The sequence below is a fragment of the Pseudomonas sp. GW821-FHT02H06 genome (assembly GCF_059421525.1).
The window spans coordinates 1-55,135 of sequence record NZ_JBWKVD010000007.1; the positions used below are offsets into that span (position 1 = coordinate 1).

The 55,135-nt window shown below is 60.2% G+C and carries 55 protein-coding genes, 2 tRNA genes and 3 pseudogenes (1 of these 60 cut by a window edge); 23 read left to right on the plus strand and 37 right to left on the minus strand.

Features of this window, described 5'->3' with window-relative positions; all coding sequences use genetic code 11:
• Positions 1–290 precede the first annotated feature (290 nt).
• The 3 genes from mksF to mksB are packed head-to-tail and all read right to left on the minus strand — an operon-like array spanning position 291 to position 5,096.
• Positions 291–3,125, minus strand: coding sequence for an Mks condensin complex protein MksF (gene mksF, locus AC07VF_RS13165; RefSeq protein ID WP_192174970.1), 2,835 nt, complete (start codon positions 3,123–3,125; stop codon positions 291–293).
• Positions 3,122–3,829, minus strand: coding sequence for an Mks condensin complex protein MksE (gene mksE, locus AC07VF_RS13170; protein ID WP_122536222.1), 708 nt, complete (start codon positions 3,827–3,829; stop codon positions 3,122–3,124). The genes mksF and mksE overlap by 4 nt, the downstream gene beginning before the upstream one ends.
• Complete coding sequence (gene mksB, locus AC07VF_RS13175; RefSeq protein ID WP_192174971.1) at positions 3,819–5,096, minus strand: Mks condensin complex protein MksB; 1,278 nt, start codon at positions 5,094–5,096, stop codon at positions 3,819–3,821. Before mksB ends, mksE begins: the two co-directional genes overlap by 11 nt.
• A 144-nt stretch (positions 5,097–5,240) precedes the next feature.
• On the opposite strand from mksB, the pseudogene AC07VF_RS13180 reads away from it, so the two are divergent.
• The 3 genes and pseudogenes from AC07VF_RS13180 to rimI all read left to right on the plus strand — a co-directional run.
• Positions 5,241–5,376: pseudogene (locus AC07VF_RS13180) on the plus strand (energy transducer TonB); the annotation flags it as partial.
• A gap of 68 nt (positions 5,377–5,444) precedes the next feature.
• Positions 5,445–6,047 (plus strand): annotated as a pseudogene (locus AC07VF_RS13185) (energy transducer TonB); the annotation flags it as partial.
• Positions 6,040–6,492: a ribosomal protein S18-alanine N-acetyltransferase gene (rimI, locus tag AC07VF_RS13190; RefSeq protein WP_237254780.1), complete on the plus strand. Its 453-nt coding sequence runs from the start codon at positions 6,040–6,042 to the stop codon at positions 6,490–6,492. The pseudogene AC07VF_RS13185 and the gene rimI, both read left to right, overlap by 8 nt.
• Before the next feature lie 56 nt (positions 6,493–6,548).
• On the opposite strand, the gene AC07VF_RS13195 is transcribed toward rimI, so the two are convergent.
• The gene (locus AC07VF_RS13195) at positions 6,549–6,962 is read right to left on the minus strand and encodes a serine kinase/phosphatase (protein ID WP_495009162.1); all 414 of its coding nucleotides are present in this window, start codon (positions 6,960–6,962) and stop codon (positions 6,549–6,551) included.
• Between the two features lie 161 nt (positions 6,963–7,123).
• Between AC07VF_RS13195 and can the strand changes: the two genes are divergently transcribed.
• A complete protein-coding gene (can, locus tag AC07VF_RS13200) occupies positions 7,124–7,765 on the plus strand; it encodes a carbonate dehydratase (RefSeq protein WP_065991764.1) in 642 nt (213 codons plus the stop codon).
• 120 nt (positions 7,766–7,885) lie between these two features.
• Here can and AC07VF_RS13205 read toward each other — a convergent pair whose 3' ends face one another.
• From AC07VF_RS13205 to AC07VF_RS13215, 3 genes and pseudogenes are all read right to left on the minus strand, one after another.
• On the minus strand, positions 7,886–9,052 hold the full coding sequence (locus AC07VF_RS13205; protein ID WP_495009161.1) for a hypothetical protein: 1,167 nt from the start codon (positions 9,050–9,052) through the stop codon (positions 7,886–7,888).
• 120 nt (positions 9,053–9,172) lie between these two features.
• The gene (locus AC07VF_RS13210; RefSeq protein ID WP_463583448.1) at positions 9,173–10,036 is read right to left on the minus strand and encodes a methyl-accepting chemotaxis protein; all 864 of its coding nucleotides are present in this window, start codon (positions 10,034–10,036) and stop codon (positions 9,173–9,175) included.
• Positions 10,031–10,861 (minus strand): annotated as a pseudogene (locus tag AC07VF_RS13215) (MCP four helix bundle domain-containing protein); the annotation flags it as partial. The gene AC07VF_RS13210 and the pseudogene AC07VF_RS13215, both read right to left, overlap by 6 nt.
• A gap of 216 nt (positions 10,862–11,077) precedes the next feature.
• On the opposite strand from AC07VF_RS13215, the gene AC07VF_RS13220 reads away from it, so the two are divergent.
• Positions 11,078–11,299, plus strand: a complete 222-nt coding sequence (locus AC07VF_RS13220) for a BrnT family toxin (RefSeq protein ID WP_423574091.1) — start codon at positions 11,078–11,080, stop codon at positions 11,297–11,299.
• Positions 11,300–11,308: 9 nt separating this feature from the next.
• Positions 11,309–11,590 (plus strand): BrnA antitoxin family protein, encoded by a 282-nt coding sequence (locus tag AC07VF_RS13225; protein ID WP_495009160.1) that lies wholly within the window; start codon positions 11,309–11,311, stop codon positions 11,588–11,590.
• 13 nt (positions 11,591–11,603) lie between these two features.
• Here AC07VF_RS13225 and AC07VF_RS13230 read toward each other — a convergent pair whose 3' ends face one another.
• From AC07VF_RS13230 to AC07VF_RS13250, 5 genes are all read right to left on the minus strand, one after another.
• Entirely contained in the window at positions 11,604–12,254 is a 651-nt protein-coding gene (locus tag AC07VF_RS13230) for an HD domain-containing protein (RefSeq protein WP_495009159.1), read from the minus strand.
• A 141-nt stretch (positions 12,255–12,395) separates the two neighbouring features.
• Entirely contained in the window at positions 12,396–13,283 is an 888-nt protein-coding gene (locus AC07VF_RS13235; protein WP_423574090.1) for a metal ABC transporter substrate-binding protein, read from the minus strand.
• Between the two features lie 27 nt (positions 13,284–13,310).
• Positions 13,311–14,180: a metal ABC transporter permease gene (locus AC07VF_RS13240; protein WP_133771835.1), complete on the minus strand. Its 870-nt coding sequence runs from the start codon at positions 14,178–14,180 to the stop codon at positions 13,311–13,313.
• Positions 14,177–14,929 (minus strand): zinc ABC transporter ATP-binding protein AztA, encoded by a 753-nt coding sequence (aztA, locus tag AC07VF_RS13245; RefSeq protein WP_463583285.1) that lies wholly within the window; start codon positions 14,927–14,929, stop codon positions 14,177–14,179. Before aztA ends, AC07VF_RS13240 begins: the two co-directional genes overlap by 4 nt.
• Positions 14,926–15,063: a hypothetical protein gene (locus tag AC07VF_RS13250; protein ID WP_495009158.1), complete on the minus strand. Its 138-nt coding sequence runs from the start codon at positions 15,061–15,063 to the stop codon at positions 14,926–14,928. The genes aztA and AC07VF_RS13250 overlap by 4 nt, the downstream gene beginning before the upstream one ends.
• A 182-nt stretch (positions 15,064–15,245) precedes the next feature.
• Here AC07VF_RS13250 and AC07VF_RS13255 point away from each other — a divergent pair, with 182 nt between their 5' ends.
• Positions 15,246–15,854 carry a flavin reductase family protein gene (locus AC07VF_RS13255; RefSeq protein WP_192174958.1) on the plus strand — a complete coding sequence of 203 codons (609 nt, stop codon included), beginning with the start codon at positions 15,246–15,248 and terminating at the stop codon, positions 15,852–15,854.
• 81 nt (positions 15,855–15,935) lie between these two features.
• On the opposite strand, the gene AC07VF_RS13260 is transcribed toward AC07VF_RS13255, so the two are convergent.
• The 3 genes from AC07VF_RS13260 to AC07VF_RS13270 all read right to left on the minus strand — a co-directional run bounded on the left by AC07VF_RS13260 (position 15,936) and on the right by AC07VF_RS13270 (position 18,877).
• Complete coding sequence (locus AC07VF_RS13260) at positions 15,936–17,516, minus strand: aldehyde dehydrogenase (NADP(+)) (RefSeq protein ID WP_495009157.1); 1,581 nt, start codon at positions 17,514–17,516, stop codon at positions 15,936–15,938.
• Between the two features lie 141 nt (positions 17,517–17,657).
• Entirely contained in the window at positions 17,658–18,362 is a 705-nt protein-coding gene (locus tag AC07VF_RS13265) for a hypothetical protein (protein WP_423574086.1), read from the minus strand.
• 438 nt (positions 18,363–18,800) lie between these two features.
• Positions 18,801–18,877, minus strand: a tRNA-Met gene (locus AC07VF_RS13270).
• A gap of 431 nt (positions 18,878–19,308) precedes the next feature.
• Between AC07VF_RS13270 and AC07VF_RS13275 the strand changes: the two genes are divergently transcribed.
• Entirely contained in the window at positions 19,309–21,366 is a 2,058-nt protein-coding gene (locus AC07VF_RS13275) for a methyl-accepting chemotaxis protein (protein ID WP_495009156.1), read from the plus strand.
• A 147-nt stretch (positions 21,367–21,513) separates the two neighbouring features.
• A complete protein-coding gene (locus AC07VF_RS13280) occupies positions 21,514–22,170 on the plus strand; it encodes a class I SAM-dependent methyltransferase (RefSeq protein WP_423574084.1) in 657 nt (218 codons plus the stop codon).
• A gap of 123 nt (positions 22,171–22,293) precedes the next feature.
• Here the strand turns inward: AC07VF_RS13280 and ychF are convergent, their stop codons facing one another.
• The 8 genes from ychF to AC07VF_RS13320 form a co-directional block, all read right to left on the minus strand.
• Positions 22,294–23,394, minus strand: a complete 1,101-nt coding sequence (gene ychF / locus AC07VF_RS13285; protein WP_282369436.1) for a redox-regulated ATPase YchF — start codon at positions 23,392–23,394, stop codon at positions 22,294–22,296.
• A gap of 21 nt (positions 23,395–23,415) precedes the next feature.
• A complete protein-coding gene (gene pth / locus AC07VF_RS13290) occupies positions 23,416–24,000 on the minus strand; it encodes an aminoacyl-tRNA hydrolase (protein ID WP_108120616.1) in 585 nt (194 codons plus the stop codon).
• 75 nt (positions 24,001–24,075) lie between these two features.
• A complete protein-coding gene (locus tag AC07VF_RS13295) occupies positions 24,076–24,687 on the minus strand; it encodes a 50S ribosomal protein L25/general stress protein Ctc (protein WP_065991778.1) in 612 nt (203 codons plus the stop codon).
• 140 nt (positions 24,688–24,827) lie between these two features.
• Entirely contained in the window at positions 24,828–25,769 is a 942-nt protein-coding gene (locus AC07VF_RS13300) for a ribose-phosphate pyrophosphokinase (RefSeq protein ID WP_037018241.1), read from the minus strand.
• 47 nt (positions 25,770–25,816) lie between these two features.
• Positions 25,817–25,891: transfer RNA gene (locus AC07VF_RS13305), tRNA-Gln, on the minus strand.
• A gap of 36 nt (positions 25,892–25,927) precedes the next feature.
• The gene (ispE, locus tag AC07VF_RS13310; RefSeq protein ID WP_346631460.1) at positions 25,928–26,779 is read right to left on the minus strand and encodes a 4-(cytidine 5'-diphospho)-2-C-methyl-D-erythritol kinase; all 852 of its coding nucleotides are present in this window, start codon (positions 26,777–26,779) and stop codon (positions 25,928–25,930) included.
• Positions 26,780–26,781: 2 nt separating this feature from the next.
• Positions 26,782–27,399, minus strand: a complete 618-nt coding sequence (gene lolB, locus AC07VF_RS13315; RefSeq protein WP_495009155.1) for a lipoprotein insertase outer membrane protein LolB — start codon at positions 27,397–27,399, stop codon at positions 26,782–26,784.
• 4 nt (positions 27,400–27,403) lie between these two features.
• Entirely contained in the window at positions 27,404–29,131 is a 1,728-nt protein-coding gene (locus tag AC07VF_RS13320; RefSeq protein WP_282369452.1) for a tetratricopeptide repeat protein, read from the minus strand.
• A 258-nt stretch (positions 29,132–29,389) separates the two neighbouring features.
• Here AC07VF_RS13320 and hemA point away from each other — a divergent pair, with 258 nt between their 5' ends.
• The 6 genes from hemA to AC07VF_RS13350 all read left to right on the plus strand — a co-directional run bounded on the left by hemA (position 29,390) and on the right by AC07VF_RS13350 (position 34,772).
• Positions 29,390–30,667 carry a glutamyl-tRNA reductase gene (gene hemA / locus AC07VF_RS13325; protein WP_192174949.1) on the plus strand — a complete coding sequence of 426 codons (1,278 nt, stop codon included), beginning with the start codon at positions 29,390–29,392 and terminating at the stop codon, positions 30,665–30,667.
• Positions 30,664–31,746: a peptide chain release factor 1 gene (gene prfA / locus AC07VF_RS13330; protein WP_495009154.1), complete on the plus strand. Its 1,083-nt coding sequence runs from the start codon at positions 30,664–30,666 to the stop codon at positions 31,744–31,746. The genes hemA and prfA overlap by 4 nt, the downstream gene beginning before the upstream one ends.
• Positions 31,747–32,580, plus strand: a complete 834-nt coding sequence (gene prmC, locus AC07VF_RS13335; protein ID WP_192174947.1) for a peptide chain release factor N(5)-glutamine methyltransferase — start codon at positions 31,747–31,749, stop codon at positions 32,578–32,580.
• The gene (locus AC07VF_RS13340; protein WP_495009153.1) at positions 32,574–33,347 is read left to right on the plus strand and encodes a molybdopterin-synthase adenylyltransferase MoeB; all 774 of its coding nucleotides are present in this window, start codon (positions 32,574–32,576) and stop codon (positions 33,345–33,347) included. Before prmC ends, AC07VF_RS13340 begins: the two co-directional genes overlap by 7 nt.
• Positions 33,340–34,140: a glutamate racemase gene (gene murI, locus AC07VF_RS13345; protein WP_346626966.1), complete on the plus strand. Its 801-nt coding sequence runs from the start codon at positions 33,340–33,342 to the stop codon at positions 34,138–34,140. Before AC07VF_RS13340 ends, murI begins: the two co-directional genes overlap by 8 nt.
• Positions 34,141–34,253: 113 nt before the next feature.
• Complete coding sequence (locus tag AC07VF_RS13350) at positions 34,254–34,772, plus strand: acyloxyacyl hydrolase (protein ID WP_192174944.1); 519 nt, start codon at positions 34,254–34,256, stop codon at positions 34,770–34,772.
• A gap of 186 nt (positions 34,773–34,958) precedes the next feature.
• On the opposite strand, the gene AC07VF_RS13355 is transcribed toward AC07VF_RS13350, so the two are convergent.
• The 6 genes from AC07VF_RS13355 to AC07VF_RS13380 all read right to left on the minus strand — a co-directional run bounded on the left by AC07VF_RS13355 (position 34,959) and on the right by AC07VF_RS13380 (position 40,068).
• Positions 34,959–35,270, minus strand: a complete 312-nt coding sequence (locus tag AC07VF_RS13355) for a YkgJ family cysteine cluster protein (protein WP_122536194.1) — start codon at positions 35,268–35,270, stop codon at positions 34,959–34,961.
• 53 nt (positions 35,271–35,323) lie between these two features.
• On the minus strand, positions 35,324–36,769 hold the full coding sequence (gene phrB, locus AC07VF_RS13360) for a deoxyribodipyrimidine photo-lyase (protein WP_495009152.1): 1,446 nt from the start codon (positions 36,767–36,769) through the stop codon (positions 35,324–35,326).
• Positions 36,770–36,778: 9 nt separating this feature from the next.
• Positions 36,779–37,717, minus strand: a complete 939-nt coding sequence (locus tag AC07VF_RS13365) for a MerR family transcriptional regulator (RefSeq protein ID WP_192174942.1) — start codon at positions 37,715–37,717, stop codon at positions 36,779–36,781.
• Positions 37,718–37,719: 2 nt separating this feature from the next.
• A complete protein-coding gene (locus AC07VF_RS13370; RefSeq protein WP_192174941.1) occupies positions 37,720–38,700 on the minus strand; it encodes a YbgA family protein in 981 nt (326 codons plus the stop codon).
• A 169-nt stretch (positions 38,701–38,869) separates the two neighbouring features.
• The gene (locus AC07VF_RS13375) at positions 38,870–39,085 is read right to left on the minus strand and encodes a TIGR02450 family Trp-rich protein (RefSeq protein ID WP_192174940.1); all 216 of its coding nucleotides are present in this window, start codon (positions 39,083–39,085) and stop codon (positions 38,870–38,872) included.
• Positions 39,082–40,068 carry an NAD(P)/FAD-dependent oxidoreductase gene (locus AC07VF_RS13380; protein ID WP_192174939.1) on the minus strand — a complete coding sequence of 329 codons (987 nt, stop codon included), beginning with the start codon at positions 40,066–40,068 and terminating at the stop codon, positions 39,082–39,084. The genes AC07VF_RS13375 and AC07VF_RS13380 overlap by 4 nt, the downstream gene beginning before the upstream one ends.
• Positions 40,069–40,367: 299 nt before the next feature.
• Between AC07VF_RS13380 and AC07VF_RS13385 the strand changes: the two genes are divergently transcribed.
• A complete protein-coding gene (locus AC07VF_RS13385; protein ID WP_192174938.1) occupies positions 40,368–41,270 on the plus strand; it encodes a TIGR01777 family oxidoreductase in 903 nt (300 codons plus the stop codon).
• Positions 41,271–41,284: 14 nt separating this feature from the next.
• The gene (hemH, locus tag AC07VF_RS13390) at positions 41,285–42,313 is read left to right on the plus strand and encodes a ferrochelatase (protein WP_192174937.1); all 1,029 of its coding nucleotides are present in this window, start codon (positions 41,285–41,287) and stop codon (positions 42,311–42,313) included.
• 217 nt (positions 42,314–42,530) lie between these two features.
• On the opposite strand, the gene AC07VF_RS13395 is transcribed toward hemH, so the two are convergent.
• Positions 42,531–43,811, minus strand: a complete 1,281-nt coding sequence (locus AC07VF_RS13395) for a uracil-xanthine permease family protein (RefSeq protein ID WP_346631453.1) — start codon at positions 43,809–43,811, stop codon at positions 42,531–42,533.
• Entirely contained in the window at positions 43,811–44,449 is a 639-nt protein-coding gene (gene upp / locus AC07VF_RS13400; protein WP_133771905.1) for a uracil phosphoribosyltransferase, read from the minus strand. Before upp ends, AC07VF_RS13395 begins: the two co-directional genes overlap by 1 nt.
• A 197-nt stretch (positions 44,450–44,646) precedes the next feature.
• On the opposite strand from upp, the gene AC07VF_RS13405 reads away from it, so the two are divergent.
• The 4 genes from AC07VF_RS13405 to AC07VF_RS13420 all read left to right on the plus strand — a co-directional run bounded on the left by AC07VF_RS13405 (position 44,647) and on the right by AC07VF_RS13420 (position 46,886).
• Positions 44,647–45,204, plus strand: coding sequence for a hypoxanthine-guanine phosphoribosyltransferase (locus tag AC07VF_RS13405; protein WP_346626971.1), 558 nt, complete (start codon positions 44,647–44,649; stop codon positions 45,202–45,204).
• 153 nt (positions 45,205–45,357) lie between these two features.
• On the plus strand, positions 45,358–45,843 hold the full coding sequence (locus tag AC07VF_RS13410) for a hypothetical protein (RefSeq protein WP_495009151.1): 486 nt from the start codon (positions 45,358–45,360) through the stop codon (positions 45,841–45,843).
• A 67-nt stretch (positions 45,844–45,910) separates the two neighbouring features.
• Positions 45,911–46,198, plus strand: a complete 288-nt coding sequence (locus tag AC07VF_RS13415) for a PA4642 family protein (RefSeq protein WP_192174933.1) — start codon at positions 45,911–45,913, stop codon at positions 46,196–46,198.
• A gap of 226 nt (positions 46,199–46,424) precedes the next feature.
• Complete coding sequence (locus AC07VF_RS13420; protein WP_192174932.1) at positions 46,425–46,886, plus strand: hypothetical protein; 462 nt, start codon at positions 46,425–46,427, stop codon at positions 46,884–46,886.
• A 117-nt stretch (positions 46,887–47,003) separates the two neighbouring features.
• Here the strand turns inward: AC07VF_RS13420 and mqo are convergent, their stop codons facing one another.
• From mqo to AC07VF_RS13435, 3 genes are all read right to left on the minus strand, one after another.
• A complete protein-coding gene (gene mqo / locus AC07VF_RS13425; RefSeq protein ID WP_495009150.1) occupies positions 47,004–48,509 on the minus strand; it encodes a malate dehydrogenase (quinone) in 1,506 nt (501 codons plus the stop codon).
• A complete protein-coding gene (locus tag AC07VF_RS13430; RefSeq protein WP_495009149.1) occupies positions 48,509–48,703 on the minus strand; it encodes a hypothetical protein in 195 nt (64 codons plus the stop codon). The genes mqo and AC07VF_RS13430 overlap by 1 nt, the downstream gene beginning before the upstream one ends.
• Positions 48,704–49,243: 540 nt before the next feature.
• Complete coding sequence (locus AC07VF_RS13435) at positions 49,244–49,477, minus strand: hypothetical protein (RefSeq protein ID WP_346626974.1); 234 nt, start codon at positions 49,475–49,477, stop codon at positions 49,244–49,246.
• A gap of 221 nt (positions 49,478–49,698) precedes the next feature.
• Between AC07VF_RS13435 and AC07VF_RS13440 the strand changes: the two genes are divergently transcribed.
• Complete coding sequence (locus AC07VF_RS13440) at positions 49,699–50,280, plus strand: YajG family lipoprotein (RefSeq protein ID WP_192174929.1); 582 nt, start codon at positions 49,699–49,701, stop codon at positions 50,278–50,280.
• Between the two features lie 101 nt (positions 50,281–50,381).
• On the opposite strand, the gene AC07VF_RS13445 is transcribed toward AC07VF_RS13440, so the two are convergent.
• The gene (locus AC07VF_RS13445; RefSeq protein ID WP_065991803.1) at positions 50,382–50,585 is read right to left on the minus strand and encodes a hypothetical protein; all 204 of its coding nucleotides are present in this window, start codon (positions 50,583–50,585) and stop codon (positions 50,382–50,384) included.
• 140 nt (positions 50,586–50,725) lie between these two features.
• On the opposite strand from AC07VF_RS13445, the gene AC07VF_RS13450 reads away from it, so the two are divergent.
• Entirely contained in the window at positions 50,726–50,995 is a 270-nt protein-coding gene (locus AC07VF_RS13450; RefSeq protein ID WP_172609708.1) for a hypothetical protein, read from the plus strand.
• Between the two features lie 4 nt (positions 50,996–50,999).
• On the opposite strand, the gene AC07VF_RS13455 is transcribed toward AC07VF_RS13450, so the two are convergent.
• Together AC07VF_RS13455 and AC07VF_RS13460 are read right to left on the minus strand one after the other, a co-directional pair.
• Positions 51,000–54,098, minus strand: a complete 3,099-nt coding sequence (locus tag AC07VF_RS13455; protein WP_495009148.1) for an autotransporter domain-containing protein — start codon at positions 54,096–54,098, stop codon at positions 51,000–51,002.
• Between the two features lie 170 nt (positions 54,099–54,268).
• A protein-coding gene (locus AC07VF_RS13460; RefSeq protein ID WP_192174927.1) for a 1-acyl-sn-glycerol-3-phosphate acyltransferase crosses the window boundary here: on the minus strand, positions 54,269–55,135 show its 3' portion. 297 nt of this gene lie beyond the right edge of the window; only the last 867 of its 1,164 coding nucleotides appear in the window; its start codon lies beyond the right edge, outside the window — the gene reads right to left on this strand; the stop codon is at positions 54,269–54,271.

Sequence of the window (55,135 nt, forward strand, 5' to 3'; positions counted from 1 at the left end):
GCAGTGAAACGATGCATCGCCGATGGTAGTGTGGGGTTTCCCCATGTGAGAGTAGGTCATCGTCAAGATTAAATTCCGAAACCCCATTTGCGAAAGCAGATGGGGTTTTGTTTTTGCGCGCGGAAAAGTTATTTGCCCAGCCAACAGCCAACAGCCAACAGCCAACAGCCAACAGCCAACAGCCAACAGCCAACAGCCAACAGCCAACAGCCAACAGTAAGCAGCCAATAATCAGCGCCCATAAAAAAGCCCCGCATCACTGCGGGGCTTTCTGCTACCAGGCGACTTACTTACTCGCTTAGCGTTTCAACTGCTTGGGTCGCTTTTAACGGAGTAGCCCCATCACGACGTTGAATGTACTTCCAGTCTGCTTCGTCAATGTAGATCCCGGCTGGCCCACTGCCGCCTTCCAGGTCAATGGCCACATGTGCCGACACTTGAGGCTTAACGCTCGCCAGAATCGGTACAAAGCCCAGTTGCAGGCTAGTTTCCAGCAACGCTGCCTGGTTTCTTTCATCAATGTCAGCGGCTTCGTCGAGGTAGTAGGGCAGACGAATCCGTCCAGCCTGCTCGCGATCCATCAGGTGCAGCAAGAGGTACATGTTGGTCAGTGCCTTGATGGTCATGGTCGTGCCATTTGACGCCGCTCCATCAATGTCGGTATGGATAACCGGCTGGCTGTTGACCTTGGTGATCTCGAACGCGAGTTCGAACAAGTCCTTCAAGCCGAGCTGGTTGTGGTTAGCTGCAACCAGGCGAGCCAGATACTCTTTGGCTTCCTCGTTCTTGTTGTCCTGCTCGGCGCTCTGGCTCAGATCGAACACCGACAGTGTCTCGCCCTCTTCGTACTGACCGGCGCTATGGATGATCTGGTCGATGTGCTTGAGCGCTTCCTTGTTCGGCGCGAGCACAATACGGAAGCTCTCCAGGTTGGAAACCTGCCGGCGGTTGATCTCACGGTTAAACAGCGCCAATTGGTGCTCAAGGCTGTCGTAGTCGCTGCGGATGTTGCGCAGCGTCCGAGCGATGTCGGTCACAGCGGCACGACGTGCCTTACCCAAAGTTAGCGCTTCATCAGTCCGGTGAGCGTAAGCGTTGATCAGCAGTTGCAAACGCCGCTCCATGTCATCTTCGCTGTCGAACTTGGCGACACCTTTCAAACGCACCTGCGCGTACAGCGCTTCGATCTGACCATCGCAGCGCAACAGGCCCTGCCAGCTGTCCTGATAATCATTGAGCAGTGGCAGCAAGTTCTCCAGCGAGTCATCAACCGGCTCCATGAACGGCGTGCCAAACGGCAGATCGGTCGGGAGCAGCTGACGACGACGCAGCGCGTCATCCAGCGTGCGTTGCTTGGATTCGAGATCGCCGATCTGACGACCGATCAGCTGCAGCTTGGCCGACAGTTGTTGAACGCGCTCGGTGAATGCATCACTGGAGCGCTTGAGCTCATCCTGCGCCGCTTCCATCTGGGCCAACTGCTCAAGCTTCTCGCCCTCTTCGGCGCTCAATGTTTGAGCGCGGCGGAAGTCTTCGAGCGCCTTCTGCGCGTCCAGCACCTGTTGATACAACGCTTCAGTCTGGGTTTTGCTCGCCGCACGGTCGGCCGCGACAGCTTGTTGAGTCTTTAGCTGCTTGAGTTCCTTCTCCAGGCGTTCCTTCTGATCACGCAGCGCGGCGCGATCGGCCAGCGCCTGGAGGGCAGGTGGCTCGATGTTCGACAGGTTGACAGTCAGGCCGGGTACTTCAAAGCGTTCGCCCTTGAACCCATCGAGAATCGCTTCGAGGGATTTGACCCATGCATCGCCATCATCCAGCGCGATGCCTTGCTCGCCCAGTGGCAAGCTGAACAGCGCGCTGTTGAACAGGCGCATAAGACGCTCTACATCAGGCTGCGAGAACTCTTCGCGGAGGCGGGCATAACTGTTGTTGTCCGCATGATCGAGCTGTTGCTTGACTGATTTCAGGCGTTTTTCCAGATCGCGCAGGCGCTCATCCAGATCCTCGGCGCTGAATTGACGCGACTGCGCGAGCGCGCCGGCCAGTTCATCGTGGGCGTCTTTTGCAGCCAGTAACTGTTGTTCCAGGATTTTAACGTCGTCGACCAGCGCGAAGCGGTTCTTCAACACCGCCAATTCGCCGATCCAGCGCTGGATGTTGCTGATCTCACGCTCCAGCCGCATCAGCTCTTGAGTGCTGCCCCGCTGGTCGTTCTGCAGCGAATCCTGTTCGTTACGGTAGTGCTCGCTTTGGATGACCAACTCTTCTTTGCGCGCGTTGGAGTAGTCCTGCCATGTGCCCAGCAGCGAGTCGAGCAATGGCGACAGGCGATGCAGCTTGCCGCGGAGGATGTCGCGCTGTCTCACGCCATTGGCCAGCGCTTCAACCAGCGGCCCGGCGAGCACCAGTGCGTTGTAGTCCTGCTCCATGCGTCGTACGTCACGGAAGGCTTCTTCACACGCGGCGATGTAATCGACGCTGCCGGAACGCAGGCTGTGCTCAAACGCGTCGAGAAACAGCTGCTTCAATTTGGCAGCGGTGATCTCGCGCATGTGCAGCAAGTTGATGAACAGCGCCCGGAACGTTTTGAGGCTCTGCTCACTGGTCGAGCGCAGGGGAATCAGCGTCAGGTCCAGCGGGATCGACGTATGGCCACCGACCAGCAAACGGCGCAGTTCATCGGGCTTGAGCTCATAGGCTTTCAGGCCCTGGCTTTCCAGATTGGCAAACAGCTCTTTCTGGCGCAGGCAGGTGTCGTCCTTCTGGTAGTGAGCCAGGTCCAGCTTGCCGGCATAGGCGAAGAACTGATGACCGAAACCGCCGCCCGGGCCTCGACCGACCACGCCAATCACATGAGGGCCGTGGGGCAGGGAGACTTCGACGAGGATGTAGCTGGTGTCGGAAGCGAAGTAGAAGCGGCGCGATTGATCGAGGCTGTATTTGCCGAAGCTCATGTCCGACATGCGCGCCAGAATCGGGAACTGCAGAGCGTTGATCGACGCACTCTTGCCCAGGTTATTCGCGCCGTAGACCGATAGCGGATGCTCCAGTGGAAACAACCCGAGGCTGTAACCGGCCGTGTTCAGCAGCGCAAAGCGGCGTATGCCGTAGCGTTCCTGGCTCATGCGTCATGCTCCTGTTCTTCAGCGATCGCCCGGGCTAGCGCTTGCTCTTCGGTTTCTGCGGATTCATCGAATTCGGTGAGGTCCAGCGGGTCGTCGGTTTCCAGCAGTCGCTCATCGCTGTCTTCGTCGATCAGCACCGGGGCCGGCAACGGCAGGGCGCTGTGCAGGCTGGCCGCAAGATCACGGTCCTGCTGCACGGACAGGCAGACGTCGAGGAAGCGATGCATCGGCGGCAGGAAGCGATAAATGCCTACTTCTTCGGCGGCGAATCCCAGCTGGGTCATGCGGCGCATGATTTTTTCTTCCAGCTCTTCCTGGGTCTGGACCTCAGCTTGCAGGAACAGATCGCGGTACTTTTCCAGCAGCGAGGGCAATTCGTCACGGCCCAGGCTGCCGCCATCGAGCACGGCGACCGGATCGCGGCCCTGGTCGGCCAAATGCTCGACGAGGATGAATGTGAACAGCGCCAGACGTTGCGCGGTCTTGTTGACCTGCGCGGCTGCCAGATCAGGCACGAAGTAGTAGAACCCACGAGTGTCGCAGACCAGCTCGAAGCCCAACGCCTTGAACAGGCCGCGGTACTGGTCCTGCAGATTGGACAGTTGCGCGTACAGCTCGGGATCGCGGCGGCTGACGTGGTAGCCCTTGAACAGCTCGCGGAAGATCGGCGCCAGCTGGGTCATTTCGGATAGATCAAGATGCATGGGCAGTGCCCTCGGAATTCTCTGGGGTGGCGTCTTTGCTCGAGAGCAGGGCGAAGGAGCGCAGGCTGACGCGGTGCTCCTGGGTCAGGTATTCGCGGCGCTCAAGGCGCTCGCGCTTGAAGCGTTTGTCTCGCGACAGCCGCGAAAACCAATACAGCAATTCATCGGTCGCGCCGGTGGGCTCCTGCTCCAGGAGCCAGACCATCAGATCCGGCATCGGCAGGGCGTCTTCGCAGCGCTCGACCATTTCCCTGACCGTGCGCGGCGCGCGAGGCGGCTCGCCCTTTCGGGTGATATTGGCCTTGGGGAAGCGCGCCGGTTTCGGCTCGAAGCGCGCCAGCGCATACACGTACGCTTCAACCTGATTGGCACTGCCGAGGAACGTGCTTTGCGGGCGGGTGAACATCGGCATCGCCGCTTGTGGCACCGCGTCGAGCCCCCGTCGACGAATCGCCGACAGCGCGAGGGCAGCACCGCGCGTCACGGCGTTGTGGCGACGCGCTTCTTCACGCAGTGGCAGCAGCAGTTCACGCGCGTGGCGCAAGGTCAATTGCGCGCTGGTCTGCATTTCGAGAATGCGCGCGTGGGTGCGCAGGAGCATGTCGTCGTCGACCAGGTGACCGAGACGCTGCTGGTCGGTGAGCATGCGCAGCAGCACGTTCTCGACCTTGCGCACGCCCTGTTCGAAGGCGCCATCGGCGTTCACCAGCTGGATCATCGGCTCGACATATTCATCCCAGGTCGCCAGCACTTCCGCGTAACGCTGACGCAGCGGAATCTGCCGGTCACTGGTCTTGGCGCGTTCGGCCACGGACACAAGGGCCTGTTCGTCATTGGCGAGCTTCTTCAGGACGTCGCGTACGCGCATGTCGAGCAGGCGCAGTTGCCGCGCCAGGTCATTGGCGTCCCGGGCGTCGAAGGCTTCCTGTATATAGCCGGCCAGCCGTTCGAGATGGCGCAGGTACGCTTCGATTTCCAGGCACAAGCCCAGCCGATGCTCGCGCCGCAGGTAGGACAGGAAATCGTGGATCTGCGCGTTCAGCTCGAAACGGTTCGGGCTTTTCGCCACAGGGACCAGAATGTCGAGCCGAATCCAGACGTCCAGCAGAGTGGTGATGTCCTGGGGCGTGCTTTCCAGTTGCTGGGCCGCCAGCTGCAAACGCAGTTCGCTCAGGCTCAGAGTGCCCTGGTCGAAGTGCTCGCAGAGTGGCTCGAGAAGCGCCCAGTGTTCGGCAAGGGCGCGCAGGACGCGCTTAGGTTCGATCATCGGATGGTCGCTGACTGGCAAATAAAAGCGGCGATTGTACTGCATCGCCGGGCTCGTTTTTCACCCTCAGTCGATCAACAGCGGCGTGAAGCGGTGAAGGCCTGTAGAATCTTCCGCCTGACTTTATCCACAGGTAGCTGACCTTTGCTCAACGAGCCTCGTCGTCGCGCTTATCTGACCGCCATGCAGGTGGTCAGCTGGCTGCCGCGCACTGAATTGCCTTTTGCTGCGCCATCGCGTCCCGAATTGCTTGCGCCGGTGCCGCAGCTTGAAGAGGTGCCTGCGCCGATTATTCAGGCGGATACGCCTCGCGCGCCGGATCGCGATTCGCCCTCCGTCGCGCCGACACCCGTTGCGCGTACCGTCGAGCGGCCAAAGATCGAAATCCCTCGCCCCTCCAGCGCGCCCAAGCCAAAAGTGGTGCAGGAGGAAGAGGCCGCACCGGCCGTGGTGAAAGCGCCGGTTGCGCCGCCGCCACGTTTTGCCCTGCAACTGCTGCGCGCCGGGAGTTGCCTGTTGCTCGTGGAGTTGGTGACCGGCGAGCCGTTCCAAAGCCGCGACCCTTCCTATCTGTTGCTCAAAGACATGCTCCGCGCCGCCGGCCTGCCGGACAGTCCGCAGATCATCGGCGAGCCTGTGCGCTGGCCGCTGCTGGTGCGTGGGCAAATGGATCAGGGGCCCGAAGCAGCGCGGGATTTCGTTCAGGGTTTTCTGTACGCACGCGTCGAAGAACAACCCTGCACCTGCCTATGGCTGATCGGCCTTCCGGCGCTGCGTTTCGCGGCTGAAACGGATGCTGAATCTTACAATCTTGAGCTCCAGGTCGATGGCCTGGGGTTAGCCTGGGCGCTGCCGGGTCTGGAACTGTTGATGGACGAGCCCCAGCGAAAGGCCGAAGTGTGGCGCTCCATGCGTCAATTGATGGGCCGTTGGAAGACCGTAGATGAATGACGCAGTAACGTTTCGCCGCATGACCGAAGCTGACCTGGATGCCGTGCTGAAGATCGAATACGCCGCTTTCAGTCATCCCTGGACGCGGGGTATTTTCATCGATGCGCTGAAGTCATACGAAGTATGGCTGATGTTCGAAGGCAGTCAGCAGGTGGGGCACGGGGTGATCAACGTGATCATCGATGAAGCGCACTTGCTCAACATCACCGTTAAACCGGAGAGTCAGGGCCGTGGTTTGGGGCTGATGCTGCTGGAGCAGCTGATGAAGCGCGCTTACGAGATCAATGGCCGGGAATGCTTTCTTGAACTGCGAGACAGCAACCGGTCTGCCTATCGTTTGTATGAGCGATACGGTTTCAACGAAATAGGTCGGCGGCGGGACTACTACCCGGCAGTGGGCGGGCGTGAAGACGCAATCGTCATGGCATGCACGCTGTTCGAATAGTCACAGGTTTGTCGTGGGGGCGAACAGGGTTCATCCCCACACGACTAAGCCGCTGATCAAACGCCAGGCTTGCCATCCAGCGGATCAAGAATGGCCATCTCTTCTTCATCCAGACCATCCCCACCGCCGATGTCATCTTCATCAACGATGCTCAAATCCAGGTCAGCCGGGCCATCTTCACCTGCTTCACGGGGACCGCGCGCACCGTCTTCCCGGATCAATGTTTCCGGGCTCATGTCGTCATCGGTCGGGTTGTGATCTTCGGTAGATGCACCGGTCAGCCCTGCCTCACGTACGCGTTCATCAGGGATCAATGTGTCTAGCTCATCTTCGGGAATCATGTCGCCAATGCGCCCGCTAGGCTCATTGTTGTCGTTGAAGTTGAGCTCTTCCATTGATCCCATGCGGTCTTCGTTGTCATCGATGGGCTCGGGTTGAGTGGCATCGAATGGACGGCGTGAATCGTTCATGGCAAATCCTCAATAATGTCGGTCCTAATGGGTGGACCGGACGACATGGCGAAGATTCCATCCGGTTCCTGATCGGTCGTCGCTGATCGGTCGATCTTCCCGCGTGACCCGAAGCGCCGAGCCCCAGTCATAGCTGAGCATCATTTCCGAGGCATCAACGCATGAACGAACTACAAGACTTGATCGACAACAACGAACGTTGGGCTGCCGCCATCAAGGAAGAAGACCCCGAATTCTTTGCCAAACTGGCCCGCCAGCAGACGCCGGAATTCCTATGGATCGGTTGTTCGGACGCCCGTGTCCCCGCCAATGAAATCGTCGGCATGCTGCCAGGCGATCTGTTCGTGCACCGCAACGTGGCCAACGTCGTGCTGCACACAGACCTCAATTGCCTGTCGGTGATTCAGTACGCAGTCGACGTGCTGAAGGTCAAACACATTCTCGTCACCGGTCACTACGGGTGTGGCGGCGTGCGTGCTTCGATGCAGGATCGTCAGTTCGGTCTGATTGACGGCTGGCTGCGCACGATCCGCGACCTGTACTACGAAAACCGCGAGCTGCTGGCCAAGCTGCCGACTGAGGAAGAACAGGTCGACCGGCTGTGCGAGCTGAACGTGATTCAGCAGGTCGCCAACGTTGGCCATACCAGCATTGTGCAGAACGCCTGGCACCGTGGGCAGAAGTTGTCTGTCCATGGTTGCATCTATGGCATCAAGGATGGGCGATGGAAGAGTCTGAACGCGACCATCAGCGGGCCGGAGCAATTGCCGCCACAGTATCGCTTGCGTCCGCAGGGGGAGTGATCGGGTAGGGCAAGCGTCCATGGAAATTGTAGGCGTGAGCTTGCTCGCGATAGCGTTATTCCAGTCACATTGATGTGAGTGGAAGACGTCGCGAGCAAGCTCATTCCTTCGGGATCGGTGTTAGAGCTGAGCGTTCTTCATTTCCGGCAGCGGCTTCTGCAGCTGCTTGATCTGCCGCGACACTTCACCCGTCCGGCACTTCGCTGCTGCCTGATCCGGCGTCAACTTGCGTACTGTGCTGAAGAACAGCTTGCAGGTCTCAACCTTGTTGGTCACCTGCCAGTTGGTGGTGCACTGCTTCAACAGCGCCGCCGGGTCGCTTGTCGGTTTCTGGCCCATGCCGGCTTGCCAGCACGCCGCGCTCAGGTCCTGGCCCATGACCTTCAAACCGGCCTCATCCGCCCTGGTTTCGTCCCCGCCGTAATTGCTTTTGTCCGCCGCATTCCAGATATAGCTTGGGTGATTCGAACCCAGCACGGGGACGCTTTGCCCGCCTGCCGGACTGATGCTCGCCAGACCCAACACCGGCACCGTCACGTTGTATTGCTGCTTGAGCCACGCACGCACTGGCGCGCCAAACGCGACCATCGGCAGCGACGTGCCCGCCGCACTTTGCGTCAGCTGCTTGACCATGTTGGTCTGGTAATCGGTGAAGTAGCTGTAGACGTTCTCAAGGTCCTTGCCGGCGTTGGAGGGCGCAGCAATGGGCGCGATGTCGATGATGGTCTGATAGGCAGGCGTCTGCTCCTTGGGAATGCCGTTATCCGTGAGCAGCTCGGACCAGCGGTCGGTAGTGGCCGAGAACAGATAGTCCTGAGCCTGAGTCAGCGAGTAGTCCGGCGGGAAATGCAGCAGCTCGACGCTCTTGCGATTTTCCAGCGCCATGCCCAGCGGCAAAAACAGATACCAGTTGTAGGCGAACTTGTTATCGGCGTTGAGTTTGCTCGCGCCAGCGTAGGCCAGGTCGCCTGCGTTGAGCAGCGCTGAAAGCGGTTTGTCGTAGCCGTCCGGCACGCCGGTGATGTCGGCGTAGATCACGTCGTTGTCGTTGTGCACCGCAACCTTGGCCGCGGCGTAACCGTCACGCTGCACGCTTTGCGTGAGGTAGTGCTCGACGGTCTGTTCCAGCGTCCAGTTTCGGAAGCAGATGACATTGCAGTTGTTCGGGTAGGCGAACAGGTGTGTGACGCGTTCCTTGCTCCCCAGTTTGACGTTGACGTCGGCCTGAGCGGTGAGGCTCAGCGTCAGCGCGGTAAGGACGATGCTCAATGCGGCTGTTTTTTTCATGCTCATGTCCTTGTTGGCGTAGACACCCCTCTGCGTGGGTGGTGTTTCGATGATGAAACACTTGGACATGACTGGGAATGGGCAACGATGGCTGCGGGGCCATTTTTAATGGCGCGCTCGTTAAAGCACGAACCGCTGAACCATCGTGTTCAGGTCGGTGGCCAGCATCGAAAGCGCATTGCTCGCCACCGTGGTTTGCTGAGCGCCCGACGCCGATTGCGACGACAGATCGCGAATGCTGCTCAGGTTGCGGTCAACTTCGTTAGCCACTTGCGCCTGTTGTTCGGCGGCGCTGGCGATCAGCGTGTTCCGGTCGCTAATGGTCGACGTTGCGCTGATGATGACGGTCAGTGCGTGACCGGTTGCAGCGGCCTGCTCCAGGGTAAGATTGGCCTGGGCTGCGGTGACGCGCAGGGTTTGCGCGGTCTCCTGAGTGCTTTTCTGTACATCATTGATCAGGGTTTCGATCTCGGTGGTCGACGCGCTGGTGCGTTGGGCGAGAGAGCGCACTTCATCGGCGACCACGGCGAACCCGCGGCCTGCTTCGCCTGCCCGTGCGGCCTCGATGGCGGCATTCAGTGCAAGCAGGTTGGTCTGGTTGGCAATCGCGCGGATGACTTCGAGAATCTTGCTGATGCTCAGCGTGCGCTCGGCCAAACCGTCGGCCTGGTGAGAAGAATCCAGGACGTTGTCGGTCAGCTCCTTGATCGAATCAATGGTGCCGGTCAGGCGCAGACGACCCTCGGCGGCCGCTTCGTTGGACGCCTTCGACTCGCTGGACGTGCTGCTGGCGTTGTCGGCAACTTCTCCGGCAGCCTGACTCATCTGATTCACGGCAACTGCCGCCTGCTCGATCTCATCGTTCTGCAATTGCAGGTTCTTCGCGCTGGCCTCGGCAATCGCGCCCATTTCGTGGACTGACTGGCTCAACTGGCCCGCTGCAGCGTAAATCTGATCGATCGTGCCATGCAGATTGGCGCGCATCAGGCCCAAGGTCTTCAGCAGTTGAGCGGTTTCGTCCTTGCCCTCTGGAATCGGCTGGGGGCTCAGGTCGCCTTGAGCAATGGTGCTGGCGATATGCAGCGACTGACGCAGGGGACGAATGATGCTCAGGCTCAATCGCCACGCCAGCAGCAACGTCAGCACCAATGCCACCACGATGGCGCTGACGGCAATGATTCGGGTCTGCTGGAACCGCGCGCCCGCCGCGTCGACGGTACCCGCCGCACTTTGCTTGTTCAACTCGCGCAGCAACTGCACCTGCATGTCCATCAGGTCACCCTGCAGGCTCAGCGTGGTGTTGAGCAGCATGCGCGCGTCGTCGAGTTTGCGTTGTTCGATCAGCGCGATTTCGTCGTGCAGCCCTGGCATGAAAGCGTTATAGGCATCTTGCAGGGCCTTGATGGAATCCCGCTCGGTGCTGTCGGTGGCATGGGCGAGATAATCGACGAAGCCTTTCTCAACCTCGTTCTTAAGCTGCTCGACGTTGATTTTGCTGGTCACCACTGCGCCGGGGTCGTCGGCATTGGCAATCAGCCTGGCGCTCTCGCCGCGCAACTTGATCAGGTCGATGGCGATCGCGTCGGCCATGGCGATACTGGGCAGCGACCCGCTCTCAACCGCTTCGCCCTGATCCCGGATGCTCTGCATCTGCAACAGGCAGAACACACCGAGCGCCACCAGCAACAGCGCGGTCACGCCGAAGCACAGCACCAACCGCTGGGTAATCCTGAAACGACGCAGGAATGCAGGTTTGGAGGAAGGACGGACTACACGACGCAATAACCTTTTCACTGCCACCCATCCCATCGACGAAAACACCGGAGAGATGGTTATAGAGGTGTTCCGTGATGTCTTTATGACATTGCTGGAGATGTTTCGGAATTGTTGCGGTACGGTCAGATGATGCGATTGAAAATGATGTGAGGGGGTAGTCGGGTGAGCAATGTCAACGCTGTTTGTGGGATAGGTCTCTGCGAGTCTCGGCGGCCTTGTTGAGTTATTTTCTGTACATACAATAATTCAATGCAGACAATCTTCGACATCGCAAAACGCGACATCACCCTTCTTAAGCGTGGCCTCGACTTTGGGGATGCCGGCTTGGTATTCGCCGGCAGACATTTGACCAGCGAAGATTGCCGGCAGGATTACGGGGAGGCCCGCTACATCACGGTTGGTGTGTTGTCAGAACGTATGGTGGTCCTGGTCTGGACACCGCGCGGCGCGGCTCGCCGATCATTTCCATGAGAAAAGCCAATGAGCGCGAACAAAACCTCTACCGGCATCGACTGGGTTGATCCCAACGATGCACCCGAATTGTCCGATGCATACTTCGATCAGGCTGATGAATACGTGGGTGATCAGTTGGTCAAGCGTGGCCGACCACGTGCCGTGGTTGTGCGAGAGCGGATTACCATTCGCTTGGAGCATGACGTGGTGGAGCAATTCCGGGCGTCAGGACCGGGCTGGCAGACGCGAATGAATGCCGCGCTGGTAGACTGGCTAAAAACCCATGAGCCGTCCGAAATAGCGCTATGACCTTCCAGGCCCCCTAAGCACCAATCTCCTCCATAAACTCCATCAAGAACCGCTCCGCGCGTGCATGCCTGACCTGCGCCATGTGGCGCCCCGTGGCCGTTTGAAAGCCCTGCGCCAAAGTGAATATCTTGGTGGTGAAGTGATCGACGGCGAAGCGTTTGTCGTCCAGGTCTCGCTGTTGCGCCTGGGGGTCGGCGGGGTCGTAGAGGTGGCTGCCCATGCGCCCGGACACGTAGAACAGCCGTGCCACGCCGACCATGCCGAGGGCGTCGAGACGGTCGGCGTCCTGCAGGATCTTCGCTTCCAGCGAGGTGGGCGTGATGTCGGCGGAATAGCTGTGGGACTCGATAGCGTGGGCAACGGCCTGGGTGCGCTCTTCTTCCCAGCCCATCTCTGCGAGCAGCTCCGTCGCTTTTGCCGCTGCCAGACGCGAGGCACTTGAGCGAAACGGCGAGTTCTTTTCCACGGAGACGCAGTCGTGGAGCAGGGTGGCGGCAAGCAGGATTTGATGATCGCCGCCTTCGGTGTCGCGAATGGCGCAGACGTTGGTCCAGACCCGGTGCAGGTGGGATACGTCGTGGGAGCCGTCGAGCCTTTCCGCCACGGTGTGGGGAATCAGCAGGTCGGCGAGGGACTGAAAAGGCGCGAAGGAGAGGGCGGTCATGGATCATCCTGTCGATGTCGGCGGACGGTGCGCCAGCATACAGATTGACCCGCGCCTGCGCAGCCGGTTCGCAATGGCGGTTCGCGGACCTCTGCCGCCCACGTTGCGCAGCAGAGATCAGTGAGCCGTCGCGACGCTACATCACTGGCCTTTCATTGCCGCCGTCAGCTTGTCCACGTTGTAACGAAACATCGCCACGTAGGTCGCCGCCGGGCCGTTTGCAGGTGACAGCGATTCCACATACAGCTCGCCGCCCGGGTGCGCGCCGCTGGCTTTTGCGATCTGTTGCACCAGACGCGGGTCGCCAGAGTTCTCGAAGAAGTAGGCGCTGACGTGCTCCTGCTTGATCTGTTGGATCAGCTTGCCAACGTCAGCTGCCGAGGCTTCGGTTTCAGTGGAAAAGCCCAGTGGCGAGAGAAAGGTCACGCCATAGGCATCGCCGAAATAGCCGAAGGCGTCGTGGGACGTCAGCACCTTGCGCTGTGCGACCGGGATGGCGCTGATCTGCGCGCGGGCGTAGGCATCCATATCCTGCAGCTGGACGATGTATTTCTCACCGTTGGCTTTGTAATCGGCGGCATTGTCCGGGTCGGCTTTCTGTAGGGCCTTGATGATGTTTCTGACGTAAACGACGCCGTTTACCGCGCTGTTCCAGGCATGGGGGTCGGTAATCTTCTTGCCGTCTTCTTCCATGCTGCGGGTCATTATCCCGTCAGACAGCACGATTGGCTGGCCTTTGTAGCCGGAGGCAGTGATCAGCCGATCCAGCCAGCCCTCCAGATGCAAGCCGCTGACGAACACCACGTCGGCTTTTTTCAGTGCCTGGGCGTCATTGGGAGTGGGCTCGTAGACGTGAGGGTCGCCGTTGGGCCCGATGAGCGAGGTCACGTGCACGTGATCGCCGCCGACGTTGTGTACCATGTCGGCGATGACGGTGAAGGATGCGACGGTCTCCAGGGTTTTTGCCTGGGCGAAGTTGGCCAGGCCCGACAACGCCAGCGCGGCGGTCAGAAGCGTGAAACGTTTCATGGTGGTTTCCTTGCGGTAAGAGAACGATCAGCCGGACAGATGAACCCTCGGGAACAGTCGGCGCACAAAGCCGCTGCGTCCAAAGAACAGTGAGAACCCGTAGAAGGCGCTGGCGGTGAGCACGATGGCCGGGCCCGAAGCGACGCTGGCGTGGTAGGAGACGATCAGGCCGATGAAGCCCGAGAGCGTGGCGACTGCAGTTGAAATCACGATCATGCCGGTCAACGAGCGCGCCCAGAACCGCGCGACCGTGGCGGGCAGCATCATCATGCCGACGGCCATCAACGTGCCCAACGCCTGAAAGCCCGCCACCAGATTGAGCACCACCAGCAGCAGAAACAGCACGTGATACAGCGACCCGCGCCCGCCCACCGCGCGCAGGAAGCCCGGATCGAAGCATTCGAGGATCAACGGGCGGTAGATCAGCGCGAGCAGAATCAAGGTGAATGAAGCGATGCCGCCGACCATGAAAATCGCCTGATCGTCGATGGCCAGAATGGTACCGAACAGCACGTGAAGCAGATCCACGTTGGAGCCGTGCAGAGAAACGATCAGCACGCCGGCAGCAAGGGACGTCAGGTAAAAACTGGCGAAACTGGCGTCTTCGCGCAGCGTTGTGTAGCGACTCACCAACCCTGAGAGCAACGCCACGGCGAGACCTGCGATCAAACCGCCGAAGCCCATGGCTGGCAGTGACAACCCGGCGAAGAGGAAGCCCACGGCGGCACCCGGCAACACCGCGTGACTCATGGCGTCGCCCACCAGACTCATGCGCCGCAGCATCAGCAGCACGCCGACCGGGCCGGAGCCGATGCCCAGCGCCAGGCATGCCACCAGGGCGCGGCGCATGAAACCGAAATCAACGAAGGGCTGGATCAAGAGGCTATAGAGCGTCACAGCGTTTGCTCCGCATCGGCGTCGCACGGTTGTGCGTCAGGGTTCCAGTGCTCGGCCATGTTCTTGGCGCGGCGCAGGTTGTCGTCGTTGAGGATGTCGGCGGTGTCGCCCCAGGCAATGATTTCTCGCGCCAGCAACAGCGTGCTCGGAAAATGCTGGCGCACTTGCTCGATGTCATGCAGCACAGCAATGACCGTTCGGCCCTGGCCGTGCCAGGTGCGGATCAACTGCAACAAGTCCCGCGTGGTGCGTGCATCGATCGCCGTGAAGGGCTCGTCGAGCAGAATCACCGAGGCGTCCTGCAATAACAGCCGGGCGAACAGCACGCGCTGAAACTGACCGGACGACAACGAGCTGATGCTGCGTTGATCGAATCCTGCGAGACCTACGGCTCCCAGCGCCTCTTGAGCCTGTTGAGCATGCTGTCGCGTGGCGCCCCGGAACGCCCCGATGCTGCGCCAGGCGCCCATCATTACGGTGTCGGCCACACTCAGCGGAAAGCTCCGGTCGATCTCGGCGGCTTGGGGCAGATAACCAATATGCCGCGTTGCCAACTGGTTGCGCTCGACGCGCCCGACCGCGGGTTTGAGCGTGCCGGCGATGGCTTTGATCAGCGTGGATTTACCGGCGCCGTTGGGGCCGACGATCGCCGTTAGGCTGCCCGCCGCGAATCGGCCGTTGGCGTGATGCACCGCTGGCCGGCGTTCGTAGGTCAGTGTCAGGTCATGGAGGTCGATGGCGGCACTCATGGGATCGCCACCGCCCAGGCAACGCCGATCCACAGCAAGACCAGCATGGCGAAGGAAATCAACACGCGTTTGCCGGCTGATTGAGCCAGTGCAGACGTTGCAAGGGAGGAGGAAAGCCGGGAATCGCGTTTCACAAAAAGGACTGCCTGAAATAATTTGTTATAGTATTACATCACCTTTGGGTTGATCTGCAAAGCGCGATTTGGGCGAAGTTCAGGCAGGCGACAGTTTCCACCACGCTGCGGAGGGTGGCGTATCCCCGGCGCGATAAACCCTGTAGTTTTCGATCACTTTTCTCTTTGTCAGGATGATCCCCATGAGCGCTTCCCACCGGCGTCCGGTACCCCTCGCCAAATGCTATCGCCTGCTCAACCACGGCCCGACTGTACTGATCAGCGCCGCTCACGAGGGTCAGCGCAACATCATGGCGGCAGCGTGGGCGATGCCGCTGGACTTCCAGCCACCGAAAGTCACGGTCGTCCTGGATAAGTCGGTGTGGACGCGGCAGTTGCTCGAAGACTCGGGCACGTTCGTGATCAACGTGCCGACCCTCAGCCAGATCGATATCGTCGAAACGGTCGGCTCGACCTCAGGGCTGGAGATCTCCCAGGAGCAGGGCCTGGATAAATTCAAGGCTTATGGTCTGGAGACCTTCGCAGGCTCCCACGTTGAAGCGCCGTTGCTGGAAGGCTGCGCGGGCTGGCTGGAGTGCCGATTGATTCCCGAACCGCACAATCAGAGCGCACACGATCTGTTCATCGGCGAAGTGGTCGCAGCGTGGGCGGATGAACGCGTGTTTTCCGAAGGGCACTGGCATTTCGAGGGGCATGACGCGCTGCGCACCCTTCACCATGTGGCGGGCGGGCATTTTCTGGTGATCGGCGATGGCGTGGATGGCAAGGTGCTGCAGCGGTCCGCTGACTGACCCACGTCCGGCTTGGAAGGCGCGCCCCTTGGTGGAAGGGGCGCGGTGAAGCAGCTTTAAGTGGCCGGACGTGGATGCACCTCAGTCCTTCGACAGTTCGCCGTTCACAAGACGCCAGGTCTTCAACGGATTGCTGGCTTTCAACGCAGGGGGCAGCAGCGAGTCCGGCACGTTCTGATAACAGACAGGCCGCAGGAAGCGATCAATAGCGGTCGCGCCCACCGAGGTGCTGCGGCTGTCGGAAGTGGCCGGGAACGGTCCGCCATGGACCATCGAATAACTCACTTCGACGCCGGTGGGGAAGTCGTTGAACAGAATCCGTCCCGCCTTGCGCTCCAGAATCGGCAGCAGCGCCTGAGCAGTTGCCTCATCGCCATCGTCAAATTGCAGGGTTACGGTCAGTTGCCCGTCGAAGCTGGCGGCGACTTTCTGCAGATCGGCGACGTCGGTGCAGACGATCAACAACGCGCTTGGCCCGAAGTTCTCGTCTTCCAGCGCAGGGTTGGCGAGGAAGGTGGCCGAGTCGGTACGGAAGAAGGCGGGGCGGGCCTGGAATGAACCTTCGGCCTCCTGACCCTCCGCCACCAGCGTCACGCCGGATGCGCTGTGCAGATTATTCAGCCCGTTGCAGTAAGCGCCGTGTATGTTCGGCGTCAGCATCGTGGTCGGCAGTTTCTCGGACAGCGCCTTGGCCGAAGCCGACACGAACGTTTCCAGCGCGTCGCTTTCCAGTGCCAGCAGAATGCCGGGGTTGGTGCAGAACTGCCCCGCGCCCATGACCAGCGATTCGACAAAACCTTTGGCGATGGTTTCGGCGCGGGCCAGCAAAGCGGCCGGCAGCAGGAACACCGGGTTGATGCTGCTCATCTCGGCGTACACCGGGATCGGTACCGCACGCGCTTGAGCCGCTGCCACCAGTGCCAGACCGCCACGGCGGGAGCCAGTAAAGCCCACGGCTTGAATCAACGGGTGGCTGACCAGCGCCTGGCCGACAGCAATGTCTTTGTCGATCAGTAACGAGAACACGCCTTCTGGCATGCCGGTGTCGCGCGCGGCTTTCTGGATCACGCGCCCCACCAGTTCGCTGGTCCCCAAGTGAGCCGGGTGCGCCTTGACGATGACCGGGCAACCGGCCGCCAACGCTGAGGCGGTATCGCCGCCCGCAACCGAGAAGGCGAGGGGGAAGTTGCTCGCACCGAACACTGCCACCGGACCAAGGCCGATGCGCCGCAGACGTAAGTCGGCGCGAGGCAGTGGCTGGCGCTCTGGCAGCGCGGTATCGACCACGGCACCGTGCCAACGCCCATCGCGCAGCAGGCTGGCAAACAGTTTGAGCTGATTGACCGTACGCATCCGCTCGCCTTCAAGGCGCGGCTTGGGCAGGCCGCTTTCGACATGCACGCGTTCGGTGAGCACATCGCCCAGATCGAGAAGACCTTGGGCGATGGCCTCAAGAAAGGTGGCGCGTTGGTCGTCACTCAGTTGTCGATAACTGTCGAACGAAGCTTCGGCCAGTTCGCACGCGGCATTGACGTCTTCCAGCGTGCTGGCGCCAAACGAAGGTGTCAGGGGTTCACCCGTGGTGGCGGCGAGGGCGAACACCTCTCCGGCCTGGCCACGCACAGCACGTTGTCCGATGATCGTTTCACCAAGAATCTGCATTGCTCAACACCTCTCGAGGGCGGCGACCGTCAGTGGGTACCGCTGTGGCCAGCCTCTGAGGTTACATCATGGCGCTACGATCGCCACCGGTCCTGGTGTTGAGCTTGCCGCCCGGCTTAGGGCCGAGCGTCTTGCTGCCGCTTATTGCTGAACGGCGCTGAATCCTTCGAACGCAGTTTGCTGCTGGATCGCGCTGACGATGTTCTTGCGCGTGGCGGGCTGCTGGTTGCCGTCCTTGTCCACGAACACTTCGCTCTGCAGTTCGGCCTCATCGCCTTCACCCACGAACGAGAACCCTAGGAATTCAAAGGCTTCGCGGTCCATGTTGGCTTTCGAGCGTGGCGTGCGCAGGGGCAGGGTGACGCTGGCGCCGTCCTTGCTGATGACGAAAACCTCGGCTTCCTTCTTCGGCCGTGTCGCTTTGCCCTTGCCGCCACTGGGGTTGCTGACCGCTTGATGGGTCTGGTTCAGCACCTTCAACGCCAAGCTGTAGACAAGCTCCTGAAAACTCGGATCGTCTTTATAGCTGGAGAGAATCCGGCTGATCGGAAACTTCGCGCTCAGGTCTTCGAGCGCGGCCATGTCGGCGGCTTCGGCGTCCTTGAGCTGTTTAAGCTGACCCATCAGCGCGTAGGCCTGGTCGTCGTCGAATCGGTCATGGGCGGCGCGTATGGCCAGGCGCAGATCGCGAATCTGGTCGCTTTCCTTCGCGCTCTGGAAGGCGTCGAGCACCATCTCGCTGATGGTTTTGGCCTGTGGCACGTGTTGTGAAAGATTGATGGCTTCTTCGTAGGCTTGCTTCGACGACACGGCGTTTGCCGCCGGATCGGTATGGGAATCAGACATTGAACATCCACTGCTTCGTTAACTGGGGTTGAGGCGCGAAAAGCTCGGGGCGTTTCGAGGGGCGTAATCTATTGGACGAGGGCGCGGTTGTCACGGATTGCCGCTTGCACCCGGACCACAGGAAGATTGGCGTTGGACGCCTCAGACTAGACCACAGCATCAAAAAGCCCGGCAATTGCCGGGCTGGTCTTATACGCAGGTCCCGCCTTTGTGGTGAGAGCCCGTCCCGCCTGTCGGATGGGTGCCTTTCGGACACGCCGACGCGGAGAGTGAAACGATGGAAAGCAGAGCGACCAGTCCAGCGATAGCGATCTTTTTCATATAGCCTCCGTGCACTGCGAGATGCAGTACAGGGCTATCGGCGTTTTGGGATCCCACTTTAGCCACCGAACGCCAGAAACAACAAAGCCCGCACAAGGCGGGCTTTGTTGAGGTACTTGGTGGCTACACAGGGACTTGAACCCCGGACCCCAGCATTATGAATGCTATGCTCTAACCAACTGAGCTATGTAGCCAAGTGGCGCGCATTATTCGCTCAGATCGGAGATGTGTCAAGCGTCTCTTTGAAAAAATTTATCCACACGATCAATCGGTTAGCCTCGCGGCCATTCAGCCATTCCTCATCCCTGCACGTCGGTGACAGTTTCTAACTCGGCGCTGAGTGCTTTTGCCCCACTTTCGCGCACCCATCCTGCACCGTCCTCGGGCTCGTGCCCGGTTTGATGGCTTCGTGCTATCGGTCCGGTTCTTGCTTATGCCTGCCGCAGCGCTGCCGTTATAGATGAAAGCGGCAGCAGATTTCGATAGGCCCAAACGCGTCCCTTGTTCAAAAGATGGGCGGTTATCGTTTTCAAAACACAGACATGGCATTTTGCCGGTAAGAATGTAAGGCAGCGCAGCGACGATCATTTGTCATGCAGCGTTTGTCGGTGAGGAGTAGTCGGCTATGCAGAGTCTTTTGTCGCCAGGCATCCGCCTGCTCGGACGTCTCGGGTTCGCACGCAAGTTTCAGGTGCTCTTCTTTCTGTTTATTTTGCCGCTGGCCGGCAGCCTGTGGATGATCGGCCAGGATTACCGCAGCAAGCTGGCGGTGATTTCTCAGGAGCAAGCCGGCGTGCGCCAGCTCATGGCGCTTGATGCGCTGGATGTGCAGCTGACGGCCCAGCGCAACCGCGCCGCGCGCTGGAAGGCGGCCGACATTCTTCATGATCCAACGCCGGCCGCGAAGGCAGCCATGGGCGCGCTGGATGCTGCGAACCCTGACCTGAACCGGTCCCTGGCTTCCCTGGGTGATGAACTCAAGGCACAGAACGCCAGCGCGGACATCATGACCCGGTATCAAGCGCTGCAGGCCTCGGTCAAAGGCATGGATTCGGAATCCTTGCGGGCGGTCGGCTGGTGGCCGGACGGCTACGACCGCTTCACATCCGCTCTTACAGCGCTGCAGAGCCTGCGCGAACAGATCGCCATGGACAGCGGCTTGATCCTAGACCCCTGGCTTGAAACCTACTTGCTGATGCAGATCGCGACGCAGCAGGCGCCGGACCTTGTCGAGCGGGTAGGGCGCATGGCGAGTATCGGCCAGTCGTCGATCGCGTCCGGACAGTTCTCGTTGCAAAGCCGTCTTCAGATGCGCGACCTGCGCAGTCGCATCGGCGACGCCCGCGATCAGTTGGTCAAAGCAGTAGGCTCGCTAAAAGCAAAGGCTTACCCGGGTATGGAGGTCTGGACGCGTCAGTATGAAGACAGTCTTCAGCGCCTCGATACCGAACTGAAAGTGCTCGACGACGGTGTGTTCGGCGGCAGCATCAAGCTCGACCCGGCCGGCTTCGAACGCAGCGTCGATAACGTCAGCGACGGACTGGCGGCCCTGCGCAAGCAGTCACTGTCTTCACTCACCAGCCGGCTCGATTATTACCATGAACAGGCTACTCAGCAGTTTGTGCCGGTGGCCGCGATATTCAGCATTCTCGCGCTCGCGGCGCTGTACCTCTTCATGTGCCTCCAGGCGTCGATTCAGCGCAGCGCCAAAGGCATCACGACCTTGGCCGAGTCCCTGCGTGACGGCAACTTGTGCGTCGAGGTCGCCGTTGAAGGGCGTGACGAACTGGCTGCCATTAGCACCGCGCTCAACGTTGCCGTGGTGCAACTGCGCACCAGTCTGCTGGGCGTCAACCACGAAACCCAGCAATTGGGCTCTGCGGTGCTAACCCTCAATGCGCAGTCCGGCAGCACGCTCAACGAAGTCGAAGATCAACAACAGCAGATCAGCCAGATTGCAGCGGCGGCTACTGAGCTCGCCGCGACTTCCATGGGCGTTGCCCGCAGCTGTGAAGCGGCGTCCGGCAGCGCTCAGGCCACCCGACGCATCGCCGAGGACAGCAGCCGCGACAGTCAGCGCACCACCGCGAGCATTCAGCAGTTGAACCAGAAACTCACCGACACCGCCAACGCGCTGAGCAAGGTCAGCGAGCAGGGCCAGCAAATTCAGTCTGTGGTCGACACCATTCGCGGCATCGCCGAACAGACCAATCTGCTGGCGCTCAATGCCGCCATCGAGGCGGCGCGTGCGGGCGAGCAGGGCCGTGGCTTCGCCGTGGTCGCTGACGAAGTGCGCAGTTTGTCCCAGCGGACCCAGGCGTCGACCGCGCAAATTGCCGGGACCGTGGACAGCTTGCGCTCGACCGTCAGCCAAGCCGTCAGCCTGATGGAAGCGGCGTGTGGCCAGGCGGTGAGTGATGCGCAGTCGGTGACCGGGCTGGGCGAGCGGCTGGAAGAGATTGCCAGCGCCGTGCAGATCGTCACCGACACGCTGGCGCAGATCGCCACCGCGGTTGAAGAGCAGGCCGCAACGGCGGACGAGGTCAGTGGCAACATCCAACAGGTGGATCAGGCTGCAGGCCGTCTGCTGGACGGCGCGCGTGCGGTCAATCAGGCTGCAGACACGCTGACCAAAGGCAGCCGGGCCTTGAGCGACAACACCGCGAGATTCCAGCTGGGGTAAGCCGCGCAAGCAAGGCACGAGGGCGATCGGCGCGCACGTTTTCACGGGCGCGCATGGGGTGTGGGTTGAAAGACGAAAGCCAGGCGACGTATAAGATTTGTCGCTTTCTCACCGTATTTCGATACCCATCGCCGTAGGGATTTTTCCATGACCGACAGCAGTGCCGCGGGTGCGGCGGTTTATTCGCCCCTGACGTTAGCGTTGTACGACGCGTGGGTGCTGGGCATTTCCAACCGGTATGCCTGGAGTTGCCCGACCGATGACGTGCTGTTGCCGTTCTTCCGCGCCAACGTACGTGCTCATCATCTGGATATTGGCGTCGGCACGGGTTACTACCTGGCGAAAGCCAAGCTGCCGCCGAACACCCGAATCACCCTGATGGACCTCAACCCGAGCAGCCTCGCCGCCGCCAAGCGCAGGATCGGCCGGCCAGACACGCGCACCCTCCAGCATGACGTGATGACGCCGATACCCGGAAACGAGCGTTTCGATTCGATATCGCTTTTTTACCTGCTGCATTGCCTGCCAGGCCCGCTGGACGCCAAGGCGGCGATCTTCGCTCACCTCAAGCACAACCTGAACCCGGACGGCGTACTGTTTGGCTCAACGATTCTGGGGGACGAGGCGGGTCACAATGGCTTTGGCCGCAAGCTGATGGCGGTCTACAACAAGAAAGGCATCTTCGGAAACAGCCACGACACCCAGGCCGGTTTCGAAGCGCATTTGCGCACGCATTTTCGCGATGTGACGCTCAAGCGTGAAGGCGTCGTTCTGCTGTTCCGCGCAGCACAGCCGATTGTCTGAGCTGCACCGAGGCAGGCGGGCGTTGCTGACAGATACAAAGCGCTGAAAGCAAAAAGCCCGCGAATCACTGAGTGATACGCGGGCTTTGATGTTCAACGGGGTTCGTGGAGGTCCACGCGCGCGTTAGACGTTGAAACGGAAGTGCAGAACGTCACCGTCCTTGACGATGTAATCCTTGCCTTCCAGGCGCCATTTGCCCGCTTCCTTGGCACCGGCCTCACCCTTGTACTGGATGAAGTCGTTGTAGGCGATGCACTCGGCGCGGATGAAGCCTTTTTCGAAATCGGTGTGGATCACACCCGCAGCCTGTGGCGCGGTAGCGCCGACGCGGACGGTCCATGCACGCACTTCTTCGACGCCGGCAGTGAAGTAGGTCTGCAGGTGCAGCATTTCGTAGCCGGCACGGATCACGCGGTTCAGGCCAGGCTCTTCAAGGCCCAGGGCCTCCAGGAACATGTCCTTTTCTTCGCCGTCGTCGAGTTCGGCGATTTCCGCTTCGATCTTGTTGCAGACCGGCACCAGCATGGCGCCTTCTTCTTCAGCGATGGCGCGAACCACGTCCAGGTGCGGGTTGTTCTCGAAGCCGTCTTCAGCGACGTTGGCGATGTACATGACCGGTTTGGTGGTCAGCAGATGAAAGCCCTTGATGACGGCTTTCTCATCGGCGCTCATGCTCTTCATCAGGCTGCGCGCAGGTTTGCCCAGTGTGAAGTGAGCGATGAGTTGCTCCAGCAAGCCTTTCTGGACCACTGCGTCCTTGTCGCCGCCCTTTGCGTTGCGCGTGACTTTCTGCAGTTGTTTCTCGCAGCTGTCGAGGTCAGCGAAAATCAGTTCCAGATCGATGATCTCGATGTCGCGTTTCGGGTCGACGCTGTTGGAGACGTGAATCACGTTCTCATCTTCGAAGCAGCGCACGACGTGAGCAATGGCGTCAGTCTCGCGGATGTTGGCGAGGAACTTGTTGCCCAGGCCTTCACCTTTGGAGGCACCGGCTACCAGCCCGGCGATGTCGACGAACTCCATCGTGGTCGGCAGGATGCGCTTCGGGTTGACGATGTCGGCCAGGGCCTGCAGGCGCGGATCCGGCATGGGCACGATGCCGGTGTTCGGTTCGATGGTGCAGAAGGGAAAGTTCTCCGCCGCAATACCTGATTTGGTCAGGGCGTTGAACAGGGTGGACTTGCCGACGTTGGGCAGGCCGACGATGCCGCAGTTGAATCCCATGGTGTTTCCCCTCGAGTGATGTCAGGCCTTCTGGCTGTGCAGGACGCGCATCGCCTTGGCGAAGTCGCCAGCGAGTACATCCGGCAGCACGCCGAGGGCAAAGTCGATGCTGGCGTCCAGTTTTTCCTGCTCGGCGCGTGGCGCACGACCCAGGACGAAATTGGACACCAGACTGGCGTCGCCCGGGTGGCCGATGCCAAGCCGCAGGCGGTGGAAGCCGTTCTGGTTGCCGAGCTGCGCAATGATGTCGCGTAGCCCGTTATGCCCGCCGTGCCCGCCACCCAGTTTGAGTTTGGCGACGCCCGGAGGCAGGTCGAGTTCGTCGTGGGCCACCAGAATGGCTTGCGGAGGAATCCGGAAGAAACCCGCCAGAGCTGCCACGGACTGGCCGCTGCGGTTCATGTAGGTGGTGGGAATCAGCAGACGAACGTCCTGGCCTTGATGACTGAACTTAGCCGTCAGGCCGAAATATTTGCGGTCAGCGGTCAGATTGACACGCTGTGCGCTGGCAATGCGCTCAACGAAAAGAGCCCCTGCGTTATGCCGGGTCTGTTCGTATTCGGGGCCTGGATTTCCCAGGCCGACGATCAGTTGGATGGCGGTCACGTCAGGGGCTCTTCCTTGGGTCGAGTGTGATGATGGCGAGCATCATCACGGGTTCAACCGGCTAGCGAGTAATGATTACTCTGCTTCGCCTTCTGCAGTGCCTTCTTCTTCGTCCTGGACGATGCGAGGCGCGTGGACGTTTGCGATGTCCAGGTCCTTGCCGTGCGCCAGAGCAACGAATTCAACACCTTTAGGTGCTTTAACGTCGGACAGGTGAACGTTGTCGCCGATTTCCAGCGCGCCCAGGTCAACTTCGATGAACTCAGGCAGGTCTTTCGGCAGGCAGGTCACTTCCAGCTCGGTGGTGGTGTGCGAGATCTCGCCGCCTTTCTTGACCGGTGCTTCTTCGTTGATGAAGTGCACTGGAACGATAGCGGTCAGTTTCTGGCCAGCCACGACGCGGATGAAGTCGGCGTGCATGATGAACTGCTTGGCAGGGTGACGCTGCATCGCTTTAACGATGACGTTCTGCTTGGCGCCAGCAATGTTCAGCTCGATAACGTGGCTGTAGGCAGCTTCGTTTTCAAACATCTTGGCCAGTTCTTTGGCTTCGATGGTGATCGAAGTTGCTTCCTGGCCACCACCGTAGACAACGGCTGGGACGGAGGCGGCGAGACGACGCAGGCGGCGGCTCGCACCTTTCCCCAGGTCAGTACGCGCTTGGGCGTTCAGAGTAAATTCGTTCATTTTGTATCTCCAAAATAGCCATGACCGAGCGGCGTTTGCGACCAGCGCCTGACACGGTATGGGCAAAAAAGCCCCGCCCCGGCATTGAGTGTCGGGGCGGGGCGCTTTTCGTCAACGGATGGTTCGGCAGGGCAGGGCCCTTATCGGAACATCGCGCTGATCGATTCTTCGTTGCTGATGCGACGCATCGCCTCAGCGACTACCGGTGCGATATCCAGTTGGCGGATACGGTCACAGGCCTGTGCAGCAGCGGACAACGGGATGGTGTTCGTCACCACCAGTTCGTCCAGCACGGAATTTTCGATGTTCTCGATCGCACGGCCCGACAGAACAGGGTGTGTGCAATACGCGAAGACCTTGGCAGCGCCGTGTTCCTTTAGCGCCTTGGCCGCATGGCACAGAGTGCCCGCGGTATCGACCATGTCGTCAACGAGAATACAGGTACGGCCTTCAACGTCACCGATGATGTGCATCACTTCGGAGTGGTTGGCCTTCTCGCGGCGCTTGTCGATGATGCCCAGATCGACGCCCAGGGATTTGGCAACAGCACGTGCACGCACGACGCCGCCGATATCCGGGGAGACAATCATCAGGTTTTCGAAGCGTTGGTCTTCGATGTCATCCACCAGAACCGGGGAGCCGTAGATGTTATCTACCGGAATATCGAAGAAGCCTTGAATCTGGTCAGCGTGCAGGTCGACAGTCAGCACACGGTCGATACCGACGACGGTGAGCATGTCCGCAACCACTTTAGCGCTGATAGCCACACGGGCAGAACGCGGACGGCGATCCTGGCGGGCATAACCAAAGTAAGGGATTACAGCAGTGATACGAGTGGCCGAGGAGCGACGGAAGGCGTCTGCCATCACGACGAGTTCCATCAGGTTATCGTTGGTCGGAGCGCAGGTCGGCTGGATAATGAAGACGTCTTTACCGCGAACGTTTTCATTGATCTCAGCGGTAATCTCACCGTCGGAGAACTTTCCAACAGAGATGTCACCGAGAGGGATATGCAGCTGACGTACGACACGCCGAGCCAGATCGGGGTTGGCGTTCCCCGTAAAGACCATCATCTTGGACACGCGCAGTACCTGGAGGCTTAGGGTATGCCTGGATGACTATAGGAAAATGGCAGGGGCGGCTGGATTCGAACCAACGCATGGCAGGATCAAAACCTGCTGCCTTACCGCTTGGCGACGCCCCTGTATCTGTTGCACGAGTGCCTGGCACTCGGTTCCTTTTAGAGCAGCGCCTGTAACTTCCGGTGCAACATCGAGATGTTTGCGCCTTTTGCTACAAACCCTGTAAGGGTCTCTGTAAGAAGGGCCGAGACTTTATCAGCTTCAGCTTTGCTTGGGAAGGCCCCAAACACACAACTTCCAGTTCCGGTTAATTTTGCTTCGGTAAATTTACCTAACAAATTCAAAGCGTTACCAACTTCTGGATACCGCCTCGTTACAACCGGTAAGCAGTCATTCCGACTGTTTCCCTTGGGAACGGGGCGCACTTTAATGGGAGGAGTGTCACGTGTCAACAGTGGATCTGAAAAAATTTCTGCTGTACTTACAGATACTTGCGGCACTAGCACCAGATACCAAGGTTCTTCGGGGGTTACGGGGGTCAGGATCTCGCCGATGCCTTCGGCAAAAGCAGCATGTCCGCGCACGAAAACCGGCACGTCAGCCCCAAGCTGCAGGCCCAGCGCCGCCAGCCGATCTTCATTCCAGCCAAGCTGCCAGAGATGATTCAGGCCCAGCAGTGTGGTTGCCGCGTCGGAACTTCCGCCGCCGATGCCGCCGCCCATGGGCAGGACTTTTTTCAGCCAGATATCAACGCCAAGCGGGCAACCCGATTGTTGCTTGAGGGCGCGAGCCGCTCTGACAATCAGATTACTGTCGTGGAGGACGTCGGCAATTTCCGTCTGCAGTCGCACTTCGCCGTCGTCACGAAGCGCGAAGCTGAGCTCGTCGCCGTAATCGAGAAACTGGAACAGCGTCTGCAGTTCGTGATAACCGTCGGCGCGGCGTCCGGTGATGTGCAGCATCAGATTCAGTTTGGCAGGGGCGGGCAGTGTCAGTCGTGGTTGCGACATGCTCATTGCCCCAGTTTGCGTGGTTGCCAGTCCTTGATGACCAGCGTGACGTCCAGATCCTGCCCGTGCAGCTTCATGCGTTCAGGCAGCCAGAAACCGTTTTGCTGTGTGTAGCTCAGGTATTCGATCTGCCAGCCATCCTGCTCAAGACTGGCCAGGCGACTGTCACCGTCAAGGGTCAGGTTGCTTTTGCTGTCCGGCGCGGGCAAACCGCGCACCCACCAGACCAGATGCGACACCGGCAATTTCCAGCCGAGCTGATCCTTGAGCAGGGTTTCCGGGTCCGGCGCGTCGTAGCGGCCCTGATTGGCGACTTCCAGCGACACCGCGCCAGGTCGACCGGTCAGGCGGGCAGCACCGCGACCGAGCGGGCCCGACAGGCGAATGTCGTAGTAATCCTGGCGTTGCAGCCAGAACAGCGTGCCGCTGCCGGAATCCTTTGGCGCGCGGATGCCGACCTTGCCGTTGATCTGCCAGCCATCGAGGCTGCTGAGTTGTTCTTTGTTCACACGCCATTGATTGGCGTCCCCCTTGCCTTGCACGGCTTCGCGGGAGGGCATGCCGGCACAGCCGGCGAGCAGGGCGATCAGACTGAATACGAGTACGTGGCGCAATTGCATAAATTCAAAGGGTCTCGGCGCCGGTCAGGCGTTTGATGGTGCTGCGCAGAACCGGGCTGTCAGGTTGTTGTTCAAGGGCCTTGCCCCATACTTTGCGAGCTTCACGCTGCTCGCCTTTGGCCCACAGGACTTCGCCCAGGTGCGCGGCAACTTCGTGATCCGGGAAGCGCTCCAGCGCCTGACGCAGCAGACGCTCGGCTTCATCCAGATTGCCCAAGCGGTAGTTGACCCAACCGAGGCTGTCGAGCACCGCCGGGTCTTCCGGATTGAGCTGGTGCGCGCGCTCGATCAATTCCTTGGCCTCGGCGTAGCGTGTGGTGCGGTCCGAGAGGGTATAGCCCAGAGCGTTCAGCGCCATGGCGTTGTCCGGCTCGCGCTTGAGAATGGCTCGCAGGTCACTCTCCATCTGTTTCAGATCGTTGCGTTTCTCGGCCAGCATCGAGCGGGTGTAGAGCAGATTCAGATCATCCGGGTACTGCTTGAGCGCTTGACTCAACACTTGCCAGCCGCGGTCGCTCTGGTTGTTGTTGGCCAGGGTCTCGGCTTCGATCAGGTACAGCTGAATGGCGTAATCGGGTTGATCGGCACGTGCCTGGGCCAGCCGCTTCGACGCTTCTGCAGTGTTGCCGTTGCTCATCAGGATATCGGCCTGACGCAGCTGCGCAGGCAGGAAGTCGTTGCCGGGGCCCACTTGAGCGTATTCGGCGAGCGCGGTTTGCGGATCGTCGCGCTCTTCGTAGATGCGGCCGAGGTTTACGTGGGCCGAGTCGACGTGACTGCCGCGTGCAACGAGGTCTTCGAGATAACCCTGCGCTTCATCCCATGCCTTGTTTTCCAGGCAGACGAGGGCAAGCGAATAACGCAGCTCGTCGTCATCCGGGTACTGCTGAACCAGGCTGGAGAACTGCACTTTGGCGTCTTCCATGCGGTTCTGTTCCACTAGCATGCGCGCATAAGTCAGGCGCAGGCGCTTGTCATCCGGGTATTTTTTGATGCTTTTTTCGAGCAGCGGGATCGCTTCCTTGCCGCGGTTCATGCTTTGCAGCAGTCGGGCACGCAACAGGATCGGCGCCACCTCACCTTCACCCGGCGGATTGTCTTCGAGCAGTTTCAGCGAGGCGGCGCTGTCGCCTTCCTGCTGAAGCAACAGCGCCTTGCCGAAGATCAGTTGGCCGTTTTTCGGATACTTCATCAGAAGGCGATCGAAGCTGGTGATGAGCCCTTTGCGCGTATTGGAATCGGTTTCCGACGCAGACAACGCGAGGAAATCAAAATGCGTGTCGCCCTGGCCCTGAAGAACCTTCTCCATATAGCGCATGGAATCGTCGTAGCGCCCGGCCCGCGCCAGCTGGATGGCTGCCGCGCGCTGTGCCTCGAGATTGCCCGGGTCGTTTTTCGCCCAGATCATTGAGGTGTCGAGGGCGGCCTGATCGGCCCCCAGGTATTCGGCGATGCGGAAGGCGCGCTCGGAAATCCCCGGATCCTGGGTCTGGATCGCCTGGGTCACGTAGTTGTCCAGCGCGATGTCGAAGCGGTTGCGCTGGCCGGCAAGCTCGGCGGTCAGCAGGCTGACGACGGTTTCCTGAGTAAACGAGCCGTACACCTGAGGTTTGGCCTCGGGTGCGGGCGGCGCTTCTTTCGCGGGAGCAGAAGGCTCCGTAGAGACGGAGGCCGTAGACTGGCAGCCACTCAGAGCGACAAGGGCAAGGAACAACGCGGAGGATTTATTCATATAGAGGAGGGGCGGCTTACCTGCGGTTTGGAAGCATCATGACACAAGGCCGGGAGCAAACCCACAGCCCGCGCGAAATCTGGATATGCTTAATCTACAGCCTGTGCGTGGACATTTTGTCGCAGGCCAGAGGCGGTGATAAGCAACCTGTATAGGGACAATAGTGTGCTGCGGACGTTCTGAATGTATTGCGGTGGTTGTCCTGACTCTATCGAAGTAGGACAATTGCCGGCTTCACGTCACCATCAGCGACCTTGAATGGCCTTTCTTGCTCTGGGTATCAACCATAAGACTGCATCAGTTGATGTCCGCGAGCGCGTGGCATTTACGCCTGAGCAGCTGGTTGAGGCGCTACAGCAGCTCTGCCGCCTGACCCGCAGCCGGGAAGCGGCCATTCTCTCCACCTGCAATCGCAGCGAACTTTATATCGAACAGGATCAGCTGACCGCCGACGTCGTGTTGCGCTGGCTGGCGGATTATCACCACCTGAATGTCGATGAGCTGCGCGCCAGTGCCTATGTGCATGAAGACGACGCGGCGGTGCGACACATGATGCGCGTGGCGTCGGGCTTGGACTCACTGGTGCTCGGCGAGCCGCAGATCCTCGGTCAGATGAAATCGGCCTATGCCGTTGCCCGGGAGGCCGGCACCGTCGGCCCACTGCTCGGGCGTCTTTTTCAGGCCACTTTCAGCGCTGCCAAACAGGTACGCACCGACACGGCCATCGGCGAGAACCCGGTGTCCGTTGCCTTTGCCGCCGTCAGCCTAGCCAAGCAGATTTTCAGCGACCTGCAGCGCAGCCAGGCGCTGTTGATCGGGGCAGGGGAGACCATCACGCTTGTCGCGCGTCACCTGCATGATCTCGGAGTCAAGCGTATCGTTGTTGCCAACCGCACCCTCGAGCGCGCGAATATTCTGGCCGAGCAGTTCGGTGCTCATGCGGTGCTGTTGGCCGACATCCCGGCCGAGCTGGTCAACAGCGACATCGTCATCAGCTCCACGGCCAGTCAGTTGCCGATTCTGGGCAAGGGCGCCGTGGAAAGCGCGCTGAAACTGCGCAAGCACAAGCCGATCTTCATGGTCGACATCGCCGTGCCGCGCGACATCGAGCCTGAGGTCGGCGAGCTGGACGACGTCTACCTCTACACCGTCGACGATCTGCACGAAGTCGTCGCTGAAAACCTCAAGAGCCGCCAGGGCGCGGCGCAGGCGGCCGAAGAACTGGTCAGCATGGGCGTCGACGATTTCATGTCGCGGCTGCGCGAACTGGCGGCGGTCGACGTGCTCAAGGCGTATCGTCAGCAGAGCGAACGCCTGCGTGACGAAGAATTGCAGAAAGCCCAGCGCATGCTGGCCAATGGCAGCAACGCCGAAGATGTGTTGATGGCGCTGGCACGTGGCCTGACGAACAAAATGATGCACGCCCCCAGCGTGCAGCTCAAAAAGCTCTCCGCTGAAGGCCGCGTCGATGCGCTGGCCATGGCCCAGGAACTCTTTGCCCTCAACGAGGGCTCCACGGATAAATCCCCGCAATGAAAGCTTCACTGCTTAATAAGCTGGACGTGCTCAGCGACCGTTTCGAGGAATTGACCGCGCTGCTCGGCGATGGCGAAGTCATCTCCGACCAGGCCAAATTTCGCGCGTATTCCCGTGAGTACGCCGAAGTCGAGCCAGTGATTCAGGTGTACCGGCAGCTGCAGAAAGTGCAGAGCGACCTCGAAGGCGCGCAGGCGCTGCTCAAGGACAGCGATCCCGACATGCGCGAAATGGCAGTCGAGGAAGTGCGCGAAGCCAAGGATCAGTTGCTGGTCCTTGAAGCTGACCTGCAAAAAATGCTGCTGCCCAAAGACCCGAACGATGGCCGTAACGTGTTTCTGGAAATCCGCGCCGGCACGGGCGGTGACGAAGCCGCGATCTTTGCCGGCGACCTTTTCCGCATGTATTCCCGTTATGCCGAGCGGCGTGGGTGGCGTGTCGAGATCCTGTCGGAGAACGTGGGCGAGCATGGCGGTTACAAGGAAGTCATTGCGCGGGTCGAAGGCGAGCACGTCTACGGCAAGCTGAAATTCGAGTCGGGTGTGCATCGCGTTCAGCGCGTGCCGGAAACCGAATCCCAGGGCCGCATTCATACGTCTGCGTGTACCGTGGCGGTGTTGCCAGAGCCTGACGAACAGCAGACCATCGAGATCAACCCGTCCGACTTGCGCGTTGATACCTATCGCTCATCCGGCGCCGGTGGTCAGCACGTCAACAAGACCGATTCGGCCATCCGCATTACGCACTTGCCGTCCGGCATTGTGGTGGAGTGTCAGGAAGAACGCTCGCAGCACAAGAACCGTGCGCGGGCCATGTCCTGGCTGTCGGCCAAGCTCAACGATCAGCAGACCGCTGCGGCTGCCAACGCCATCGCCAGTGAGCGTAAATTGCTGGTCGGTTCCGGGGATCGCTCGGAACGCATTCGTACTTACAATTTCCCACAGGGGCGAGTCACGGATCACCGCGTGAACCTGACGCTCTACTCCCTTGATGAAGTTCTGGCCGGCGGGGTCGATGCAGTGATAGAACCGTTACTTGCCGAGTATCAGGCAGACCAACTTGCGGCACTGGGTGATTAAATGACCATCATCGCCAGCTTGTTAAGAAGCGCCGAGTTGCCGGATTCTCCGACAGCGCGTCTGGATGCAGAATTGTTGCTGGCCGCTGCCCTGGGCAAGCCACGTAGCTTTTTGCATACCTGGCCCGAGCGTATTGTCAGCACCGAAGCGGCGCACGCTTTCGACGGCTATCTCAAGCGTCGTCGAACCGGCGAACCCGTCGCGTACATCCTGGGCCTGCAAGGGTTCTGGAACATCGACCTGGAAGTCGCTCCCCATACGCTGATCCCTCGGCCCGAAACCGAGATGTTGGTGGAAACAGCGCTGGAGCTTCTGCCTGGTGCGATTCCTCACACGCTGCTCGACCTCGGCACGGGCACCGGCGCCATTGCTCTGTCGCTGGCCAAGGATCGTCCGCAGTGGAGCGTCACGGCGGTGGATCGCGTTGAAGAGGCGGTCGAGCTTGCCGAACGCAATCGTCAGCGCCTGCATCTGGACAACGCGAAGGTCTTGCACAGCCACTGGTTCAGTGCCGTCGAAGGTCAGCGTTTTGACCTGATCCTGAGCAACCCGCCCTACATTGCCTCCAATGACCCGCATCTGGTCGAAGGCGATGTGCGCTTCGAGCCAAGCAGTGCGCTGGTCTCCGGCGCCGATGGCCTGGACGACCTGCGCCTGATTGTGTCGCAAGCGCCCGCGTACCTTGAAGCTGGCGGCTGGCTGTTGCTGGAGCATGGCTACGATCAAGGCGCAGCGGTTCGCGAGTTGTTGCTTGCGCACGGATTCGAAGAGATCAAGACCCGCCGCGACCTGGGCGACCACGAGCGCATTACCTTCGGGCGAGTGCCGTGCTGACGGACGAAGAGCTGCTGCGCTATAGCCGGCAGATCCTTCTTCAACAGGTCGACATCGACGGTCAGTTGCGCCTCAAGCAGAGCCGCGTGTTGATCGTCGGCCTCGGCGGGCTGGGTTCGCCGGTGGCGTTGTACCTGGCGGCGGCCGGCGTCGGCGAACTGCATCTGGCGGATTTCGACAGCGTCGATCTCACCAACCTGCAACGCCAGATCATTCACGACACCCAGAGCGTGGGGCTGAGTAAGGTTGATTCAGCCATTGCGCGGCTGACTGCGATCAATCCGTTGATCACACTGGTGCCCCATCGCGCCGCCCTTGATGTTGACTCCCTGGCCGCAGCAGTTGCCGGAGTAGACCTCGTGCTGGACTGCTCGGACAATTTTACGACGCGTGAAGCCGTCAATGCCGCCTGCGTCGCCGCCTGCAAACCATTGGTTAGCGGCGCTGCGATTCGCCTGGAGGCGCAGTTGTCGGTGTTCGATCCGCGTCGTCCGGAGAGCCCTTGTTACCACTGCCTGTACGGGCACGGCAGCGAGACCGAACTGACCTGCAGCGAGGCCGGCGTGATCGGCCCGTTGGTAGGATTGGTTGGCAGTTTGCAGGCCCTCGAAGCCCTGAAGCTGCTGGCCGGATTTGGCGAGCCGATGGTAGGGCGACTGCTGCTGATTGATGTCATGAGCACGCGATTCCGCGAATTTAAAGTCAAACGCGACCCTGGCTGCAGTGTGTGCGGTACCGGGCTCCGAGTTACCGCCGAGCATGAATAGAGACAGCGATGCGCCGGTGGCGGTGTTTGATTCCGGCGTTGGCGGGTTGTCGGTGCTGGCGGAAATACAGCAGTTGCTGCCACGGGAATCGTTGCTCTACGTCGCCGATTGCGGCCACATTCCCTACGGCGAGAAAACCCCGGAATTCATTCGCGAACGTTGCGCGACGATTGCCGAGTTTTTCCACCGCCAGCGCGCCAAGGCGCTGGTGATCGCCTGCAATACGGCGACGGTGGCCGGCATCGCCGACTTGCGCGTCCGCTACCCTGACTGGCCACTTGTGGGCATGGAGCCGGCGGTCAAACCTGCGGCTGCGGCGACGCGGACCGGCGTCGTCGGCGTGCTGGCGACCACCGGCACTTTGCAAAGCGCCAAGTTCGCCGCGTTGCTCGATCGCTTTGCGGCAGACGTGCAAGTCATCACGCAGCCGTGTCCGGGTCTGGTGGAGCTTATCGAAACGGGCGATCTGGTTAGCCCGGCGATTCGCCAGTTGCTTCAGGGTTACGTCGCGCCGTTACTCGCGGCGGGGTGCGACACCATCATTCTGGGCTGCACCCATTACCCGTTTCTCAAACCATTGCTGCGGGAAATGATCCCTGCCTCCATCACGCTGATCGACACCGGTGCCGCTGTAGCCCGGCAGTTGCAGCGGTTACTGGGCGAGCGCGAGCTGCTGGCGAGCGGTCATCCTCGGACTGCTCAGTTCTGGACGACCGGTGATCCAGAAGATTTCAGAAACGTCCTACGCGTGCTTTGTATCAACTCCGACAATGTGCGAAGCTTCGTTTCGTGAAAAAAACGTGAATCGCTTCGGCTGTGGGTGAACTAAAGTTCAGCCGCCGGCTTCTACAGCACTTCTGTCGATATAAAAAATTTTTAACTGCTTTCGAAAATAGGATGTTTCAGATGAAGCGACTGTTTTGTTTGGCTGCGATTGCGGCTGCGTTGTTGGGGCAAAGCGCAATTGCTCAAGCTGATGGGGTCGAGTTTTCCGTAGGACACACTGGCGAATCCACGATGACTTATCGTCTGGGCGCGCAATTTGATTGGGATCAAAGCTGGTGGCAAACCGGTGTCGGTCGCCTGACCGGTTACTGGAGCGGCGCTTACACCTACTGGGAAGGCGACAAGAGCTCCAGCAACAACAGCCTGTCGTTCTCTCCGGTATTCGTTTATGAGTTTTCGGGTGAGAGCGTCAAGCCTTACATTGAAGCCGGTATCGGCGCCGCTGTATTCCAGCGCACCGAAGTGGAAGGCAACAAGCTGGGCAGCGCGTTCCAGTTTGAAGACCGTCTGGGTTTCGGTCTGCGCTTTGCCGGTGGACATGAAGTTGGCCTGCGCGCCACTCACTACTCCAACGGCGGCATGACCACCAATAACGACGGTATCGAAAGCTACGCGATTCACTACACGATGCCGTTCTAAGCGTTTGATTGCGTTATTGCACGAGCGGATTTAACCGCACCTGCAATGCGCTACCCGCTTCTTCCCGGCTAAAGCCGGTCCTACTGAAAAATCACCTCGTAGGACCGGCTTTAGCCGGGAACGTGTCAGCCAAAACAGCTGAGCCAGGCAAACATCAAATCCCGTGCTTCCTGCTTGCCGCGACCATCACAGATAAGCGGTCGCGATTCCTTCTCGCTCGGCAATACACTCCGGCGCACCCATTTCGAACTCCCTGCAAATCAACGGTCGACGGTCGTAGATCGTGCACATCATCGTGTCGCGATCGAGTGCCGCGCACCAGCCATCGTCCAGGCGCAGCATCACTTCGCCGCCCCAGTCATCGGTGTCGATGTAACGCTCGGGCACGCCGGTGTCGGTAATCAACATGACTTCCAGCTGACAGCAGCAGGCCGCGCAGGTGGAACACGTGATTGCGGGTTCGTCAGGGAGTTGAAGCGAAGGGATCACAGTCGTCATGGGCGGCAGTTTAAATCACCGCGCAGTAGACCGCTAACCGGCGTGACGAATGCTCACCCATTCTCCTGCGTCTCGGCTTGCCGCTGGGGCAGCGACTTGAACGCTTGCAGGGCGCGTTCGCGGCTGGCTTTCAAATCGACGATGGGCGCGGGGTAGCCTTCCACGCCGAACAGCCCGCCCAGCGCGGACGGGTTATGAATGTCTCGCTTGTTCAACTCAGCCAGTTCAGGCACCCATTGCTTGATGAATCGACCTTCAGGGTCGAAGCGCTCCGACTGACTTTGTGGATTGAAGATCCGGAAGTAGGGCGATGCGTCGGTACCGGTCGATGAGCTCCACTGCCAGCCGCCATTGTTCGACGCAAGATCGCCGTCGATCAGGTGCTGCATGAAATAGCGTTCACCCTCGCGCCAGTCGATCAGCAGATTCTTGGTCAGGAACATCGCCGAGATCATCCGCAGGCGGTTGTGCATCCAGCCGTTTTCAAGCAGCTGGCGCATGGCTGCATCGACAATCGGCAGCCCGGTACGACCCTGTTGCCAGGCTTCCAGATCCTTCGGCGCATTGCGCCATTTCAGCGCTTCGGTTTCCGGGCGGAAGGCGCGGTGACGGGAGACACGGGGGAAGCCCACCAGCACGTGCTTGTAGAACTCACGCCAGAGCAGCTCATTGATCCAGGTGACTGAGCCCGGATTACCGGTCTCGAATTCGCCGTTGTTGCTGCGCAGTGCTGAATGCAGGCATTGGCGGGGCGAGATCACCCCGGCCGCCAGGTACGCAGACAGCTGGCTGGTCCCGGGCTTGGCGGGGAAGTCGCGCTCTTGATCGTAGTAATGCACTTGCTCGTCGGTGAAGTGTTGCAAGCGATCACGCGCCTCATCTTCGCCGGCAGGCCAGAGTGAGCGCAGGGTCTCGGTCGGCGCGGCGAAACCTTTGACCGCATCCGGCACGACATCGCTTTTGACGGACAACTTCTGTTGTGGCTTGGGCAGCGCAACCAAGGCCGGCATCGAGTAATGCAAGCGGGCGTAACAGACCTTGCGGAACTGGGTGAAGACCTTGAAATAGCCGCCGCTCTTGGTCAGCACGCTGCCCGGCTGAAAGAACAGCTGGTCGAGGTGACGACGAAACAGAATGCCGGCGCCGTCGAGAGCCGCCTCCACTTCACGGTCTCGTTTGGTCTCGTTGATGCCGTACTCGTCGTTAACGTGTACGCCTTCGATCCCGTGTTGCTGACACAGCTTCAGGATCGCCTTGGGCGCCTGCGACCACGTGTCTGCATGGACAATCAGCAAAGGGACGTTGAGCGCCGCAAGTGACTTGCTCAATTCGCGAAGGTTGCGCAGCCAGAAATCGACTTTGCATGGGGCATCGTCATGGCTCTGCCACTGGCCCGGGCTGATCATGTACACGGCCAGAGTCGGGCCCTGCTCCATGGCAGCGCTCAGCGCGGTGTTGTCGTGCACACGCAGATCACTGCGCAGCCATATCAATTGCATAGTTATTCCTTAGATAAGCCCCAGCCGCTGCAAGGCAGCCTGGGCGGTCAAAGGGTCTTCGGCGAGGGACAGGCCCGAGACTTCACCCTCGGCTGCGGATAATTCCGTCGAATGAATGCGCACCGCAGGCCCGACGATCAGCTTCGGGCACTCGATGTTGTGCAGCAGGCGAGGCAACTGGCCGACGTTCAGTGACTTGCTGGAATACAACAGCACTGCGCGCGGCTTGAGGTATTCGCAGGCCAGGGCCAGCTCGCCGGCCGGCAATGGCCAGTCGAACACTTCCACCGGGCAATCGGCGCTGCTGAGCAGCCACGCGGTCAGCCACAGATGCGGCTCGAGCGGGAGGTCGGACTGATTGACCAGCAGCAAGGGCGCGCCGCTGACCTGACGGTTGTTGTGGTAAAGCCGGGCGCCGAACTTGCTGCGCAGCCACGAATAGAAAAACACCCGCTCAAGCTGCGCGCCGAACTGGCCTTGCCAGCGCTGCTCAAGTGACGCCAGCAGCGGCAGCAACAGTTGTTCGCAAAGCGTGCGCGGCGGATACAGCGACATCGCGCGGTTGAGGGAATCATCGAGTCGCCGCTCGGCCAGGGCGCCGATGGCTTCCTGCAGAGTCTGGCGAAGAATGTCCCAGTCATTCTCGACACTGGGCGCTGGCGCCTGCTGATCGTCGATCAACTGCTTGACCTGACTGACCGACACGCCGCGATTCAGCCACGTGAGGATGGTCAGCACGCGGTCGACATGTTCGTTGCTGTAAAGACGATGGCCCTTGGCTGTACGGTGCGGAACGATGAGGCCATATCGACGTTCCCAGGCGCGCAGGGTCACTGCGTTCACACCGGTCAGTCGGGCGATTTCGCGAATCGGCAGCCAGCCGTTTTCAAAGGCGTTCGCGGGGTCCTGCGGGTCGCCTTCCGGCGGTTCTTGCTCGGTAGTTGTCATGTTCAAATCGCGTTGCGCAGACTGAGGTTTTCCGGATGCGGCTGCAGATAAACCTGCAGCGCAATGTACGGATCGGGGTGTCGGCGGAAATGGTGTTTGAGCAGCGTCAGCGGCACAACCAGCGGCACGATGCCCTGGTGGTACTGATTGATGACGCCCTGGATTTCTTTCTTGTCGGATGCGCTGAGGGTCTGGCGCAGATAACCGCACAGATGCTGCAGCACATTGGTGTGGGTGCGCCGGGTCGCCGGTTTTTTCAGCGCGCTCATCAATTGACTGAAGTAGCGCGGGGCGATCTCGGCAGGGTCATTCCGGCCCATGGTGCCCAGCAGATTCCCTAGCGCCTTGTACTGGACGGGATCGTTGGCCATCAACTGGTATTTATAGCGGGCGTGAAACTCAGTGAGCGCACGGCGGGTGATGCCGCTTTTCAGCAGCTCTTGCCACGCGGCATAGGCAAACACACGGGTGATGAAATTCTCCCGCAGCACCGGGTCGTTCAAACGGCCGTCTTCTTCAACCGGCAGATCAGGATGACGCGCGCAGAACGCCTGGGCATAAATGCCACGTCCGCCGGTTTCGAACGGCACGCCGTTATCGCGGTACACCTTGACGCGCTCCAGGCCACACGACGGCGATTTCTGCATGAAGATATAGCCGCAGATGTCGCTCATCTCAGTAGCCATGTGCTCGCCGTAATCAGCCAGTTGCTCGGTAACATCCATGGCGTGATGAACCGTGCCGATCGCCCGAGGGTGATCTGTGTCCCCCACCAAACGAATGGCTTCGCGAGGGATGCCCATACCGATGGCGACCTCGGGGCACGCCGGCACGAAATCGAAGTATTCGTTGAGGGCCCGGGTCAGAAGGTGCGATTCCTTGTGCCCGCCATTGAACCTGACCTCCACACCCATCAGGCAGGCGCTGACGCCCAGCTTGGGTTTGGAGGCTTGCTCTGATGAATGATCGAGTACAGCAGACATGACAAACCCTCGATGAACTTCTTATACAGATCCGTTTCTCTGTACAACATTTGCCCATCATAGGTTTGTAGCAGTGCAAGTCAAATAATTTGTACAAGATCGGTGAATGAAACGACAAGGTGCGGGAATTCAGCCGTAATGACGGGCTGAAGCGGCAGTTGGGAAGGGTTTACTTCCAACCCATCTGCCAGCTCTGGTCATTCTGCAGGGTCTGCCAAGCCAGCGTCTGGCTGCGCTTGGTCATGACGGCTTGCAGTTCGATCTCCAGCACCGTCCCTTCTTCATCACAAAACAACTCGGTGACCAAAAAGTGCTTTTCACGGTTTTGAGGAGACGCTGCCGTCCATTTCGACAGCAGCAGCTTGCGCGGGTTGATTCGATTCATTTGAGGTGTTCCAGCAGACGTCGCGCGGCTTCCTGACCACTCAGCCAGGCGCCTTCGACTCGGCCCGACAGGCACCAGTCGCCGCAGACGTACAGACCCAGATCTGCATCGGACAACGCGCCGACTTCGCGTCCGCCAGCCGGCCTTGCGTACAGCCAGCGGTGGGCGAGGGTGAATGCCGGGGCCGGCATCGCGCAATTCATCAGCTCGGCGAACGCGCCGTGCAAGTGATCGATGACGTCCTCCCTGGCCATGTCCACATGCTGGCGACTCCAGGCGCTGGTGGCGTGCAGAATCCAGGTGTCCATCTGGCTGTCGCGCCCGGGTTTGCTGCGATTGCGAGCCAGCCAGTCGATGGCACTGTCCTGCACGAAGCAGCCTTCGAGGGGCGTGTCCAGCGGGGTATCGAAAGCCAGCGCGACCGCCCAGGTCGGCTCCATCTTCACGCCCGCGACAACGCTCGCCAGTTTCGGCGCGTCGGCCAGCAGGGTCGTGGCCTGGGGCGCAGGGATGGCTATCACGACCTGACTGAACGGGCCGTGGCTTTGGCCTTCGGCGTCCAGCAGATTCCAGTGTTGTTCGCCACGGAAGACTTCGGTGATGCGGCAGGAAAAGGTCACCGGCATGTCGCCGAGCATGGCCCGGGTGATTGCACTCATGCGCGGCGCGCCGACCCAGCGCACTTGCTCGTCGGGCGACAGGCTGAGTTTTCCGCCGTGATAGTTGTAGAGCAGCGGCTTCCACTCGGCCACGTGGCCCTCGGCTTGCCACTGCTGGACGGCGGCGGCGAAGCGACGGTCGCGGGCGGTGAAGTATTGCGCGCCCATGTCCAGTGCGCCGGCATCGCTGCGTTTGCTGGACATCCGGCCGCCACTGCCGCGGCTCTTGTCAAAGAGATGAATGCTATGCCCGGCGGCTTGCAACGCCTGGGCGGCGGAGAGTCCGGCGATGCCGGTACCGATGATTGCAATGGGGACAGTCATAGGGGCCTCGTTACCTTGTCTGCACAGACTACGCCTCAGGCAAAAGCTGTACAATGCCGTTTTTCGGTATAAGTTGTCGCCCTGCACATGCAGGACGCGGACCTTTCCAAGGGCTCGCTGACAAGTCTGACGCTTTGCTTCAATCGTTCAACTGCACGATCGTGCTGTCCTAAAGAACAGCAGTGAAGTGGATCGCTCTAACCTGACCTAAAGTTGAGTGATCACTCCGCGCACGAGCTCATGGCTTGTGAAGAAATAGACTCCGCAATTGCGATGAACGCCACGTAAGGAACTCAGTCATGCACATCTTGCTGACCGGCGGTACAGGCTTGATAGGGCGTCGTTTGTGTAAACACTGGCTCGCGCAGGGCCATCAGCTGACGGTCTTGAGTCGCAAACCCGATGACGTTGCGCGGCTCTGCGGCGCCAACGTTCGCGGGATAGCTCACTTCGACGACATAGGCAGCCAGCACGTCGACGCGGTGATCAATCTGGCCGGCGCACCCATCGCCGACCGTCCGTGGACCCGCAAACGCAAAATACTGCTGTGGGACAGCCGCATCACCCTGACTGAGCAATTGGTCACGTGGCTTGAGCGCCGCGAGCAGAAACCCGACGTGTTGATATCCGGCTCGGCGGTAGGCTGGTATGGCGACGGCGGTGAGCGCGAGCTCGACGAAAATGCGCAACCGGTCAGCGAAGACTTCGCCAGCCGTCTGTGCATTGCCTGGGAAGAGACCGCGCAACGTGCCGAGACCCTGGGCATTCGCGTGGTGCTGGTGCGCACCGGACTGGTGTTGGCCGACGAAGGCGGCATGCTGCAGCGCCTGTTGCCGCCGTTCAAGATGGGCATGGGCGGGCCAATCGGCAACGGACGCCAATGGATGCCGTGGGTTCATATAGAAGATCAAATCGCCCTGATTGATTTTCTGATGAACCGGGACGATGCCCGAGGTCCTTATAATGCCTGCGCGCCATCACCGGCCCGCAACCGGGATTTCGCCAAGACCCTCGCGTCCGTGCTGCACCGACCATCCTTCATGCCGATGCCGGCCGTTGCGCTTCGAGTGTTGCTGGGCGAACTATCGATCCTGTTGCTGGGCGGTCAACGCGCCCGGCCAGACCGCCTGCAAGAGGCGGGTTTCACTTTCCGATTCACTGATCTGCGCGCGGCCCTGGAAAACCTTTTGGGCCGCCACTGACATCAAGGTGTTGCATGACCGATCACGCTTTATTGCTGGTTAATCTGGGTTCACCGGCGTCCACGTCGGTCGCTGACGTGCGCCGCTACCTCAATCAGTTCCTGATGGACCCTTACGTTATTGACGTGCCGTGGCCAGTGCGTCGCCTGATCGTGTCGCTGATTCTGATCAAGCGCCCGGAGCAGTCGGCCCATGCGTACGCGTCAATCTGGTGGGACGAGGGTTCGCCGCTGGTGGTGCTGAGCAAGCGACTTCAGCAGGCCATGGTCAAGGAATGGAAACACGGCCCGGTCGAACTGGCGATGCGTTACGGCGAGCCGTCGATCGAGACCGTGCTCACGCGCCTGGCAGCCCAGGGCATCAAAAAGGTCACGTTGGCGCCGCTGTATCCGCAGTTTGCGGACAGTACCGTGACCACGGTGATTGAAGAAGCCAAGCGCGTAGTGCGTGAGAAAAAGCTGAATTTTGACTTCTCGCTGCTGACGCCGTTCTTCAATCACCAGGAATACCTCGACGCCCTGGTGGCGAGCGTGCGGCCGCATCTGCAGCAGGATTACGATCACCTGCTGCTGAGTTTTCACGGTCTGCCCGAGCGGCATCTCACCAAGCTCGACCCGACCGGCAATCACTGTTTCAAGAGCGGCAACTGCTGTGAGACGGCGTCGCCTGAGGTCCTGGCGGTCTGCTACCGCGCCCAGTGCATGCGCTCAGCGGCAGAGTTCGCCAAGCTGATGGGGATTGCCGATGGCAAGTGGTCAGTGTCGTTTCAGTCGCGCCTGGGCCGCGCCAAGTGGATCGAACCCTACACCGAACCGCATCTGGAGGAGCTTGCTGCTCAAGGCGTGAAGCGACTGCTGGTCATGTGCCCGGCGTTTGTCGCGGACTGCATCGAAACGCTGGAAGAAATTGGTGATCGCGGGGCTGAAGTGTTCAGGGAAGCCGGGGGCGAGGAGCTGGTGCTGATTCCGTGTCTGAACGACGATCCAAACTGGGCGAAAGCGCTGAACACGCTGTGCGAAAAGGCACCGGCGATGGTGGTGTAATAACCTGAAATTAGGTGTTGTGTTCATTCCCCGTGGGATCGAGCTTGCTCGCGAATGCGTCTGTTCAAGCGGCATTGATGAACCTGATGCGCCGCCTTCGTGAGCAAGCTCACTCCCACAGTTTCGGTGTACGCCGCAAATCTAAGCTACTCCTACAGAATCCCAAAAAAAGGGGGCATCACGTGTGTGATGCCCCCTCTCTCATAACGCTTGCGAACTACGGCAACTGATCATCCAGGTGCTTGTTCTTCCACGCGTCATTCCCCGGCAGGATCAGGTTCAGCACGATGGCGGTCACGGCGCACAGCGCGATGCCTTTCATGCCGAAATCATCAGGGCCGTTGCCGGTGCCGATCAGCACGCCGCCGATGCCGAACACCAGCGTCACGGACACGATCACCAGATTGCGCGCCTCGGCCAGGTCGACCTTGTGGCGGATCAGCGTGTTCATGCCCACCGCCGCGATCGAGCCGAACAGCAGACACAGAATCCCGCCCATGACCGGCACCGGAATGCTTTGCAGCAACGCGCCGAACTTGCCGATGAAGGCCAGGGTAATGGCGAAAATCGCCGCCCAAGTCATGATCTTCGGGTTGTAGTTTTTCGTCAGCATCACTGCGCCGGTCACTTCGGCGTAGGTGGTGTTGGGCGGGCCACCGAAAGCGCCAGCCACGGTCGTCGCGATGCCGTCACCCAGCAAGGTGCGGTGCAGGCCGGGCTTCTTCAGGTAATCACGGCCCGTCACGCTGCCGACCGCAATCACGCCGCCGATGTGCTCGATGGCCGGAGCGAGTGCCACCGGTACGATGAACAGGATCGCCTGCCAGTTGAATTCCGGTGCCGTGAAGTGCGGCAAGGCCAGCCATGGCGCGGCAGCAATTTTCGCCGCATCGACCACGCCGAAATAGAACGACAGCGCAAAACCCACCAGCACGCCCGAGATGATCGGCACCAGGCGGAAGATGCCTTTGCCAAACACGGCAACGATCAACGTCGTCAGCAGCGCCGCCATCGAAATGATGATGGCGGTGTTGTACGGGATCAGCTCTGCGGCGCCGTCACCCGTCCGCCCCATTGCCATGTTGGCGGCAATGGGTGCCATCGCCAGACCAATGGAAATGATCACCGGCCCAATGACCACCGGCGGTAGCAGGCGGTCGATGAAACCGGTGCCTTTGATCTTCACGGCCAGGCCAAGGAAGGTGTAGACGAAGCCTGCTGCCATGACGCCGCCCATGGTCGCGGCCAGGCCGAACTGGCCCTTGGCGAGAATGATCGGGGTAATGAAAGCAAAGCTCGACGCGAGGAAGACCGGCACCTGACGGCCTGTCACCACCTGGAAGCACAGGGTGCCCAGGCCTGCCGTGAACAGCGCAACGTTGGGATCGAGGCCAGTGATCAGCGGCATCAATACCAGCGCGCCGAATGCCACGAACAGCATCTGCGCGCCCGACAGGATGGTGCGCCAGAGTGGATCGTTGAACTCATCCGGCTTCATCAGGCGTCCTTCTGCTTGGTGCCGAAAATCTTGTCGCCGGCATCGCCCAGGCCCGGAATGATGTAGCCGTGTTCGTTCAGTTGCTGATCGATGGACGCGGTGTAGATGTTGACGTCCGGGTGGGCCTTCTCGACGGTAGCGATGCCTTCCGGCGCGGCAACCAGCACCATCGCGCGGATGTCGCGGCAGCCGGCTTTTTTCAGCAGGTCGATGGTGGCAACCATCGAGGCGCCGGTGGCGAGCATCGGGTCGATGATCAGCGCCAGACGCTGGTCGATCTCGGGAGCGAGCTTTTCCAGGTACGTGTGGGCTTCGAGGGTTTCTTCATTGCGCGCGACGCCCACGGCACTGACCTTGGCGCCCGGGATCAGGCTGAGCACGCCTTCAAGCATGCCGATACCGGCCCGCAGGATCGGCACCACGGTGATCTTCTTGCCGGCGATCTTCTCGACCTGAACCGTGCCGGCCCAACCCTGAATCTCGTAGGTTTCCAGCGGCAGATCCTTGGTCGCTTCATACGTCAGCAGCGCGCCGACTTCCTGAGCCAGCTCACGAAAATTCTTGGTGCTGATATCGGCACGGCGCATCAGGCCGAGCTTGTGGCGGATCAGCGGATGGCGGATCTCACGAATGGGCATAGGGGAAAGGCTCCAGCGGGCGGGCAAAAAAAACGGCTTAGATTAATCTATTCAGCTGTAACTTGTCCTGACGGTTAGGTTCGCGTGTCGAGATTTCTGGAACGGCAGTGCAACGTTAGTCCAGAAACACTTGCCCTGATGTCGGCGGATGCGTACCTTTGCCCGCTTTTCCTTACACAGCCCCCTTGGAGAGCGTCATGTCCGCTGATCTCGAGCATATCCGTCAAGTCATGCGCGAGGCTGACTGCCTTTACAACGAGGCCGAAGTCGAAGCCTCCATCGCCCGCGTCGGCGAGCAAATCAATGGCGTGCTGGCCGACCGTAACCCGGTGGTATTTTGCGTCATGAACGGCGGCCTGATCTTCGCTGGCAAGCTGCTCACTCATCTGAATTTCCCGCTGGAAGCGTCCTACCTGCACGCTACCCGCTATCGCAATGAAACCAGCGGTGGCGACCTGTTCTGGAAAGCCAAACCTGAAGTTTCGTTCATCGACCGTGACGTGCTGATCATTGACGACATCCTTGACGAAGGTCACACCCTCGGGGCGATCATCGACTTCTGCAAACATGCCGGTGCAAGCGCTGTTCATACCGCTGTGCTGATCGACAAGGACCACGACCGCAAGGCGCGCCCTGACCTCAAAGCAGACTTCGTCGGCCTGCCTTGCATTGACCGCTACATCTTCGGTTACGGCATGGACTACAAAGGCTACTGGCGCAACGCGGCCGGGATCTACGCCGTTAAAGGCATGTAAGACAAGCATCGTCACAGTGTGGGAGTGAGCGTGCTCGCTCCCACACATGCCACATCTATCGATGTTTTGGGTGGTGCCGGGTCGATTGGAGGGTGTTGACGGTCGACAGGCACTCGCATGATAGAGTGCCCCCCACTTTTTCGGGAGGCGCCCATGTCGTTATCGTTTCGAACCACCGCTGCGTGGATGTTGCTGTTGACGCTGCCGCTCCCCGCACTCGCCGAACCCATGCACGCGCAGTACCTGCCGCCGGACGAGTTGTCCGTGCGCGAGGGCGAACCCGAGCAGCAGCAATTGCTGCAGATCACTGAGTATTCGGTGGTGATCGGCAGCCAGCGTCAGTCCAATCAGCAACCGATCCCGGTCACCTCGCCACTGATCCTGCGCCTGAAAGGCAAGCCCATGAACAAGGGCGCGACCATTGCCGACGTGCTGATCCACTTCGACGGCGAAAGCAAAAGCCTGAAAAAACCGACGTATGACGAGCCGTCGCGCACGCTGACGCTCTATTACCCGGCGACGCAATACCGCGTGCTCGTGGATTTGCTGCGTAACGAAAAGGTCTACTGCCAATTCCTCAGCTATGCCAACGGTCACGTCTGGGCCGACCTGCACACCGGCAGCGTACGCGCGCGTTGAGCCGGCGACCGGGCGGGGGGTAAACTGCCCGCCCGTGAAATGTCCCGCAAGTCAGTTGGAGTCAGCAATGCGTAAAGATAAAAAGCAGGTGATTGGCGATGAAATCGGCGACGCCCAGATCAAGCTGTTCCTGGATTTCGAGCCGGTTGACGCGACTTCGCCGTCGCTGCACAAGCTGATCAAGGCTTATCGAGGCCTGCGCGTTGACGATTTCGCGCGGTTTCTGACGTTCTTCAAGGAAGCCGGTTACGACCTCGACGGCAAAGACGAACACGGCAATGACTTCGTGGCGCTGATCAAGGATCAACGCAATGCCGAGGAATACATCGAACTGATCGACAGGGCGAAAGGCTGATTCGACCCGCTTCCCGGGCGCCGTCCCTCGGCGCCTGATGCTTCCCTCCGGTAATCAGATTCCTGCTTACGCGCTCTCACTACAGAATCGAAGGACCCTTCCTACCGCCTCCTTCGGCGTTTGCGACTATCGAAAGCGGCACGCTGATTCATACTCAGCCCCGTGACAACGCTCACAGGAACGCGAGCAGGACGCTCGCATCATCAAGCGAAAAGGAATTCATGACATGAACAACGTAAAGACTTGCTTCACGCGCACAATCGCCGCCATCGCAATGATGGTCGCGGCAGCATCCGCTCAGGCGGCTTACCCCAATAAAATCCAGCTCAACATGGAAATGTGGAATCAGACAGGCATCGACCTCGCGCTGGTATGGTCCAGCTGGGCCAAACCCAATGCTGATTACACCGGTTACGGCTTTTCGGCTGACGCACCCACTGCATCTGTGTCCATCCCGCTGAAGAATCCTCGCAATGATTCTGCGAGCTTCCGCGTGAGCGGCGAAGGCAAGACCTGCGAGTTCACGGCAGCCCACTCGGTGACGTTCAGTTGGGTCTCGATCACACCGGCGCCGGAGAAGTCGGCAACGGGCAGGTCGCTCGGAACAGTACCGGCGGAATGCATCGCATCGGTGACCAAAGGGACGAACTCGATGCAGGCGTACTCCGTCAGATTTGTGATGAAGTAGCGTTGAAGCTGCAGCCCGGATCTTCCGGTTAAAGCGGCTGCCATTGAGTGCAAAAACAGAAAACCCCGCCTGGTTTGGCGGGGTTTTCTTTTACAGCTTTTTGAAGCAACCCAACGATCAGGCGAAAGTGGCTGCTTCGCTGTTCTGCACCAGATCCAGGCTGGCATCGCTCTGAGCACTGACACGCTGATAAAGCTGCGCATCGGTTTCCAGTGCCTTTTCGCGAGCCGGGAAGATCTCGTTCAGCTTGGTGGCCCACTCGGTGCGCGCCTTGTCCGGGAAGCAACGTTCGATCAGGTCCAGCATGATCGACACGGTCACTGAAGCGCCCGGCGAGGCGCCCAGCAGTGCGGCAAGGGAGCCGTCCTTCGCCGACACCAGCTCGGTACCGAACTGCAAAACGCCGCCTTTTTTCGGGTCCTTCTTGATGATCTGTACCCGTTGACCGGCCACTTCCAGGCGCCAGTCTTCGGCTTTGGCTTCCGGGTAGAAACGGCGCAGTGCATCGAGCCGCTGTTCCATCGACTGCCGCACTTCACTGATCAGGTACTTGGTCAGGTCCATGTTGTCGCGGGCCACTGCCAGCATCGGCGCGATGTTGGCTGCGCGGATCGACAGCGGCAGGTCCAGCAGTGAACCGTGCTTGAGGAACTTGGTGGTAAAGCCGGCGTAAGGTCCGAACAGCAGGGACTTCTTGCCGTCGACAACGCGGGTGTCCAGGTGTGGCACCGACATCGGTGGCGAACCCACTGCCGCCTGGCTGTACACCTTGGCCTGATGATGCTTCACCACTTCAGGGTTATCGCAACGCAGCCACTGGCCGCTCACCGGGAAGCCGCCGAAACCCTTGCCTTCCTCAATGCCGGACATCTGCAGCAATGGCAACGCCGCGCCGCCTGCGCCCAGGAACACGAATTTGGCGTCGATGTTGCGAGTCTCGCCGCTGTTCACGTCCTTGATGGTGACGGTCCAGCCGTCATGCTGGCGGCTCAGGTCGGTGACGCGTTTGCAGTATTTGACCTGCGCATCGGGCGCGCTGGCCAAGTGCTTGAGCAGCATGTTGGTCAGGTTGCCGAAGTTGACGTCGGTGCCGTGCATGACCCGCGTCGCCGCGATAGGCTCATCGGCTGGACGGCCGGGTATCATCAGCGGCATCCACTCTGCCAGCTTGCTTTTGTCTTCGGTGTATTCCATCGAGGAAAAGGCGTGGTGCGGACGCAGTGCTTCGTAGCGTTTTTTCAGGTACGCCATGCCTTTTTCGCCCTGAACGAAACTCAGGTGCGGAACCGGCGTGATGAACGAGCGCGAGGAGCCGAACGTGCCTTTGCGAGCCAAGTAGGCCCAGAACTGTTTGGAGACTTCGAACTGGGTGTTGATGTGAATCGCTTTCTTGGTGTCGATCGAGCCGTCGGCCGCTTCCGGCGTGTAGTTCAGCTCGCACAGCCCGGCGTGGCCGGTACCTGCGTTGTTCCAGGGGTTGGAGCTCTCTGCAGCACCGGAATCCATCAGCTCGACGACTTCAACCTTGAGGCTCGGGTCCAGCTCTTTGAGCAGTACGGCGAGGGTGGCACTCATGATGCCTGCCCCGACCAGCACTACGTCGACTGCTTCGTTATGCGCCATTAACGCGTCTCCAAAATCTGCAGCACCAAATTGACGGCATGCGTTCCCGTGGTCAGTCGCCAGGTTCGGGCGGCGCGGTGTTCGCGCAGTGCCTCGTTCAACCTGGCCGGGATCGCCATGTCCGATTCTTCGCAATTTTTTGCATCTTCAGCGGACGCCACCGAATGAGCCTGGTTGATGCTTTTATAAGGCAAGCATGAACGCATTTTTCGGCCCGTACAGCCATTCGACTATCGTCAAGGCGTCCGGTTGTGCAACCAAATCCGTAGCGGACAGGCTTCAGGCTCTTTTGACGGAGACTGCGGTGCGGTCGGTCCTTTGCAAGGGGGCTGGGTCAGACGCTAACGGTGCATTTACAAACGCGAAACTATTCATTTGCTTGCCACACTCTTGTGAAGTTGTGAAAACCCGTTTTTTTTCACGCTCTTTTGGAGACGCGAACCTCAAAAAGGGCTGCGCGATGGCAGCTCTGCAGATCAGGTTCATACGCGATGTGAGGCAAGAACTGGCGAAGGACGTTCGGAGTAGTCGACGATCCGGCGTCTGCGCTGCGGCCACATCGGGCTGCACATGTCTGTGTGGAAGGCTCTCTGTGGGCGTTACGAAGGAGTCGATAATGGCTATCGACGATGCTGCGAGGCCCGATCAGGAGACGTCCTTATAATCGGGGGAAGATTATAGCGATGAAACGGGCAGAAATGATCCAGGAAAAATGACTTTTATTCGTCTTTTGGTCAGATGCTGAGCATATGCCGGGCGGTAATCGCACGTGACCGGGAAGTCACGCGGGCGCTGGAGGGGAGTGGGCGCTGCAGCCAGCACAGGTTTGCTTCGTGGACTTCGACCCAGCCCTGACCACAGGGCGTTTCCGCGCAGTGCTTGAATGCCAGGCAAATGCCGTGCTGGTCCAGACGGGCATAGTGACGATGACGGCGGCGCAACGAGAACAACGACCAAAGAAAGTCCATGGCAGGACTCCTTGCTGGAGAGTTGAAAAAAGTATGGCCGGCAGGCATGACACCGCTGTGACGTTGCGATTGCGCAATTGTGTTGATTTTGATCGTGTGGACACCGTCGTCTACCCGGAACCGGTGGGATGGCACTTTGTCGTATCTTTACCCTAGTGAGCGGCCTTGGGAGGTCGCTATACTGCGGCACATTTTGTGCCTTGGCCCATGGAGAAATGAGCATGTTGCGTCGCGTTCTGTTCGGTTTGCTTGCCGCTGGCAGTCTGACCCTGGCGGGCTGTGCCCACAGCCCGCAATCCCTTACCCCGGAACCCAAGCTGAACGCTCAACTGGCGCCGGTCGGCCACGGCCAGCAAGTGGTCGTGCGCGTGGTTGACGGTCGTCAGTCGCAGCAACTGGGCACCCGTGGTGGCCTGTACCCGGAAACCAGTTCGATCACCGTCAACGGTCAGCAGTTGCTGCCGCAGCTGCAGGCTCAGGCTGAAGCCGGCGTGCGGTTGCTGGGTTTCACGCCCGTGCAGAATGGTAATGGTCCGCAGCTGACCGTCACCTTGGCAGACCTGAAGTATCAATCGCCGAAAGAAGGCCTGTACGTCACCGAAGCCAACATCAGCTCTACGTTCCGCGCTGACGTTCAGAACGCCGGCCGTAACTACAGCGGTCGCTACGCGGCCTCACTGGATCAACGCTTCGGCATGGCGCCAAACGAAGAGACCAACACCAAGCTGATCAGCGACGTGCTCAGTGACGCACTGACCCGCCTGTTCCAGGATCAGACGATTGGCCGCACCCTCGGCCAGTAAGTTCAGCGCCTGCTTCTGACGTACAAAAAAGCCCCGGTTTCGCGAGAAGCCGGGGCTTTTTGTTTGTTCAGCGGCGTCACCTGGGGCTCGCAGCGCGGGGGTCAAGCCGCCTGATAGAAATCCAGAAAACTGAAACCGGTCTGCAGATCCACTTCCGGCAGATCGTTGTGCGCATGGCCGCCGAGCGCGCAGTACACCAGCCAGTGCCTGTCCTGAACGTTGAACGCCAGTGCGTCGATCAATGCTTCCTGTTCGTCGCTGGGGGCGATGAGGTAAAGGCGGTCCTGGTTGTGGGCGTGCAGCATGACGCTCTCCGTGGCGGTGGGTCGATTTGAGGTCCCACACAGTGCCCGGTTCAGGTGACGTTAAGGTGACAGCGACTAGTGTGAGCGGCAGATCCAAACAGAGTCTGCGGCGCCCATTAATCCGGCGTCATCGAGGCACCATGTCGCTTATCCATCACGCCCCCGGTCTCGCCATCAACCTCTGCGCCTTGCTCGCCGCCGGCCCCGGCATCTGGCTGCTGCACACCACCCGCACTCGCGAGCAGCGGGAGATGGCCCATCTGCACCATCTCACCGAACAAGCCCCAATCGACGAACCCATGCACCTGATGGATGTGCCCACCTTGCGCATGATCCGCCTGAGCTATCGGTTCGGCACGGCGTGCCTCGCGTTCGCGCTGCTGTTGTCGTGGGTGAGCACCAAGCTGTGATCGCTTAAAAGGCCAGCGTCGCCCTGGCGTTCAGGGTCTGATCCGACGCATCGCTGCTCACTTGTCCGTTGTAACTCAGCCCGACGCTCAGCGTGTCGCTCAAGCCCAGATCGACCCCCGCACCAAGCACTGCTGCGCTGCGGGCAATCGGTGCGCCGGAGAGATCGAAGGTGTCGCCGCCGCTGAAGGCCGCGCGGCTCTCTGGCGTCACGTCACCGTAGGCGCGACGCCAGCCCAGTGTCGCGTTGGGCTTGATCGTGACGCTGCCCGCATTCAAGCGAGTAGCCGCACGCAGGCCGAGGGTGCTGAAGGTGATGTTGTTGTCCTGAGACTTGTTCTCCAGCCTGATCGCGTTGCTGTTTTCATCGAAGGAATCCGTGTCCAGTCGCACATGGGCGAGGTTGGCGAAGGGCTCAAGTTGCGCATTGCCCAGCTCGATGGCGTAACCCAGTTCGCCAAATACCTGATTGGTCGCCGCATTGTAATCTTCCTTGAAGTGCTCGGAAGCACCGGGCAAGTCCAGCGTGCGCTTGGCTGTCAGCTCGTGCCAGGTGCGTACCGCGCCGAGGCGCAGGCCCAACTGGCCCCACTTGGCGCCGGCATAGACGCCCAGATGGTAGTTGTCGCTGTCGGTGGAGCCGGAGGCATGGCGCAGGTCGAAGCTGCTGTTGCTGAAACCGGCCATCGCGCCCACGCGCCAGGTGTCGTCGAGCGGCACGTCAGCGCCGAACAGCAAACCGCTGGTGTGCGTGTCGAGGCCCGACACATCACGGGTGCTGTCGGTTTTGCCGGTCGCACCGATGGCCTGAGTCCAAACCACGCCACGGGAGTCGTCACCGACGAGGGTTTGCGTCGTGCCGCAAAGTGCCGGTGCTGACTGCGCTTGTTGCAAGCGATCGTTCACGGCGTTGCGCACCAGACGGCTGTCCTCGATCAGCGCGGACTGCGTCGACGCATGCAGCTCATTGGACAGTGCCTTGAACGTGGCCTGGGCGGTCGACGTATCGTCCTGCACCACTTCACGCCAAAGCGCGTTGCCAGCGCCCGCGCTGTCCAGCCCTTGCGCGACGGCTCGGGCATTGCGGGTCGTCGCCAGGCTGGCGAAGGTCTGTGCGTTGCGGTCTAGGATCAGTCCGACATCGGTCGCCGTGTAATTCAGCGTCGGGGTGAGAAAAGCGAAGTTGGTTTGCACGTTGGCAAACGCACTGCTGACGCCACCGGCTGCCGAGAGAATCGAGTAACGGCTCGCGGCCAGCCAGTTACCGCCTTCAACCAGCGACAGCGTGCTGTTATTGAGGGTTGCACGGCCGCTGGCGACGATGCGGTCGGCATTGCCATTGGCGTCCGATTCGACCTGGTAGACCGAGCCCTGAGCAAGGTTTACATCACCGTTGACGTTCAGTTGCCCGACCGAATTACCCGGTGCAACCACGCCACCCCGAGCGACATTGATGCCCCCGACGGTGCCATTGCCACCCAGCGTTGCGCCTTGCTGCACGCTGACGATGGAGTTGCCCAGGTTACCGTTGACCGCCAGCCGGCCCGCTTGCACCGTCGTTGCACCGGACAGGCTGTTGTTGCCCGTCAGGTTCAGCGAGCCGACGCCACGTTTGATCAACGCACCGTTGCCCGTCAGGGTGTTGGCGAGGGTGTCGTTGGTCGACTGATCGACGACCAGCGTCGCGTTGTCGGTGATCGTCCCGCTGCCGAACGCCTTGGCATGGCCGGTCAGCACGCCACCGTTGATCACGGTGCCGCCCGAGTAAGTGTTATTGCCGGTCAGCATCAGATTGCCGCTGCCGTTTTTGATCAGCCCGCCGTTGCCGCTGATGTCGTTGCGCCAGGCGTCGATGGCGTTATAGCCGCCGAGGCTGGCGTCCATGTTGACCGTGACGTTGGAATTGAATGCCGCATAACCATCGCCCGCAGCGTACAGGTTCAGGCGGCCGTAGCCACCTGACTGATCGATCACCGCATAGCCTGAGGAGATTTCAGTGGTCGCCAGAATCTCGCGCCGCTGACTGGCGTCCAGGTAAGGGAAGCGGGTTTCCAGCAACACTTCGGCGTTGGTTGGCACCACGGCGGCCAGGTTGGTCGGGCCCACCGGATCGAAGCCGTAGGTCATGCGCGAGGTGAACAGCGCCTTGTCCTGAGCGTGTTGAGACGTGCGATCGGTGGCCGGGTCAATGCTCGCCATGCAGTTGTTGACGTCGCCGCCGCATTGCGTCGTGAAATAACTCAGTGCCTGAGCACGCGCATCGGTGCGCAGTTGGGCATTGGCCGGGTTGGAGAGGTTGTCGATGGCGAAGTACGTTGCGGTGATGCGTCCACCCATCACGTCGAACGGTGAGTGCATGCCGGCTTCAATGCGGTTGTCGCCAATTTCCGAGGCGCGCAGCATCAACTCGCTGAAACGCTCGGGAACGGCATAAGCCAGTGCGTATGAAGACAGGTACGCGGCGTTGGTATGGCCGCTGGGGAAACCCGAGTCGCTGGCCGGCGTGGTGCTTTCCGCCGGGCGCAGGGAGGGCGCGACCACGAAGTCCAGGCTCTGACCATCCAGGCTTTGACGCCATGGTCGCGGATACAAATAGTGGGATTTGGCGGGCGTTGTCGAGGCGTCGTTGCGTACAGCGCTGACCAGGTCGACGACTTTGCCCAGCGCCGAAGACGAACTGCCTGCGCCATTGCCTTTATCGTCGTATTTGACGGTTTTGTTGCTGTCGTCGAATTGCGTGATGGTCGTGAAGGCGCCAGCGCCTGCCTTGTAGGCAGCGCTCAACGAGCCCAGGCCGCTGATGGCGCTGTAGCTCTGGTCACGGCGGTCATCGAAGTAGGCGGCGGTTTCCTGGGCGAGGGTCCGAGTGTTGGCGCGGTCGACCACGATTTGCAGGTTGCGCCGTAGCAGACTCTGACCCAGAGCTGTGGGTGTGCCCGTGTCCCAGGTCGCGCCGGTCGTCCACAATGTGTTGAATCCGGAAAGCAGGTCGACACCGTTGATGGTGTCGTCTCCCGCCCTGCTCGCGGCCTGGACCGATACGGCGAGCACTGAAAGTACCAGGGAAGACACCATTACATGGGCAACCGGTTTGCTGGATCGCATAGCGTACGCCTTCACTCATTTGGATAGCCGACGACCCTAGCAACCGTGTCTTACGCTTGAGTGTGTCAGCGGTGACACATTTGTGAAGGTGGATCTCGCCAAATCAACGCAGGCGCACAACGAAAAACGGCGCCCTTATGGCGCCGTTTTTCGTGAAAGGGAAGGGGACATTAAAGCGGCAACCCGGCCTTCACCCGGTACTGATTGCGCACTGGCATGGCGTATTGCTGAATCAGAAACGGACGGTGCTCGGCAGGGCAGCCATTGAGTCGGCGCTGCCATTCCTCTTGAGCGCGTTCCAGTTCGTCTACCGGGAACACTTGAGCCGCGTTCGGCACTTGGAGCGCCGGCTCGGCGTTGGCCCATTGCGCGTACGCGAGGTAGTGCACCGGGAACAGCCGATAGCCGCCGAGAATCTGCCGGTCCATTTCGATGGCCAGCAGTTTGGTGTCCTCGAACAGCTCGGTGATCGGCGGGGCAAAGTTTACGTGCACGCGGCCTTTGTAGCCGGTGATTCCCAGCGCGATGCTGACGTCGTCCTCGCCCGGCACTTTGGTGTAACTGCCTGTGGTGGCGCGGATGTACAGCTCCCGCGCCTTGGCGTGATCGCACGGGTCGTATTCGTAGCTGATCGACACCGGCGTCAGGTTCAACGACTGAATGACTTCGCCAAACGGCTCGTCTTTACGGCTCATGTGGAACATCTTGAGGATGGCCGACTCGGTTCGGTCGTCGCCGTCTTTGGCGCGGCCTTCAGCCTGGGCGATCCAGATCGACTGGCAGTCATTGCGGATGGAATGATTGATGTACGCCGACAGCAACTGGTAAGCCGCCATCTTCTCGCGACGCCCGGTGATCGAGCGGTGCACGATGAAGCTCTTGTTCAGGCGCATCAGGTCGCTGACGAAAGGCTTTTGCAGCAGGTTGTCGCCAATGGCGATGCGCGGCGTTGGCAGCCCCGCGTGGTAGACCGCGTAATTGACGAAAGCAGGGTCCATCACAATGTCGCGGTGGTTAGCCAGAAACAGGTACGCAAC

Bases quoted from the DNA above. Each gene is read 5' to 3' on its own strand.
- mksF (WP_192174970.1), bottom strand. From the start codon at position 3,125: ATGAGCCAGGAACGCTACGGCATACGCCGCTTTGCGCTGCTGAACACG.
- mksE (WP_122536222.1), bottom strand. From the start codon at position 3,829: ATGCATCTTGATCTATCCGAAATGACCCAGCTGGCGCCGATCTTCCGC.
- mksB (WP_192174971.1), bottom strand. From the start codon at position 5,096: ATGATCGAACCTAAGCGCGTCCTGCGCGCCCTTGCCGAACACTGGGCG.
- rimI (WP_237254780.1), top strand. From the start codon at position 6,040: ATGAATGACGCAGTAACGTTTCGCCGCATGACCGAAGCTGACCTGGAT.
- AC07VF_RS13195 (WP_495009162.1), bottom strand. From the start codon at position 6,962: ATGAACGATTCACGCCGTCCATTCGATGCCACTCAACCCGAGCCCATC.
- can (WP_065991764.1), top strand. From the start codon at position 7,124: ATGAACGAACTACAAGACTTGATCGACAACAACGAACGTTGGGCTGCC.
- AC07VF_RS13205 (WP_495009161.1), bottom strand. From the start codon at position 9,052: ATGAAAAAAACAGCCGCATTGAGCATCGTCCTTACCGCGCTGACGCTG.
- AC07VF_RS13210 (WP_463583448.1), bottom strand. From the start codon at position 10,036: ATGCGCGCCAATCTGCATGGCACGATCGATCAGATTTACGCTGCAGCG.
- AC07VF_RS13220 (WP_423574091.1), top strand. From the start codon at position 11,078: ATGCAGACAATCTTCGACATCGCAAAACGCGACATCACCCTTCTTAAG.
- AC07VF_RS13225 (WP_495009160.1), top strand. From the start codon at position 11,309: ATGAGCGCGAACAAAACCTCTACCGGCATCGACTGGGTTGATCCCAAC.
- AC07VF_RS13230 (WP_495009159.1), bottom strand. From the start codon at position 12,254: ATGACCGCCCTCTCCTTCGCGCCTTTTCAGTCCCTCGCCGACCTGCTG.
- AC07VF_RS13235 (WP_423574090.1), bottom strand. From the start codon at position 13,283: ATGAAACGTTTCACGCTTCTGACCGCCGCGCTGGCGTTGTCGGGCCTG.
- aztA (WP_463583285.1), bottom strand. From the start codon at position 14,929: ATGAGTGCCGCCATCGACCTCCATGACCTGACACTGACCTACGAACGC.
- AC07VF_RS13255 (WP_192174958.1), top strand. From the start codon at position 15,246: ATGAGCGCTTCCCACCGGCGTCCGGTACCCCTCGCCAAATGCTATCGC.
- AC07VF_RS13260 (WP_495009157.1), bottom strand. From the start codon at position 17,516: ATGCAGATTCTTGGTGAAACGATCATCGGACAACGTGCTGTGCGTGGC.
- AC07VF_RS13265 (WP_423574086.1), bottom strand. From the start codon at position 18,362: ATGTCTGATTCCCATACCGATCCGGCGGCAAACGCCGTGTCGTCGAAG.
- AC07VF_RS13275 (WP_495009156.1), top strand. From the start codon at position 19,309: ATGCAGAGTCTTTTGTCGCCAGGCATCCGCCTGCTCGGACGTCTCGGG.
- AC07VF_RS13280 (WP_423574084.1), top strand. From the start codon at position 21,514: ATGACCGACAGCAGTGCCGCGGGTGCGGCGGTTTATTCGCCCCTGACG.
- ychF (WP_282369436.1), bottom strand. From the start codon at position 23,394: ATGGGATTCAACTGCGGCATCGTCGGCCTGCCCAACGTCGGCAAGTCC.
- AC07VF_RS13295 (WP_065991778.1), bottom strand. From the start codon at position 24,687: ATGAACGAATTTACTCTGAACGCCCAAGCGCGTACTGACCTGGGGAAA.
- ispE (WP_346631460.1), bottom strand. From the start codon at position 26,779: ATGTCGCAACCACGACTGACACTGCCCGCCCCTGCCAAACTGAATCTG.
- lolB (WP_495009155.1), bottom strand. From the start codon at position 27,399: ATGCAATTGCGCCACGTACTCGTATTCAGTCTGATCGCCCTGCTCGCC.
- AC07VF_RS13320 (WP_282369452.1), bottom strand. From the start codon at position 29,131: ATGAATAAATCCTCCGCGTTGTTCCTTGCCCTTGTCGCTCTGAGTGGC.
- hemA (WP_192174949.1), top strand. From the start codon at position 29,390: ATGGCCTTTCTTGCTCTGGGTATCAACCATAAGACTGCATCAGTTGAT.
- prfA (WP_495009154.1), top strand. From the start codon at position 30,664: ATGAAAGCTTCACTGCTTAATAAGCTGGACGTGCTCAGCGACCGTTTC.
- prmC (WP_192174947.1), top strand. From the start codon at position 31,747: ATGACCATCATCGCCAGCTTGTTAAGAAGCGCCGAGTTGCCGGATTCT.
- murI (WP_346626966.1), top strand. From the start codon at position 33,340: ATGAATAGAGACAGCGATGCGCCGGTGGCGGTGTTTGATTCCGGCGTT.
- AC07VF_RS13350 (WP_192174944.1), top strand. From the start codon at position 34,254: ATGAAGCGACTGTTTTGTTTGGCTGCGATTGCGGCTGCGTTGTTGGGG.
- AC07VF_RS13355 (WP_122536194.1), bottom strand. From the start codon at position 35,270: ATGACGACTGTGATCCCTTCGCTTCAACTCCCTGACGAACCCGCAATC.
- phrB (WP_495009152.1), bottom strand. From the start codon at position 36,769: ATGCAATTGATATGGCTGCGCAGTGATCTGCGTGTGCACGACAACACC.
- AC07VF_RS13365 (WP_192174942.1), bottom strand. From the start codon at position 37,717: ATGACAACTACCGAGCAAGAACCGCCGGAAGGCGACCCGCAGGACCCC.
- AC07VF_RS13370 (WP_192174941.1), bottom strand. From the start codon at position 38,700: ATGTCTGCTGTACTCGATCATTCATCAGAGCAAGCCTCCAAACCCAAG.
- AC07VF_RS13375 (WP_192174940.1), bottom strand. From the start codon at position 39,085: ATGAATCGAATCAACCCGCGCAAGCTGCTGCTGTCGAAATGGACGGCA.
- AC07VF_RS13380 (WP_192174939.1), bottom strand. From the start codon at position 40,068: ATGACTGTCCCCATTGCAATCATCGGTACCGGCATCGCCGGACTCTCC.
- AC07VF_RS13385 (WP_192174938.1), top strand. From the start codon at position 40,368: ATGCACATCTTGCTGACCGGCGGTACAGGCTTGATAGGGCGTCGTTTG.
- hemH (WP_192174937.1), top strand. From the start codon at position 41,285: ATGACCGATCACGCTTTATTGCTGGTTAATCTGGGTTCACCGGCGTCC.
- AC07VF_RS13395 (WP_346631453.1), bottom strand. From the start codon at position 43,811: ATGAAGCCGGATGAGTTCAACGATCCACTCTGGCGCACCATCCTGTCG.
- upp (WP_133771905.1), bottom strand. From the start codon at position 44,449: ATGCCCATTCGTGAGATCCGCCATCCGCTGATCCGCCACAAGCTCGGC.
- AC07VF_RS13405 (WP_346626971.1), top strand. From the start codon at position 44,647: ATGTCCGCTGATCTCGAGCATATCCGTCAAGTCATGCGCGAGGCTGAC.
- AC07VF_RS13410 (WP_495009151.1), top strand. From the start codon at position 45,358: ATGTCGTTATCGTTTCGAACCACCGCTGCGTGGATGTTGCTGTTGACG.
- AC07VF_RS13415 (WP_192174933.1), top strand. From the start codon at position 45,911: ATGCGTAAAGATAAAAAGCAGGTGATTGGCGATGAAATCGGCGACGCC.
- AC07VF_RS13420 (WP_192174932.1), top strand. From the start codon at position 46,425: ATGAACAACGTAAAGACTTGCTTCACGCGCACAATCGCCGCCATCGCA.
- mqo (WP_495009150.1), bottom strand. From the start codon at position 48,509: ATGGCGCATAACGAAGCAGTCGACGTAGTGCTGGTCGGGGCAGGCATC.
- AC07VF_RS13435 (WP_346626974.1), bottom strand. From the start codon at position 49,477: ATGGACTTTCTTTGGTCGTTGTTCTCGTTGCGCCGCCGTCATCGTCAC.
- AC07VF_RS13440 (WP_192174929.1), top strand. From the start codon at position 49,699: ATGTTGCGTCGCGTTCTGTTCGGTTTGCTTGCCGCTGGCAGTCTGACC.
- AC07VF_RS13445 (WP_065991803.1), bottom strand. From the start codon at position 50,585: ATGCTGCACGCCCACAACCAGGACCGCCTTTACCTCATCGCCCCCAGC.
- AC07VF_RS13450 (WP_172609708.1), top strand. From the start codon at position 50,726: ATGTCGCTTATCCATCACGCCCCCGGTCTCGCCATCAACCTCTGCGCC.
- AC07VF_RS13455 (WP_495009148.1), bottom strand. From the start codon at position 54,098: ATGCGATCCAGCAAACCGGTTGCCCATGTAATGGTGTCTTCCCTGGTA.